The following is a 56335-nucleotide window of genomic DNA, read 5'->3' as shown; positions in this document are numbered from 1 at the left end:
CAAACGATGCTTGACCTACAGATGCACCAACGTAAGGAGCTGCGTTTGCAACAGAACATGTTGCTAGAAGGGCTGTCATTAGCCATGTTTTTTTAAACATTGTATTTCACTGCCTGTTAATTATTGAGGTTGTGTTTTGCCCATCCTTAAGCATGCCATGCTATCCATTTCACTTGGTTTCAAAACCAAGTGGATGTTAATGAATAAAAACTCAATAAAACATGAAATATTTAGACACAACTTTGCCACTTTCTTTCTTAATTTTGACAATTTAGTCATTTCACAAGCATTGCTGCTTCAACCAGTTAGTGAGTTTGATGATTTCCGCTTGCTTGGCTCGACTCTTTTTATGAATAAAATAAAAGCTGTCGCCGGTTTCCAATCCATGAGAAGGGATGTACACCAAATCATGCGCTTTATCTCTTTCATTGAGCATAAAATCATTCGCAAATGCGATGCCTTGGTCATAACGCGCCGCCTCTATTGCCAACAACATATGACTAAAATGTTGAACATCGACATCTTTCGGCAAGGTGTAACCGCCCGCTCTGCACCACTCTGCCCAATCTTTTCCTCTCTCTCGATAAATTGAGTCTGTCGACAAAATAGGGTATCGCCAAAGCGCTTCTGGAATAGGTTGATCTTGCAACTCTTTCCAAATTTTATGGCTGCAGACCGGATACAGCGTCTCCGCGTATAACTTTACCGACATGTAGTTTCGCTTTGGCTTTTCTACCGTGATAAAACAATCGCCAACGCTGTCTGTCTGTTCAGGATCACCAACGACCATATTGAGTGTCAGATCGATTTCTGGATGTAAGCGCTTAAAATCAGACAAACGCGGAATAAGCCACTTTACGGCAAGCGAGCTATAAATCGCCAACCGTATGCTGCCTTTGTCCCCTTCTCGCACCTTTTGGCTGGCCATCGCAATTGAGCTAATTGCTGGGCTAATATCCTCTAAATATCGGGTGCCCGTATCGGACAAAGAGAGCTTTCTGCCTTGACGGATAAATAATGATTCACCCAAATAATCTTCTAATAATCGTATCTGGTGGCTAACGGCACTTTGCGTCACATTGAGTTCTTCAGCAGCAAGCGAAAAGCTAGAGTTTCTGGCAACAGATTCAAAACAGTGAACCGCTCTGAGTGGTGGCAATTTCATTATCTAAAAATCTCATACTTAAACTAATAAATATCACTTCACTTCATCCTATGACATCACCTACTCTTTGGCAAAGAAAGAGGAGAGGAAAAAGTGAAAGTTACATCGGTCGGAGCAGCGATGCTGCTATTAATTGTTGGAAATCTCATTGCGGTGCTTTCGGACTCTTTAATTAAAAGTGTCGGAAATGAAGTGCCTATTTTTCAATTTGTCTTTTTCCGACAAATTTCAGCGGTGCTTTTTCTGCTGCCAGTCTACTTGCTAACAAAAAATGCGCCTTTTCTTGAAGGGTTTAAGTGGCATGCTGTTCGCGCTCACGTATGGTTACTTGGTGCAATATTCATGGTTTTGGCGATCTCATCTTTACCGCTCGCAACTGCGAACGCGATCTTTTACGCCGCGCCATTGATCATGTTGCCACTTGCAGCAATCTTTTTTGGAGAACAGTTGTCTAAGCAATCGGTCGCCGCAGCGATAATGGGCTTTGCCGGTGTATTGGTCATCATTCGTCCAGACCAAATCGATTGGGCAGCGATTTCAGCTTTAGTTGTTGCAATTACTCTAGCAATCAATAACTTGCTCATTCGAAAACTGCCAAAAAATCAGTCTGTGATGCAAACGTTATTGATGACAAACTTGGCAGGTATTCCAGTAGCCTTCTTGCTTGTTCTGATCGAAGCAGAACCTTGGGACTGGAGTGCTTTCCCTGTTGCTGCTGGCTCAAGTTTGTTCATCATGATTTATGCAGCAACATGTGTCATCGCTTACCGCTCGATCGATAGCAACAAAATTGCCAGCGCTGAATACAGTGGCTTAATTGGTGCCGTGTTTGTGGGATTGATTTGGTTTGGAGAAGTGCCAGACATATTTATGGCAATAGGAACCATTATGATTGTTGTGCCTCTGGTTTGGCTTTCTAAACGAGAGCGTCGCAAGAAAAAGTTGCAAGAGCAACAAGAAGCGCACGTTACTTAAAGTTGTGCTCTAACCCAAAGACTAAAAAAACCGAGCCGTAAGTGCTCGGTTTTTTTATGTGGCTCTAATCGGTTTTTACGTAAGCGACTACGTGAGATAAAAACTGCCTTGCAAAGCGATCATTAAACCGGATGCGATATTCATGATCGGCTTCCGACACTAGACGCCAGCCTTCAGCAAAGTATTCTTTGATATCATCAACCGCCTCTTCTTTATTTTTGATGTGTTTCGCGTTCCACTGATAAGTGCAAGAGACAACGATCAGCCCACCCACCTTGGTGGTTTTTTTTAGAGCATTGATCACGCTAAGTGGCGACTCACATTGATCAATCACATTTAAACATACGACTAAATCAAAGCGAGATTGGAGAGTATCGAGCTCAAAAGGCTGGTTAATTAGCGTCAAATCAACATGAGCACATTTCTGTACGATATCTCTATTCTCTACCTCTAAAGTGTTTAAGGTGTTCACATCGTGAAGGTAAGTAAGCTCGACGCGTTGTTCTTCTATTAATAGTTGCTTCAAGCCATCCATTAACCTATTTGAAGGCTCCACAAGCGTCGCTTCTTTAAGGTTAGGTAAGCGTTGCACTAACTCATAATAATTTCTTCCCAGCGCCGCCCCAACCTCAAGTAGGGAATACGGCTGAACGCTGCTTTCGATTACCGCCTGCGCAATAAAATCAGCAACTTGGGAGCAGTGAGGTGATGACAAAAAAGAAAGTGGGACTTGTTTTGAGCGACTGGTTATCATCTCAATCTGTTGATCCTCAATGAACTTGTCGAACCATTGCGCTTCGAAATAACCAGCCAGACCGTGCTCGGTCAGGTAAAAATCTTCCATGTTTTTTCCGTTCGTACTTTAAGAAAAGTGATTGTATCGAACGCGGAAATTAACGGGTATTTCTGGCCGCACATTCCAATGGGAAAACAGATGAAAACGCCGCTTATGTGAAAAAACCCTTTCATCTCAAAGATAAAAGGGCTTGTTAATCGCTTCGGTTAAGTCGCTAACTATTGTGGTAGAACAACGTTACCATCTTGAATTGGGAACGTTTTTGTCGCTGGCTTGCTCGCCAAACGAACCGTCGTTGGTGCACCTGAAACTTCGTAAGTGACGTCGTAACCCACTACTTTATCAGATGTCGTATATTCTGTATGACACTGTTTTTTCGTCGTTGTTACTACATCACCTTTTTGCACATTCTCTTGGATCTTACGACCTGTCAGTGCACCAGCAATCGTACCAGCTGCAGTTGCAATCACTTTACCTGAGCCACCACCGATTTGGTTGCCCAGCGCTGCTCCAGCTGCTGCGCCACCAACCGTACCAATAATTTTATTGTCATCCGCAGGGGCAACTTGCTCGGTTACTACCACGTCTTTACATACTTGGTGCGGCTTTTTCACCGTTTCAGTCACCGCTTCAACCAAAGTAATGTTTGCTTGAGTTGGAGCTGGTGGCGTTTTGTCTTTACAGCCTGCTAGTACAGCAACAACTGCCGTTGCAATTGCGATAGATTTCATATTCATGATTTACATCCCAGTATGGTTTGCTTTGATGAGCGTTATGGTAAATCGCAAAAGGGAAATCACATCAGACGAAAACAAACCCTCTGTTATTAACAAGTAAAGAAACACTGTTTTATAAGAGGTACGTCAAGAAACACTCAGCAGAATGTCAACAGAGCTAAAACTGTATCACTACTGATTATGATTGGGCTGGACTAGTCTATGAGATTTATTTTTAAGCCAAGCTCAAAAATAGTTCGTCATCCGTTAAATACTTATGACGGTGGCTTAGATTACGCACGTGCATAAACATAAAATCAGGGAAACCAGGCGCTATAATGTTATTTGGTTCCCAGCATACACCGCCAACAAACACATATCGCCCCTGCTTGTCATCTTCGTGAAGGGGGTTATTAAGAGGAGAAGAAAACTCTGCTCGGCAACCTTCAACCACACAAACAATTTGTCCTTTAAAAAGGCCAATCACGCGCTTTACAAGATTTGCCTTGATACCACACTTCCATGCTTGGCGAGTGGCCATCTCATAGCCATATTTTCGGATCGCTTTCTTTTGCAAATGTACTACTAGGTTCATTTTGACTCCTGATTCAAGCAACTACGTGAAGCCCAAAGTCATAAAAGCAGATAGACGTCTATACCCGAGTGAGCTCATGGTACGTGGGAATAAACTACGTGATTAGACTGAGTTTAGTGTCGGATGAGATACACCGTCCACGATGCTGTAACGTATCGATGTACACCAATCAAAGGCAGATAACACATCAACTTTTAAGTGCTTTCCTGCGCTGTATCTGGTTACTTCTGTATATTACTATAACGAAATCACCCTCCACGTTTACCTATATAAATTTGTCGTAACGATAGAGGGTGCTTATCATGGAGAGAGGATAACGCCTACGCGTCGATGAGATAATTTTGACCTTCAGTTTCTAAACGATCAATCATTTTACGACACTCATTTAAATCAAGAGGTTGTTCAAAGCGGCGCTTGAGATTCATCAAAAAGAAGATATCTTCACACATGGCTTTCTCAGGTTCGTCACTGATTTTGGCGACCGGTGAACCATTGCACGTGACCATTTTTATCACGATAGAAAGTGGCTGGTAGGCTTCACCATCTTTATTGACATAATCACCCATATCATTGGCAAGAAAAGTACCTATACCAAAACTCACCTGAATACGTCCTTGGAAATACTCGCAAATATCTAACGCTTGTTCGAAGTTAAGTCCGTCGGTAAACACCAGTGTTTTTGTTAATGGGTCTATATTCAGCGACTGGTAGTGTGCAATCATTTTTTCACCCCAGCTATAAGGGCAACCACTATCGTGACGTACACCGAAGTACGCGTTACTTAGTTCTTCATCAAAGTCTTTAAGGAAAGCATCGATACCAATCGTATCGGTTAACGCAATACCTAGTGCACCATTAAACATTTTTTGCCAACGTTGCAACGCCACTTTTTGCGAATCTCGCACATTCACCAGAGCTTGGTGTCCCATAAACCATTCATGAGCAACGGTGCCGATAGGCGTCAAGTTTAGCTCTTTTGCTAAGTGATAGTTGCTTGTTCCTGTCAAACATTCCGGCACTTCCTGGCACAAATATTCCAGCATAGTGCGCTGAGCTTGGAAGGAAAAACGTCGACGCGTCGACATGTCAGAAAATTTAAAGTTAGTGATGTTACGACGTTTTAGTTCCGACTTTAGGTGCCGAATTTTCTCTTCTAAAACAGTGGTAAATTGCGCAACAGGGATATCTGACCAACGCTGACGGCTACGAACTTCAGACACGATGCTCATGATGATCGTTTCGTACAAGATGGTATCTCGCCACAAGCCGTTAATGGTAATTCTTAACTGGCTTGAGCCATCAGCCATGGCTTTATTATGGAAAGAGACATCACTTTGTGGGTTGAAACGGAAATGGCGCAGTGCATCAACAAAGTCAGGATTCAGGTAAGGCGCGACACGCTTAATATATTCAATTTCTTCTTGCGTAAATTGAATATCTTGCAGTTTAAGGACTTCGGCTTTTACCTCGGGCAAAAGCTCAGAGAGGTCTTCCTCACTGCGCACGATAAACTTATATGACACCATCGCATCAGGGTAAAGCGCTGTTACAGCGCTCATCATATTGACTTTGTAGACATCGAAATCCAAAGCGCTTTGAATGATGCGGGAAGAAAATAGTTTGGTGGTCATTAGGTGCCCTTCTACATGCCCTTCCTGGGTATATAACTTTTTGTTACTAACTAATTTGCGTAAACAATAAACACCCATCTATAGTTTGTCAACTTTTGTTACTAACCACTCATTTTTATAAGGTTTTTTTGTCTAGAATTCGAGCAAGTATTGTGAATAAGTCAGAGTCATCCGTAAATTTATGCTCTAACCGTATTAAGAACACTACCGAAAACGTTTCTAACAACTCGTTACTTACCCATTGATTGACCACTTGTTATGCGCTAGATTACTTACAAATCAATATTAGGACCCAACCATGATCGTATCTGTCGACATTATTCCATTCAGGCTATCTGGCTGTGCCGATAAGGGATTGGAAGTGTTGTTGATTAAACGTTCAAATCCAAATCGGCCATACCATGGAGTCTGGGCACTACCGGGCGGATTTGTCTTTGATAAAGACTTAACCAGTGAAGGCGGACGCCCGGCCGATGAAAACTTTGAAGCGGCGCGTCGCCGAATTTGCCGTGAGAAAATCCATACCTACCCTCGCCATTTTAGCGAAGCGTTTATCGACGGTGATCCAAAGCGCGATCCAGAAGACTGGAGCTTAAACATTACGCACTACGCCTTAGTTGATCGTAACAATGTAGAGCAAATAAATAATGCAGGTGTACCGGAATGCCAACTTAAATGGTTTTCGCTACAGGCTATTCTCAATGGAGAAGAAACCCTCGCATTTGATCATCAAAAAACCATTGAAAAAGCGTGGCAAAAGCTTCGTGCATCCATTGAATACACATCGGTTCTTTTGTTTGCATTAGACAAAGAGTTTTTGGTTGCGGACATCATTTCTGCTTATCAAGAGTTTGGTATTGATATCAGCCGAATGACGATTAAGCGCCGCTTGATAGATTCGGGCGTACTAAAACCCACTAATAAAGTCGCTTCTACCAACAAAGGTAAAGGTGGAAAACCCGCAATGGTATATACGCTGACTAGCGACGAAGTAACCTTTTTTCAAAACTGTTTGCGTGGATAAACGCAGACAATCAGACAGACAAGGAGTCTGCCATGACTGTTCGAGTAAACTATCAAACTACAGCAGTGATCGACGTTGATCCAGAGAAAGGTTTTAGTGAGTTATGTCCAGATGAACTGCCCGTTGCAGGTGCGTTGGAAATCGTACCGGAGCTTTTGAACAATCATGCCAAAGGCCGATTAAAACTGGTCAGTCGTGACTTGCACCCACCGAAAGCAAAATGGGATGCAGAATCGCCAGCCAATATGCTTGAGCCCGTTGGTTTACCGAATGTGGATATAAAGTGGAACCGTCACTGTGTGCTTGGCACAACAGGTTCTGAGCTGCTAGATGGCTTACCACCCGTGTTGGACTACGATTTTCAAGTTAATAAAGGTATGGATCCTGACGCACACCCTTACGGTATTTTTTTCCATGATATTGCCGACACCAAAACGACAGGTGCGCATGAATTTCTAAAGTTCAACGGGATTGATACCTTAGTTATCGGTGGCCTTGCCTTAGACTTTTGCGTGAAAAAATCCGTCATGCAAGCGCTGGAACTTGGCTACAATGTGGTAGTTAATCTTGCTTCAACTCGTGCGGTGCTGCCTGATAATGTAGAGAATGTGCTGACAGAGCTCAGAGATAATGGCGCATTATTTGTCGAAAAAGCGGACGACATCATCGTAGAAAAGTTCGCCTAGAAACGATAGTAACCGAGAAGGATTTCACCATGCATCAACATGAAAAATTGAATTACGTTGAATTTGGTTCCACTAATGTCAGTGCGACTAAACAATTTTTTGAGCGTGCTTTTGACTGGAGCTTTACCGATTATGGTCCAGAATATTCTGCATTTTCAGGACAAGGGTTGGATGGCGGATTCTTCAAATCTGAGTTTATAAACCAAACCGCAAATGGTGGCGCACTTTTAGTATTTTATAGCTCAGACATTCAGGCCACTCAGACAAAAGTAGAGCAGCATGGTGGAAAAATTATCCGCCCTATTTTCGAATTCCCCGGCGGCTGTCGATTCCACTTCACTGAACCGAGTGGAAATGAATTCGCAGTATGGTCAGAGAGCCATTAAGTGATCACAAATCAACAACACACCATCAACGTGAGCCCAAGCTAGCCAGATCCGGAACTGGCATTACATTTCTGGTTGACCTCATCCTTGGTTTAATTCACTGTTAGCGCAACAATTAATCGATGAGGCGCTAGACCTCGACCAAGGATGTCAAATGACTGCCGTCAGTTTTTTTCGCTTACTCTGCCTTGCTGCTATTTGGGGTGGCTCGTTTCTGTTTATGCGAGTCGCCGCCAACACATTCGGGCCGGCTTACTTAATCGAATTTCGAGTTACATTTGCCGCCGTCGCTTTGTTATTGATCGCCGTATATTTGAAGAAGAAACTCACGTTAACTGCGCATACTAAACACTTCTTTATTATTGGCTTATTCAATAGCGCAGTTCCATTTTTACTCTTTGCGTACGCAGCCCAGACACTGAATGCATCAACTTTAGCAATATTGAACTCAACCGCCCCAATATGGGGAGCACTAGTTGGCTTTGTTTGGTACCGCAGCCCACTCACAGCGAAATCTGTTCTCGGTATGCTAATAGGCATTGGAGGCGTTGCAGTCTTGGTCGGCTTAGATACTTCAACCATAGGTGAAGAAGCCATGCTCCCTATTGCCGCCAGTTTGATGGCTTCTTTCAGCTATGGCATTGCTACCAACTACACTAAAAATGCGCCACAAGTACCAGCTTTTGACAATGCTCACGGCAGCATGTGGGCGGCGGTTATTTGGGTACTGCCGCTGCTACCATTCTTACCAATGCGTGCAGAACCAAGTCATTTCGAATGGAGCTCTGTTGTCACGCTCGGCGTTGTATGCACAGGGTTCGCTTATTTGCTCTATTTCCGCTTAGTTTCTGATATCGGCCCAGCGTCAGCACTGACTGTCACTTTTCTTGTTCCTGTTTTTGGTATCTTATGGGGCTACTTGGTGCTAGATGAGCCCGTCGGCTCTAACACCATCATAGGAACAATTCTAGTGCTTAGCGGCACTATGCTAGTCACCGGTTTCTCCCCAACAGCAATGCTCGCGAAGCGAAAACAAAGCGTTGCTTAATCAGCCTAATATAACTTCCACACCTCGCTTTTTGATTTGTTCAAGGTCGCTTTTCGGAGCGGCTTTGTCAGTCAGCAGCACTGATATTTCGTCAGTCTTACCAATTGATGAGGGATAAATTTGCCCAAATTTACTAGAATCCGTTAGAACAATATTGCGCCTTTTTTTCGCAATGATGGTTTCTGCGATCTCAGCACGCATCATGTCGCGGCTAGTAAAGCCAGTGTCTTGATGGAAGCCGTCAATACCCAAGAAGGCTGTGCTGAAATGAATGTTCTCAATACACAACTTAGTCAGCGGTCCGACCAAGCTCTCGCCTTGGTGCTGATACACGCCACCAAGCAAGATAATGTTGGCAGAAGTGTTACGGATGAGATGGGCGATATACGCCGATGGCGTAATGATGGTCACATCGCCGCGCTCAGCCAAAGTCCGAGCCAACAACGCATTGGCACTGCCCCCTTCAATCAGCACTGTCTCATTCGATGCGACCAAATCCGCAGCTTGGTTTGCGAGCGATTGTTTAATATCGAAACGAACTTCCAGGCGGGCATCAATGTCATCACTTTGCAACGCGGTAGCTGCGCCGTGAACGCGCTTTAGGTAGCCCTGTTGCTCCAGAAAGTTCAAATCCTGTCTGATGGTCACGCCCGACACGCCAATGATGTCAGAAAGCTCCGTGACTTGAACGCGTTTACGGTCGTTCACTAATTGCAGAATTTCATTTTGTCTTGGGTTCACAGATTCGCTCCTTATTGATGAGCTTACAGTATACTCACCTGATGTTTCATATGAAAAGAACTTGAAAGTAAAAAGGAAAAAGCACGTGGTCTGATTAGCCAAGCTGCACCTTGCGAATATCGCTCCCATCAACAGATAATAGGGCAACGAAAATGGGATGGAAGAAGAGGGGTTAGCTCCCTACATCCCAACAACGGTAAAGACTAGGATAAAAGTGATGGAAGAAATTTACTTCGCTGGCGGCTGCCTTTGGGGCGTGCAAGAATTTATGCGCCACCTTCCGGGCGTAATCAACACAGAAGCAGGGCGAGCAAATGGCACAACGGATAACACTCAATCCGAATACGATGGCTACGCAGAGTGCGTGAAAACCCAGTTCGACCCTGAGCAAGTTTCGGTTGAAACTTTAATGGGGTATTTGTTTGAGATAATCGACCCTTACAGCGTTAACAAGCAAGGTGAAGACGTAGGTAAGAAGTACCGTACTGGTGTTTATAGCCAAAACGAACAGCATCTCACCATCGCGAAAGCGTTTATCGCAGCGCGACCGGACGCCGACAAGATCGCCGTAGAAGTACTGCCACTTACAAATTATGTGCCAAGTGATGATGAGCACCAAGACAGACTCACAAACTTTCCGAATGATTACTGCCACATCCCATTAGATTTACTACATAAATACAGGGATAACTCGTAACCGTTCAGTCGGCATCGCTTTAAAAGGTAAGACGCACATCAGTTTAAATCGATGCCTTCCACTAATGACAATGTCATTTCTGCCGCCGATATTTCCTTACAACCCGACGAGTTTTGTCCGCACCACAACGGTGTGAATTCATCTCGGTTTTGCTTTTCCATAAGCGCTCTTAGTTGAGCCATTTCAATGGAGGCGTATGGGAATTTCGGCGCAAACTCACTGATGTAGCCTAGCTCCGACATCGCGCGATTCACAATGCCTCTCGCTGGTCGGCCCGAGAAAACATTGGTCACAGCGGTATGTTGCGCGCGTTCACTGGCAATGGCATATCGATGTAAAGACGATGTTTTCGCCTCATCACACAACAAATAGGCGCTGCCAACCTGCACGGCACTTGCTCCTAACTTTAGCGCGGCTTGTACACCGTTTCTATCGGCAATTCCTCCTGCTGCAATAACAGGCAAATTCACCCGTTTGGCGATTTGTGGTAATAACGCCATCAGACTTAATTGAGTAGTTAAATCATCCGATAAAAACATGCCTCGGTGTCCACCAGCCTCCAAGCCTTGAGCAATAATGCCGTCAACGCCTTTTGCTTCTAGCCAAAGTGCTTCGTCCACCGTAGTCGCTGACGAAAGGATCTTCCCTCCCCACCCTCTAATTCGAGCTAACAGATCATCGTCTGGCAAACCAAAGTGGAAACTGATCACTGGCGGTGCAAATGGTTCAATCGCGTCAGCAATATCATGATTGAAAGGCATCCTTGTCGGAGCGTTTGGCTGAGCCTGAACGGTTGCATCAACCTCGGAAAAATACGGTTGCAGCGTTTTTTGCCACTTTTCGTGCTTGTTGGCGTCATACTCCGGCATTTCATGGCAAAAGAAATTGAGGTTAAACGGTCGGTTAGTTGCCTGCTTGATAAGTTGAAGTTCTTTTACGATGGCGTCTTTGTTCAGCATTCCACAAGGTAACGAGCCAAGCCCGCCAACATTACTGACGGCTATGGTCATTTGGCTGTCTTGCACACCGGCCATTGGCGCTTGAATAATCGGTAACTCTGTTCCCAAAAGTGTATTAAATACCTTGTTTATCATGCTCTTTCCTTGAAAACTTAACCTTTACCTGTGATGGATCTGCGCCATCGTTATCCAGACTAGACTTTCACATGATTAACCGCTTATAAAGTTAAAGTGATGCATTTGTGCGCTATGCACTTTTGATAGAAATGACAAAGGGAGCCTATGGCTCCCTTAATATGCTGAATAACAAGAGTCAAAGTGACTATCGTACGACATCTGATTCAAGCTCTAGCTCTGCTACAGACAGCATGGCAAACTCTTCCTCGGCGGTTGCTGCCACCAGTTTGTTGCGGCTGTATAACCCATAATAAACACCACCGATAAGAAACAATCCCATTGTCATGAAAAAGGCTGAGGGATCAAAAGCATAAACACCTGTCATTGCGATCAAAGAAAGCACCAGAGAAATACTCGACGTAATTATCCCACCAGGCGTTTTATATGGACGAGTTAATTCCGGCTGTTTAATTCGCAATAAAATATGGCTCAAGGACATTAATGCGTACGATACAGTCGCACCGACAACAGCCATCGCCAAGATTAAGTCCCCCTCACCCGTAAGTGAAACCAAGAACCCAAAAAAGCCCGGAACCAAAAGCGCACGAGAAGGCACTTTTTTGTCACTGGTTAATGACAAAGTTTGCGGTAAATAACCCGCGCGGGAAAGCGCAAACACCAAGCGACTGTAACCATAAATGATTGAAAAGAAAGAAGCGATAAGGCCAGCCAATCCAAGTAAGTTCACGGCCATTGCTACCGTTGAATTGCCCGTAAGCTTTAGGGCGTCAACTAATGGCACCGCGCTATCGCCTATGACCTTTGAGCCAACCGCACCAGCCAAAAGGACGACTACGAGAGTTGCGGTTAGCAATAAAAACAGCATCGCACCAATGATGCCTTTGGGAACATCTTTTGCCGGATTTTTTGCCTCCTCTGCCGCTAAAGGCACACCTTCAACCGCAAGAAACAACCACATTGCAAATGGCAACGCAGCCCATACGCCATACCACCCAAACGGCAAGATTTCTGTTGCCTGAGCCGTCGCCGGAGCAATATCGAATAAGTTATTAACGTCAAAGTGACCAATAAGCACAGCAGCAGTAATGAGAATAGCTAGCACAGCCAAACCACTGATGACCATCATTACTTTGAGAGCTTCGCCAACCCCTGCCATATGAATAGCGATAAAGACGGCGTAGAAAAGTGCGTAAACAACAGGGCCATCGATACCAACCAATTCATTCACTGCTGAGCCAATAAAAATCACTATCGCAGCAGGCGCGAGCGCATATTCAATCAAAACTGATAAGCCAGTGAAAAAGCCACCTGTCGGCCCCATCGCCTGTCTTGCGAAGCTGTAACCACCACCCGCAGCAGGAATAGCCGCAGACATTTCAGCTAAAGACAATACTAGCGTGAAATACATTACTGCCATCGCGATAGCAGCAATAAGAAAGCCTCCCCATCCTGCTTGAGCGATGCCAAAGTTCCAACCGGCAAAGTCACCAGATATAACATACGAGACACCTAAGCCAGCAAGTAAAATCCAACCTGCGGTGCCTCTTTTTAGCTGCCTTTTGGCCAAGTACTCCTGATGTTTAGACATAGTAAATCCTTCTACTTTGATGAAATTAAAAAGTTGTCGCTGTGTTTATCTTCAACGCTTGCGCCACTTGGCTCATTGATATCTGAGCGATCTTTCAGATTCACTCCTGACAGTTGTAATTTTCGAGCTTCCTTGAGCAAGTAAAATGCGCGTTCACAGGCATCGTCATAGTTGAGCCCCTGAGGGCGCACATTGGAAATGCAGTTTCTTTGGGAATCTTTAGAGCCTCGTTTAGCCCCCCAAGTGAGATACATACCCATGCTATCCGGAGAAGTTAGACCGGGTCTCTCTCCAATTAAAACCAGCACGGCCTTGGCGTTAAAACATTCACCAACATCATCCCCTACCGCTACTCTTCCTTGCTTTACGATTGTGATAGGTGCGAATTTCCATTGATGTCCATCATCAGCGCTTAAAAGAGAAATCAATCGAGTAACAACAGGCACGGCATGGTTTTGAATTGCGACGGAAGAAAGTCCATCAGCAATAACAATCGCAAGATCAATGTCAGTGTTATGCTCATTTGCTATCAAGTTGAGCGTTTGCCAAGAAGATTCATCAAGCAGCCTTCCTAAATCGGGCCTTTGCAGGTACATAAGCCGGTCACTCACTTGACTGCTCACTACCACTGGAGGTTCTAAGGTATTTTCAAGAATCGAGTAAGAGTCCGACAAACCAGCAACGAGAGACTCAATATTCAAACTGCAATGCACTGCATCCATAGCTTGGGCGTGATCCAGCTGAAATGAGAGTAACTCGTTGGTTGGTACACTGTTCCCGCTGCGACCCAGAGCGATCCGAGCAGAGGTGAAGTCGCGTAACTTGCCCCAAGGGTTATGTGTGACAACTTCAGACTCATCTTGTGGGGACTGAGCAATGGTGATTACTTTACCCATGAGAATACCCCTTATTCAGTTGGTTAATTGCTCCCGAAAACGAGCGAGAGATTTGCTCACTTAACCGAACGTCTTGCACGCTCTCGAAAATCTGCATCTCCATTAACCATTGTTCAAACTCTGGTGCTGGCTTCAAACCGAGTACTTTTCTTGCGTAAAGGGCATCGTGAAATGAGGTAGTTTGATAGTTGAGCATGATGTCATCAGACCCTGGAATACCCATGATGAACGAGCACTCGGCCACACCTAATAGTGTCAGCAAGTTATCCATGTCATTCTGATCGGCATAGGCATGATTGGTGTAACAGATATCGCAACCCATAGGTAAACCAAGCAACTTCCCACAGAAATGATCTTCAAGCCCAGCACGAATGATCTGTTTGCCATCAAACAGATACTCAGGGCCAATAAACCCAACGACAGTATTAACCAACAAAGGATCGAACTGTTTCGCGACAGCATAAGCGCGGGCTTCACAAGTCTGCTGATCGACCCCATGAAACGCATTCGCAGACAGCGCTGTACCTTGTCCGGTCTCAAAATACATCACATTGTTTCCTACACTGCCTCGATTCAAAGACAACGCGGCTTCATGGGCCTCTTTCAAAATCGACAAGTCGATTCCGAAGGTATCATTCGTCCCTTGCGTGCCGCCTATCGACTGAAAAACGAGATCGACTGGTGCACCCATTTCAATGGCTTCGATCGTGTTCGTGACATGAGTTAACACACAAGACTGAGTCGGTATTTGATAGTGTTGAATCACCTCATCCATTAAGTTCATTAACTTAATAGCTTGAGGTACATTATCTGTTGCCGGATTGATACCGATAACCGCATCGCCATTTCCGTACATCAGACCATCAAAAATGGTCGCTGCGATACCGTTGAGAGAATCAGTGGGATGATTCGGCTGTAAGCGAGTAGACAGGCGACTCGGCAAACCAATCGTATTCCGAAAAGCCGTGACAACTTGGCATTTTTTAGCAACGAGAATCAAATCCTGGTTGCGCATAATCTTACTGACTGCGGCCACCATTTCTGGTGTTAAACCTTGACGAATTTTAGCCAACGTTTCACCATCGGCTTCTTCACTCAGCAGCCAATTTCGAAAATCTCCGACCGTCAAGTGCTCAATCGGCTTAAAGGCTTCAAGGTCGTGCGTATCGATAATTAGGCGAGTGATATCGTCGCTTTCGTATGGAATAACCGCCTCGTTAAGAAACGTTTTAAGTGGTAACTCAGACAGCGCCATTTGTGCGACTACACGTTCTGCCGCTGACTGAGCACAAACCCCGGCTAACGCATCGCCTGAGCGCTCCGGTGTCGCTTTCGCCATCAAGTCAGCTAATGACTTAAAGGTATAGACTTTACTTCCTTGTTGCCGACGATAAGTTGCCGTCATTGCTCTTCCTCTTCACTATTTGGTTCGCTTTTTGCTGAACTATCAATAAGCTTTAAGAAAGTATTGCCAAATGTGTTCCGTAGCGTTATCAAAAACTGGCAACATTTATAAACCAATAATAAACAATGAGTTATGTAAATACTGCTCCAACATGACTCACAAAAAAGGAATGAGCATCACAAGGATGAGTAACCAAATGCCCCAAACTGCACCAATGCTGTGCATCCATCACACTAAGGATGCAAACCAACAAGCTGCGAGTCTGATAAACTGGCAACAGGAATATGACCAACTCAGCGATGGTCGATTTTTAGGTCAAATTCGAGAACGACGATTTCCCAATTTCCATGTGTTTCGTGAAGACAGTAACCGCTCGCTAAGACAGCAATGCAGGGTTGAAGAGGGAGGTATTTGGTTGGGTTTGAGTGCGGAAAATAAGCCGCTACACCTAAATCACAGTCAGTTTAATTCAAGCCAACTTTTGCTTAGGCAAGGTGGCGCTGATTTTGAGTTAATGACACCGGAGCAGTTTTCTATCTATGGAATAGTGCTCGACAAAAACTTCGTTCACATCATAGAAAATCAACTTGAGCTTGGGAGTATCCAAAACAACACATTACACTTAACGGGTTTGACGGAAAAACACATTCAACAACTTAAATACTACTTAGGCACGTTACTTGGTTCCGCCGAGCCAAGATGGTCTGAAACCACACATCAAGCAATCTTAAAAGATATTGTGCTGGAGTTGTTCTCACTCAGTTCACTGCACACGAGCCATCCGATATCAATCTCTCATCGTCAACACGTGATGCACCGTATAAAACAACAGCTACAGGATCTAGACTACCGTACACCGATAACCGTCAGTGAACTGTGTGACGCAGTACACGTCAGTCGTCGCACACTACAGTACACCTTTGAACATTGCTGTAATACTTCCCCAAAGCAGTTCATACATCGAATGCGCCTGAATCAAGTACGTAGAGTGCTACAAAGCCCTGAAGATAATCGAACAATTGCAGAAATCGCTTTTGACTTTGGTTTTTTCCATCTCGGGCAGTTCAGTCAAAGCTACAAGCGGCTATTTGGTGAGACGCCAACTGAAACGAGAAAATGGGAGTCCAGCAAATAAAATGACAGGCAGTATATTCTTTCAGATCCTGCGTTGGGGCCATGTTATGCAGTCGCAATGATTTGCTGAAACTTAGCATGAAGCTCTTCAAGTGCCGCTTCAACATCCGGTTCTGCACGGCTCAAGTGCGAGATTAACGTCATAAAATAGCAGTCAAGAATCAGCGGTATTTTTCCCTCAAGGACGGAGCTTCCGTTTACAGATTGAAACAAAGCTTGGTTAAACGACTGATAATAATCCAAATCCCAAATCACCTCTTTCAACAAAGCTCGGCTCAGCTCAACGTTCGCAAAATAGTAGCGATAGTATTTCTCCGTCAGCGCCAAACCAATGTCGATATCGGTTTTACCTTCCACACTGACTAGCGTTTCTTGGCTGATCTGTTGCAGTTGCGCCAGCATCCCTTCGCGCAAAATCGACAGTTTAGTCGGGAAATGGCTAAACACTGTGCCATCGGCTACTCCTGCTTCTCTCGCTATCTGCCTTGTGGTCGTCATGTCATAGCCATTTTGAGCAAAAGATGCCCATGCGGCTTTTAGAATTTTATCTCTGGTTTGTTGTCGCTTCGTCATTGATGTGTCTGCTTAATGAGCCTGAAAGGATCATACCTTGCGTGGTTGAGATTGACAAATTGAGCGCGCTCATTTATAAAATTGAGCACGCTCATTTTATATAAAAACAAAAGGAATCACTCATGTACGTATTAAACAAACTAGGCCAAGGATTGATTTTCTTCCCGACCATCTTCTGCTTTTCGTATATTTTAAGACCGATATTAATGGTCATCCTTATTCCAGGAGGACTCGCACTTTTGGCGTTAATCGGTGGCGCAGAAGTCAGAGCAGAACTCAAAGCCATGCTGCTTGAGGAGTTTTTTGGCGTTAGCCCATCGCACACCACCTCGAAAAAGGCGTGAGTACGCTACAAACGTTGGCAAGGCTAAGTAAAAAAGAAAACGCGCAGATATCGAGATCTCAATACCTGCGCGTAGATGTGGTGAAAATAAGACTGGCGTTAGTCAGTATTCATGTTCTGACCAATTCGCCATAAAACGCCGCTAGGGTCAAACAAACAACATTCGCGCATGCCCCAAGGTTGCTCGACCAGCTCAGTCAAACGCGAACCAAATTCTTCATGACCCACTTTGGATAAGTGCTGATGCCAGCTTTCTGCGTCTTCTACGAGCAAGTGCATCATGAAGTTATTGCCGTGTTCTGGCTCATAAAAATTCTGTAAAAGAAACGCGCAGCTACCTTGAGAGAAGTATGCTACATCACCGAAGTCCGATGCCATTTCAAAGCCAATCGCCTCATAAAAGCGTTTTGATAGCGCGTAATCTTTCGCCGGAACAAATGATTTGATTTCAACAATATTGAGGTTTTCCATTTCCAATTTCCTAAGCCTTTTTCCATAAAACTGACTGACGTAATCTCGCTCTATGCCTTCTATTCGCCTTGCGTAATCTGCTGTGATGACAGTGGCACACACTCTGCCATTTGCGTTTGTAACCACGTGATAAATTTATGTTCGAGTTCTGTACGCTTTTTATCTTGACTCAATAAAACGTAATTGCAACTTGATGGAGAAAACCCAAATGGTGCGACCAAATTACCACGCTTAATATCGTCCATGACAAAAGGATACGATCCCATTGCGACGCCTAAGCCATCCACTGCGGCTTGTATGCAAAAATAAAAATGCGCGAATGATTGCTGAGTGTTGCCGTTGAAAGTTTCACAACGTGTTGATTGCTGCCAATCCGCCCAAGCATTCGGTCTGGTTTGGCTATTCAACAATCGAGCTGCTTTCAAATTGTCTTTAATGGATTGCCAATACTCAGGAGAAAATACCGGCCCCACCCACTCTTCCACAAGAATGGTTTTGTCGTAATCGTGATGCTGCGCAAAATCGTCTCGACGAATCGCCATCGAAAGCCCAGTTGCTCCTAATGTTACCGGGCCACCAGCCGTCGACAAACGAACATCAGCACGGTGTTCATCATTAAACGCGGCCAACCTTGGCATCAACCAGCGCATGGTTAATGTCGGTTCACAAGACACTTCAAGATGCTGATGCTTCTCTTGAATAAGCGTATTCACGCCTGTTTCTAGCGTTTGGAATGCCGTTTCTGTGTATGTCTTGAGTAATTCGCCTTCCGCCGTCAACACGACTTTCCTGCCCTCTTTGAAGAACAAAGGTTGAGACAGATATTGCTCAAGTTGCTTGATCTGCTTACTCACGGCTCCGTGGGTAATGTTTAGTTTGTCAGCCGCTTCAGTGTAGCTTGAAGAGCTCGCCGCAACGTGGAATACATAAAAAGATTTCAGGTGACGCATCTGTGAGTTTTTCTCACCAATATGGGAATATTTTTCGATTATAGTCAGTAATAAAGACGCCTACAATTCCGCTACATCCCAGACTTCATCATTCAAACAGGAAATCGATATGGAATTTGTAACTCTTGCGTTATTAGGTGTGCTTATTGTTATTAGCCCTGGCGCAGACTTTGTTTTGGTATTAAGAAATAGCTTAAATCAAGGACGAAAGGCAGGCGTGTACAGTGCGATTGGTATCAGCATGGCGATAAGCATCCACATCGCTTACTCCATGCTGGGGATCAGTTACTTAATTTCACAAAATGAATGGTTGTTTAATCTCGTGCGCTATCTTGGGGCCGCTTATCTTGTCTACCTTGGGATTAAAGGAATATTCTCCTCGCAACCTGCATCAAACTCAGAAACCGTTCAACAGAGCGAGTATTCAATGTGGCGATTTTTCATGCAGGGATTTCTGTGTAATTTACTCAATCCCAAGACGATGCTGTTTTTTCTGAGTATTTTTAGCCAAGTGATTTCTCCCGACTCTAGTCAGCAACACATCGCCTTGTTCTACGGGATTTATATGATTGCGCTGCATGGTATTTGGTTTTCTATCGTTGCTGTTTTATTCACGTCACCCCAGCTACAAGCTTTCTTGTTGAAGATTAAGCATCGACTCAATCAAGCATGTGGGGCGGGATTGATCATTTTCGGCGCAATGCTGGGCTTAAAGGTGTAGTACGCTTGCGGTCCGATTACCCCAGTTCAAATTGATCATTGAACAAGTGGCAGTAATCAAATAAAAATCAACATTATCAATACTTTAAATTAGAAAAAACAGCCAACGTGCGCTGGCTGTTTCGATACAGTTAATGGATGACCCGAGCGTCCCCTTTAAATAACTGAGACAGATCGATAGTGAATATCGTCACTGTCGGACGTTTAGGCAGAGCATTTTCGATTGAAAACTCTGGCCCAGCTGGAACGAGGGGGAAGTGAATAGCAGTCGGCCACGTTGACGAAGCTTCATTACCGCCCGGCTCAGATATTGAGAAAGAAAACGCAGGTAAACGGGTCATAACACTTACCTCAAATGACTGATTAGCGGGCTCAAGCGAGCCCGCTTAGGTTTTGCAATGTTATTGTTATTTTAACGCTTACTTAATCACTAACGATTGATGACGTTAGATATCAAGTTCTTTGTCTTCAACGTGGTTGGTGATCATCGCTTCAGTGGTGATCATCAAGCCAGCAACAGACGCTGCGAATTGAAGCGCTGAACGTGTTACTTTCGCAGGGTCCAAGATGCCCATTTCGATCATGTTGCCGTATTCACCTGTTGCAGCGTTGTAACCGTAATCGGCATCACCCGCTTTAACAGCGTTCGCCACAACAGAAGCTTCGTCACCTGCGTTAGTTGCGATTTGACGAAGAGGCTCTTCCATTGCACGTAGGGCAACTCGGATACCCACGTTTTGGTCATCGTTGTCGCCTTTTAGATCCGCCAATTCTTTCGCGATCTTAGTTAAAGCTACACCACCACCAGCAACAATACCTTCTTCAACCGCTGCGCGGGTAGCGTGTAGCGCATCGTCCACGCGGTCTTTCTTCTCTTTCATCTCAACTTCGGTTGCAGCGCCGATCTTGATCACCGCTACGCCGCCAGAAAGCTTCGCAACACGTTGTTGAAGCTTGTCTTTATCGTATTGAGAGGTGGTTGTTTCGATTTGTTTTTCAATCGAAGCCACACGATCAGCAATCGCACTTGCTTCTGCTGCACCACCCACAATGGTTGTTGTGTCTTTGGTGATGGTCACTTTCTTCGCACTACCTAGTTGCTCTAACGTTGCTTTTTCGAGCTCTAGGCCGATTTCTTCAGAGATGACCGTACCAGCAGTTAGTACCGCAATGTCTTCCATCATCGCTTTACGGTTGTCACCAAAGCCAGGCGCTTTCACCGCGGTCGCACGCACGATGCCGCGCATGTTGTTCACAACCAATGTCGCTAGCGCTTCACCTTCGATGTCTTCAGCAATGATCAATAGCGAGCGAGAAGATTTCGCCACTTCTTCTAGTACAGGCAATATCTCGCGGATGCTGCTGACTTTTTTGTCCACCAATAGGATGTAAGGGTTGTCTAGCTCTACGCTGCCATTTTCTTGGTTAGTGATGAAGTATGGCGACAAGTAACCGCGGTCAAATTGCATACCTTCAACCACAGACAATTCGTTGTTTAGACCTTGGCCTTCTTCAACCGTAATCACGCCATTGCGACCCACTTTCTCCATCGCTTCTGCAATGATTTCACCGATCGCGCGATCGCTGTTTGCAGAAATGCTACCCACTTGGGTGATGGATTCCTTGTCGCTGCATGGCTTAGACATTTCACGTAGTTTCTCAACCGCCGCTTCAGTGGCTTTGTCGATACCACGTTTTAGGTCCATTGGGTTCATGCCAGAGGCTACCGCTTTAAGACCTTCATTGATGAAAGATTGCGCCAGTACGGTAGCGGTCGTTGTACCGTCCCCCGCTTCATCATTCGCTTTGGACGCCACTTGTTTCACCATTTGTGCGCCCATGTTTTCGAACTTATCTTTCAGTTCGATTTCTTTCGCTACAGACACGCCATCTTTGGTGATGGTTGGCGCGCCGTAAGATTTATCAAGCACAACGTTGCGGCCTTTCGGGCCTAGTGTCACTTTTACTGCGTCCGCCAGTAAGTTCACACCTTTCAGCATTTTTTGACGTGCGTCATTAGCAAATAATACGTCTTTTGCAGCCATGGTTATCTCCTCAAAAAACTACTACAAAAATAATTACTCAACGATTGCTAACACATCAGATTCGGACAGAATTAAGTATTCTGCGCCGTCAATTTTCTCGGTTTTCACGCCGTAACCGTCATTGAAAATGATTTGGTCGCCCACTTTGACTTCCATCGCAGCGCGTTCGCCATTTTCAAGACGTTTACCTAAACCAACAGCAATGACTTTCCCGCGGTTTGATTTTTTCACCGACTGAGAAGTTAAAACGATTCCCCCTTCAGATTTATTTTCCACCTCTTGTCTTTCAACAATTAGCTTGTCATTTAAAGGACGAATTTTCATTTTTAAGTGCCTCCTACTTGGAACCAAAAATAAAAGACAAAATAAACATCAAGATGGATTTGCGAGTCGACAGCTCGCTTTCGATGAAAATAATAAGGTCGAAAAATTAGAGTTCAAGAGGTGAATTTGATAAAAATTTTTTATTAAATTAAATAAAATTTTCTATCGAATTATCGCATTCACAACCACTTAGCATCTCTTTATGATGGAAAATGTGCTCAATCAAATCTAGAGTGGTTACGTACTCTTAAAAAGGATAATCAAACAATGAAAAAGGCCGTATCTCTATTTCTTGCAACGTTATGCGTTGGCTTCCTCTCACCCAACGTGTCAGCTTCTGAACGCGCTGAACAAGGTTGGCAATTGATTGACGAGGGCGCGATGATTGTCGATGTGCGCACGCCGCAAGAGTTTTCTGAAGGGCATTTGGATAATGCCGTCAACTTCCCTTTATCTGAACTTGATAAACATTTTCAAGACGTCGATAAAGATCAAGCTATCGTGTTGTACTGTCGCAGTGGTAACCGCTCTGGCAAAGCGTATCAATACTTACAATCGCAAGGCTTTACGAATCTGCACAATGCAGGTGGCTTTGAAGAACTACAAGACGCCAAATAGTCGTCTCCGTTCTAATATACAAAGTAAAAGCACAGAGCGCGTCGCAAGCGTATTGTAACGCGCTCTGTTTCTAAATACTTATCTACAACAACTCTATTTTGGCCCTGCATCAAATTGAGTCAGGTTATCCGATATCTCGAGCCACGGCGCTTTCGACGCGACAAAAATATGGAAATCAGGCTTGTGAGAAGGTGTGTCATCCAAGATACCAAGGCGAATATTGACGATCCCATTGTTCTTTTTCGAATACAGGCTCGATCCGCAGTGGCGACAAAAGCATAGCATGGTATTTTCGCTTTTCTGATAAGTTTGAATATCTTCTTTCCCTTGGATAATAAGCAGTTTATCCAACGCAATACCACCGGCAGATGAATAGTCAGAACCTGTGAACTTGCGGCATTCAGAGCAATGGCAATTTCCCATGTATTTGAATTCATCTGCCACTTCCAACTTTACCTTGCCGCACAGACATGAGCCTTTTAGTACTTCCATTTGAATTCCTTTTTGTTATGAATCTAATTGAATTAGATGGCTATCTCGACACCATGCCATTGCAATACGAAAAATTAAAGACAGGCAATACAGGTTTTCAAAAATGAAACGAAAATGTAAAACATTCCATTCAGAGGGAAGTGCGCTCGACACGTGAAAAATCGAGCTATTTTAGATACAAAAACACCAAGCAATAACGCTTGGTGTTTCCCTCACAGAATGTCGCCTCAGAAAAGGCGCTTTCCGCTGTGCTTAAAAAATGCAGTGTTTAGTAAAGCTGGTCGCTTCGTTTGCAGTCCAGTCACCTTTCGGCTTATCTTTCAGGTTTTCACACCATTGCTCGCTGCCGACACCATCTTGCAGAACACAATGCTTTGCAAAGTCTACCGCGTTGTCTGCTGTCCATTCTGTTTTTGGCTTATCGCGCATGTCGTTACACCAGCCTTCAGTGCCCACTTCATCACTACAAGCGGTCAAAGCAGAAGCCGCCAACATCAGCATGACTAGTTTTTTCATAAATTTAAGGTTCCAGTTGCAAACAATAGTAAAATTAAACTCAATCTCTTCAACACATGCCCATTCAAGTGTCTGAATAAAGGCGTCACTAGCTGAAGTGACTTTTGTATCAACTATAACGAAATTATCAGTCTACGTGTTAAGACACCGAAAAATTATTGAGCGACACTGTGTAAAGCGCGCCATTCTAAAAGCTATAGGCAGCGCGCTTTTGTTAGCTCACCAACCTTAAAAGAGCCAGTACCAAAGCACGCTAAACGCAGCTCTAATGCCATTTGTTCAAAGTGATCGACGACAGATTGCGTGCTGATCGTCGCAGCTTTTAATACTGCACCTGCTTGCCCAATGAGATTAGCACCCAGATGAATGGCTTTCGCCGCTTCAAGCCCATTACGAACACCTCCCGAGGCGATCAAGGGTAATGTAGGATGCAGTGCGCGGATTTGAGCCAAACATGTTGCTGTAGGGACACCCCAATCGCGGAAAAGCTCGGCTGCACGCTGCATTTTCGGATTATCTTGGCAATACCCTTCAACCGCACTCCAGCTTGTGCCACCCGCGCCCGCAACGTCAATTGCATCCACACCAGCATCAATTAATCGCTGCGCAACGTGTCCGCTAATACCAAAACCGACTTCTTTGATAATGATAGGAACCTTCACGCGAGATTTAAGCATCTCAATTGCCTGGAAAACACCAACCCAATTGTGGTCGCCATTTTTCTGAAACGCTTCCTGCATTGGATTAACGTGCACAAACAAGGCATCGGCTTGAATCGCCTCAACCGCACGTTGCGCATTATCGAGTTTACCTTTATCGAGCAATTGAGCGGCTCCAAGATTGGAATACAACGGTACTTCTTTCGCCAACTCACGAATGGTTTTACCCAAGCCCGAATGCTGACTTTCTTCTAAGCTAATCCGTTGCGAGCCCACACCCATGGCAATACCTAATTCACTTGCTGCTTCAGCTAGACGACAATTGATCGTTTCTGCGTCTTTTGCTCCGCCAGTCATCGAGCTAATCAAAAACGGTAGCGCTAATTGATGACCAAGAAACTCTGTCGATAAATCGATCGCGTGAAAGTCACATTCTGGCAGCGCACAGTGTTCAAACTCGACAGACTCAAAACCCGCCGTTTTATGCTTCATGCTCATATCATGATGTAAAACAGCATCTAGGTGTAAATCTTTTCGGTTAGTTTGCGGAGCCATAATGTCACCCTAAAGTAAAACAGTCGCGCAGTATTGCGATCCTTATCAGTAACGTCAATGCGAATTTTGTGAATTTGCCGGATTACTTTTCCGAAACGAGTAATGAATCTCGACTGCCCCTGACATTATAAGAAAAGAAACTCGCTTTCCGTTTTAAACAAGCCGGCAAGTTTCTCTTCAAATTGAGATAATCAGCGTACGATACCCATGATGAAAATGGATCACATTGCTCTGTAGTTTACTTTACGCTGTCCGACAGAATTAGCGACACAACATTGCTTGTCGTCGTTGGTTCAAACTGTTCGGGATCATCACAGAATTGAATTTTTCCTTTTTCTTCTACATGGAACAGCGGTACAACTGAACTACCTTTGTGATGCGCTAAATAGTCTTGATACGTGAAGTTATCGCTCAATTTCGTGTGTTTAACCTCGGCACCACGACTTAACATACTGGCTAGCTGGGTATAGCTTACATTGCCGCCCATCAGCAATTTACCATGGTACTCCTGAGCCACGGAGTGCTTCTCGCTGCCATTGCCGTTGGTTTTCACTTTTTGTAAGCAGTGAACTTTATCTTCCCCAAACTCGTCGACGAATTGCATGCAAGCCATAATGTTGAAATGCTGATCGGGCGTTAATGCAACCACTTGTCCTATTCCTATCAAGTTCAAGTTGTCGTCCGCGTGACTAGAAATAGGGTTGCCGTAATAGTAATCCAGTCCCAACATACGAACCTGACTGATGTACTCCCAGTTTGAGTCAGTCATTAATACGCGACGGTCATAACGCGACAACGCCTGCCCTATTTCTCTTGCTACTCGGTTAGCACCAATCAACAAGAAGCCGCGTGGTGCTGGCTCTGCGACGCCCAACGTCAGCGCTACAGGACGTGCCGTCGCACTTTGTAACACGACCGTTCCTATAATCACCATGAAGGTCATAGGGACCAGTAAAATCGCTTCATCAATGCCGTATTCGGTCAATTTGATCGCGAAAAGAGACGAAATCGAAGCAGCAACAATACCGCGCGGTGCAACCCAAGACAAAAACAGCTTATCTTTGAGACGCAAGTTGCTGCGGAAGGTTGAAAGAAAAATCGATAACGGACGCGACACTAACTGCATAAATACAAACAACAATAACGCACCGCTACCTAGCGCAGCAAAATCATCCAGACTGATTCGAGCCGCAAGGAAGATGAACAATCCGGTGATCAGTAAAATGGTTAAATGCTCTTTAAAGTGCAGAATTTGCTGAATATTGATGTCTTTAGCGTTTGCGAGCCACATACCCATTACGGTGACGGTTAGTAACCCAGCTTCAGACTCAATGTGGTTAGAGACCGAAAATACACCTAGAACCACCATCAAAACCGCAAATGGCTGCAAATATTCCGGTAGCCAAGAGCGACGCATGATCGTCGCAACTGCATAGCCTGAGGCCGCACCTAGCATGACGCCGACAGCAATGATCGTCCCAAACACTTCGACGCTATTTATCGCGCTGTGAGATACGATAAACTCGTAAACCATCACAACAAAAAGCGCACCGAGCGGGTCAATCAAAATCCCTTCCCATCGCAAAATGTTAGCAAGCGTACTGTTAGGTCTTACGGTTCGTAGAAGTGGCACGATGACCGTCGGCCCTGTTACTACGGTTAAGCTGCCGAACAACATGGCAAGCTCCCAAGTAAAGCCGAGGAAATAGTGTGTTGCGATACTGGTCGCTGCCCACGAAATGATCGCCCCGATGGAAACAATGCTCCATACCGAACCACTCACACCACGAATTTCTTTAAAGTTTAAGGTCAAACTGCCTTCAAATAAAATCACTGCCACCGCTAAAGAAACCAACGGAAAGAGCAAATTACCTAATATCTCATCAGGATTTAACCACTGCATAAATGGCCCGACGATCAGCCCTGCCAACAACAAAAATAAAATCGCTGGCAAACGCAATCGCCAAGCTAACCATTGGCAACCTAAACCAATAACCCCAACCGCTGACAGCACCAGCGCTTCATTACCCACTTGCATCAATAATTACCTGTTTTTGTCTTTTTTCGCGTGAATGCGCTATACCCGAATACATTCAGCCTTACGGTCAAATAGAAACAACCGAACGTGCAAATCAAACGACTGACCTTCGATGACATCGCTATGAAACGCACATGTTTGAAGTCATTTGGCGATCGCATCAGAATTATGAATATAGTTGACCCCCAATGACTTAACGACTCATTTTTGTTCATCAGGTCTTAAAGTGGCACACAAGTGTGCGACTTTGTCGAATTCATCATTACGCATTGAGTTTCATTATGTAGAATGATTTCTAAAGAAAGCGCGGAACCTAGCACTATATGAGGCTAAGGCATAGAGCATGAACTAAGCTTTAGCGTAAGTGCTCAAAGTTAAGAATCGTGGGTCACGCGACGTACGCAAGGAGAAATGGATTGTACGTAATACTAGCACTGTTCATGGCGTGTCTCGCCATCCTCATCGGAGTGAAAGCCGCCAACCGAGCTGCACTTTTAGAAAAAGAACTAGCCAAACTTCGTGAGGAAGTCACATCACTACGAGCCAGTGTCCATGGGGGCTCAAACCCACAAGCGCACCAACAATCCAGCATCGAAAAAGACACACCATCTGTAGCGACGTCACCTCACATAGAATCACCACAGAAAAATGTCTCATCCTCTGGGGAACATGATCCAGCTGCCAACCTAGACTTGGACCAGAGCGCTGCGAATCAAGGGTACGCCCAGACAAGAGAAGTGCAACTGGATGTTTTTAGTCAAGAAAATGAGTCATTCCTTCAGAGTAAAGTTCAGAGCCTGCTTAGCAACATTCAAGAAAATTGGTTGGTTTGGGTAGGCGCATTGGCCATGCTGATCGGTGGAGGTTATCTCGTACAGGTGATTGGTAGTCACATCCAGTTTTCGCCATTTATGCGAGTGTCCTTTGCCTTTGTGATCTCATTACTTATGGTGCTTGTTGGCGAGTGGTTTCACCGTAAAGAACAACAGAATCCGCAACGGGCAGCACGAGCCCAAGGCTTTACGTATGTTCCTGCTGCTGTTACCGGTACGGGATTAACGGGCATTTACTGCACCGTCATTTTTGCCTTTGTGGTTTATCAAATGCTAACGCCGAGTATCTCGTTGTTCATCTTGGCTTCAGCGGCATTTTTCAGTTTAGCATTATCATTGCGACAAGGGCCGTTAATGGCCGTGCTTGGCTTAATTGGTGGCTACACAGCACCACTGTGGATTGGGGGTAATGAACCCAACTACTTTTTGTTAGCCGGATACATCTGCGCAATTTCGTTCGCGGCGACCTTATTGATGCAAAAAGTGCGTAGGTCATGGATTACGCCAAGTATCGCGATTCCACATGTCATTTGGATGTTGCTGTTGATTGAGAGTACACCAACAGAACTGTTGTTCTCGTGGCTCGCGATTTATCTCTCCATCACTTTGTATCTCATTTTCGCGGTTCCGAGAATGGGTTGGATGCTCAATCCTCGCTTTCGTCACTATCAAAGCAAGTGGACAAACTCGCCGACCGCTACCGCTCTCGCAACTGCTTTATTGACCTTTTCTGCCGTCACCAGAATGCCGGATCTGAACACTCTACAAATGGCGTACTGTTATACGCTGCTTGTTGCGATCATCTGGCTACCAGCACTTCGTACAGGCTGGTCATTACGTGTATTTTTGCCATCCATTCTCGTCTCAGCAACCGCGCTGATTGTTCTTACCATCGCTTTTAATGCGCTGTATATGTTAGAGCGAGAAGCTAGCATCCTATTCGCATTGGCGGTGAGTATTGCGCTGATCTGCTATCGAACATATTGCCAATCACTTAGTGACCGTTCGCAACTCAGTGGGCTGCTTCTGCTGGTACTGGCTCCCGTGATGAGCTTAATTACGTTGTTTTATATTGACGAATTTATGCAAGGCTACCTGTGGTATTGGACTGCATTCTGCGCATTGATGGCCACTTACTACGTTGTGCTTGGTCAGCGTGCACGTTCGTTGGCATTAGAATGCTCTGCCGTTATGCATGCTTTAATCGTAGGTATCGCTTTTGTTTGGTTGAGCGATACTTGGTTAACAACAGCAATCTCAATACAAGTTGCGATAATGGCCTTACAGGCTCAAGTCGGGTTATTTCGACCTGCGAGTTGGGCGATTAAAGTGGCAATGGGAATACTGGTTATCCGACTCACGCTGCTACCTTTCATACCCGAATGGCAACCGGTAGAAGCTGGGCATTGGGCTTGGGTTCTGGTGAGTTATCTGCCTTCTCTCTTCATCTTGTCTTATGCTCGTTCAACACTAAAACAAGTGGACCGAGAACTGACCAACTGGTTTGAAGGGGCGTTTTTACATGTATTCTTAATGGCATTGTTCACCCAAACTAACTACTGGTTAACGGGGCAATATGGTTACTTGGGGAACATCGACTTCACAAGTGCGGCAGTCTTTGCCAATCAAGCATTAGTTATGGGTTTGGTATACAGCTACCGCAGCCAATTTGCGCAACGCTTAAGCCGTATCTACGAAATCTATAGTTACTTGCTTTGGTGCGCGTTCGCTATATTGATTATTTTGCTTAATACGGCAGAATCGCCGTTGGTGACTGATAACGTCTCGGCACAAGCACTTCCCATCTTTAACATGCTGAGTATCGGCTGGCTGTTACCAGCTTGCATCCTGCTTATCGCAACCTTTAAACGCTGGAATACGTTGCAAGTTCATCGATTTGCGATTGCTAGTCTAGGCTTTTTACTTGCAGCCATTTGGTTGGGGATGTCTATCCGTCAATTCTGGCAAACCACATCGATGATGCTGTATCAGCCAACCAGCATGGCAGAGTTGTTCAGTTATTCAGTGGCTGGCTTGCTCGTAGGTGGATTGCTGACTTGGCGCGGCGTGACCCAACAGGGGCTGATGATGCAGCGTGTCGGTCTAGTGGTCCTTGCCGGTGTCGCACTGAAAGTATTCTTATGGGATGTGAGCTCTCTGGATGGGTTCTGGCGAGCAATAAGCTTCTTAGGCTTAGGTGCATCTTTGATAGCACTTGGATGGCTATTCCAGAAATTGAATCGTTCGGTGGCAAAAGCACTCGAGCCCTAGACGAGTCAAAGAGAGATTCCCGACAGTGCGCTGTTTTCGTTATTGGGGGACGATAACAGTGTAAAGCCGGGAATCATTGGAGTGTTCGTTACTTCAGTAAAGCGACCACGGTATGACGACGCACGTTTGCTTGCGCATTCAATGCCTGAAAAGTCGAAGTAAACTCGCCAGACTTTTGCATGAATCCATCCAGTTTTGCATTCACCTCATTGACTGAAAGCTGTGCGGTTTTGGTTTGGATAGAACGCATTTGAGTATTCAGTTCACCATGAAAAGCTTTCGCCTCCTGCAAGCTCGTTTGAACTTGTTTCAGATGCTGATTTACTTTGGCAATCGTCTGCTTGATGCCGTCGCGTGAGCCTAAATCAAACCCGAGCTCCGCAATACCATCTGGCTCAGACTTTAAGTTCAAAACGTTAGGCTGCCCCGCAGGGAATCGGTGCCCTTCCCCCGTTACCATCACCTTTTGCTGCATTTGTTGATAAGCGTTGTCTCTGGCTTCAAATAAAATGCTGCCATCATCGGCTAATGAGGCTCGCATTCCTAACGCAATCAAGCTGCGATCCAGCATTTTGACCGTTCGCTCACCGTCTGATTGTCCATCAAACTGAATCATCACCGCTTGACCTTGAGGAAAATCCAAACGGATTTGCTCGGCCTTGTCGCTTAAGCGATGAACATTCAAACCTGGAATAGAAAAGCGACGAATGTCCGCTTTATCCAGTTTTAAGTGCAGTTCGTTATTTAGGACTTTCTGGCCATCGAAACGTGCTTGCTCAACGACTTTTTGGATGGTGGCTTTAGAGCGAACCAATGTATCCTGCAAACTAGGAACATTTTGTACGCCTTGATTCACAGCTTGCGTCAAACCACGTTTAATTTGCGTGAGCTCTTTGCCAATCACCTGCAGCGATTTGGACGCGATCTGAACCGCCGTGGCTTGCTGCTGACCCTGCGTAAGCTGAATACCAGATATAGAGTAGGCTGACGCAGTGTCAGCCTGAATTTGCGCCGGGCGCGGTTTAATTGCCGTACTTGAGTCTGCAGAACGGGTCGGCATGATAGAGGCTTGTTCTTGTCCACCTAAGCGTATGCTATGGGGTCTAACCTCTACTGTACTCATTACCATAAAAAGAACTTCCTAACCTTATAAACGGTCAAACAGCGACAAACCATCGATCTTCACATAGCTTGCTTGCGTTGCTTGCAAAGCGGCCATGTAATTACTCAATCGTACCGACGCTTCACCATAGTCCAGAGCAGAGAGGTCTCCAGATACTTTGTCAACGAACAGCTTGTTTTCACTGTGCGCGCCACCAACAAGATCTAAGTTGTTGTGTCGACCACCAATCTCAGTCATGGTCCCTAGTACGTTTGAAAAAGTATCGTCGATAGCGCTGATACTCGCCTCAACTTCAGCTCTGAAGTTGGCGGTAGGGCTCTCAAACTCTTTGATCAGCGCATCAATTTGGTTAAGCACGTTATGGCCTCCCCCAAGGTCCAATATTTCTTTTGCAGTCATATTGGAATCCATCGTGACGCCTTTAGCAATTGTTACTACGCGCTTGTCACTATTACCTTCAATTACGTAGCTGCCGCTCGCTTTACTTACAGCCGCAGTATCCGTTTTAGTACCAGAGAAAAGGTAGTGCCCTTCTTCATCCTGCGCGTTAAAAGACGACTCAATAGAGTCACGGTAACTCTTAAGCTCTGTAATCATACCGCCACGACTTTCGTCAGTAAGAGAGCCGTTCGCACCCCAAAGCGCGATGTCTCGCATGCTTTTTAAGCTTTCTTTGATCGAATCTAAATGGGTTTCTTGACTCGATAGCGTCGTTTTTACGTTTTCAATGTTGTTTTTGTACTGAGCAATCGCACTGGTTTCTCGGTCTAAGTTAAGCAACTTGATCGAAGCCATTGGATCGTCAGACAGCTTGGTCAAGCGCTTGCCAGTAGACATCTGTTGCAGAGCTTCGCCTAATCCCGCGCTATTGCTCTGCAAGCTGTGCAACATCATTTGACTAAATTGATTGTCACTAATTCGCATCTAAACTTTCCTCTTAGAATAACTGCAGAATAGAATCGAGCAGTTGATTTGCTGTGCTGATCACTTTCATGTTGGCATTGTGCGCATTAGCAAACATCATTAGGTTAGCCGCTTCTTCATCGCTGTTTACGGAACTAACATTATCGCGAGCTGCGTGCGCTTGCTTGTTCATGGCTAACTTCGCTTGATAATCAGCATTAGCTTGGCGTGCTTTAATTGCGGTTTGACCCACCATTGAACTAAAGGCATCGTTCAAGCTTACTGAGCCGTAACCTGATACCGCCACTGGCTTGTTGCTTAACTCGATCAATGATTGCAACGCATCTGCGTTACCAGGTGTTCCATCACTTGAGAACGCAAGCTCATCTGGAGTTAGCTTGGTAATATCCAAACTGGCTGCAGGGTTTGCTGGGTCATAGCTGAACAAAGGTTTACCTGGGTTGCCATTTAAGTCTTTGCCAGTCGCAAGCACGGCGTTGTATTCATCCGCGAGAGCTTTCGCCATGTCATTCAGAGCCAGTTGGTTTGGTTTCAACACTTCGGTTTGATAGTCATTAATCGCACCTAATTTGCCACCAAGCGAGTCACCAATCGCAAAGCTTTGATTCGAGAACGTGACGTGTAAGTCCGCCAAGTAAGGATCACTCGGGTCAGGAATGGCTTCCAGTTTGCCATGGTCCGTACCCATCACAAGCGGTTGACCAGAGGTTAGTGTGACCTGAACACTGCCGTCATGCTGCTGTGTTGTTTTGATTTCAATGGTTTGAGATAACTCACCGATTAACCTATCTCGTTCATCCATTAACTGTGATGGGTTACCACCTGTACCTTGCATCTCTACCAGTTGCTTGTTCACCTTCGCGATATTTTCCATAAGGCTATTCGCGTGGTTAAGCGCTGCATTACGTTGGTCGCTCATGTCTTTATGTTGATTGTATAAAGACTCGGTAAGCGTATTAAAACGGCGGGCCAAAGCTTCAGATTCGTTAATGATCTGCTGGCGGTAGGGTATGGATTCTGGCTTAACGGTCGCATCGTTAAGCGCGGCGTTTAGTGAGTCCAAGCCAGCCGATATACTGAAACCATCGGCACCAAGCGTATTCTCCAGCTGACTCATGTTACTGGTGTATCCAGATGCGTATGCCGCCATACTGTTAGTCGACCACGTTTGCTTAATCAGAAATTGATCAGTAACGCGGCGAATGCTAGTGACTTCTACCCCTAAACCTGGACTTAAGCGATTGGCTTTACCATCATCGACAGACGCCATCAACGCTTGTTGACGACTGTAACCCACGGTATTCACGTTTGCCACGTTTTGCGCGGTTACGTCTAGGGCCACACGGTTCGCGCCTAAACCTGAAAGGGCAATATTAACTAGGTTCATTTACAGCTCCATTTTTCTGATCAACGGCTGAGAAAACGCGGTAGTCATACCGGCCTCACCGAATACCTGTTTAACAGAGGCGACGGCTTGAGAAGCGGTATTAAATAGGCTTGAATTCTTCTCCACCTCTTTAGAATCTACTTGTGAGATAGATTCAGAATTCGAAGCTTTACCATCGTTAGCGGATGAGATGTTGCGCGCAGCATCGAAAGCAACCTCACGCATAGACGGGCTCAGCTGCTGGATGAGCATATTGGCAATGCCTGAGCTCTGTTTCTTTGCTAGTTCCATCGCCAGCTGACCGTCATACATATCACGGAATACCCCTTGTTGCTGACTGGCGAACGGGCTGTCTTTATCAGCAAGAGCATCACTACTGCTGCGCATTTGGCGTAACACCATTTGTAGGAACATTGCCTCAAATTGACCTGCGACGACTTCAAGTGCGCCTTCTTGATCACGACTATGCTTGATGTTAGCCAATGCACTATTGTCGTGATAAAGCATCGAATTTAACTGAGTTTGTTCATTGGTACTGTCTAGCTTCATCCTTAACTCCTTATATCACGACCAATTCAGCGTTCAATGCACCTGCTTCACTCAAAGCTTGCAGGATAGACATCAAGTCTGTAGGCGTGGCACCTAAACTATTTACCGCATTAACTATGGTGTTAAGTTCCGTGCCTGGAGGCCAAATCACCATCTGAGCGAGATCTTCATTCACATCAAGGTCCGTTTGGTTAACGACTTTCGTATCGCCATTTGCAAACGCATTAGGCTGACTAACTTGTTGTGATTCAGAAATTCGCACGGTCAAGTTACCGTGACTTACTGCTGCTTCACTCACTTTGACACTCTTACCGATCACTACGGTGCCAGTGCGAGAGTTAAAGACAATACGAGCAGGTTTACGGCCTTCAACGACGCTCATTTCTTCAAGCATCGACATCATGACGACACGCTGCTGTGTATCTTTTGGTGCACGCATATCAATGCGCGCTTTATTGATCGCAACTGCAACGTTAGGCCCAAAAGTGTTGTTAATTTCACGCGCAATATTTTTTGCTGTAGTGAAGCTAGGCTTGCGCAGGTTTAGGGTGATTTCATCACGTTGGTTGAAATCGGTTTTGATTTCTCTCTCTAAAGTCGCACCATTCGGAACGCGACCCGCCGTTGGTGTGTTTACTTCTACTTTGGAGCCACTTCGCCCCTCTGCAGATAAGCCGCCCACAACCACGTTACCTTGCGCAATCGCGTACACTTCGCCATCAATACCACGTAAAGGCGTTAGCAATAACGTACCACCGCGAAGGCTCTTTGCATCACCGATTGAAGACACAACCACATCCAACGTTTGTCCTGGGCCTGCCATTGGGTCAACGGACGCTGTCACACTCACAGAAGCCACATTTCGTAGCTTAGGGTTCATACTGTCATCAATTTGAACCCCAAACTGACGTAGCATGTTGGTAATAGATTGAGAGGTAAATTTCACTTGGTTTCGGTCACCTTGGCCGGCTAAGCCAACTACCAAACCATAACCAACCAGTTGGTTTTCTCGAATGCCGCGAACATCGACCAAGTCCATGATCGGAATTTCCGCTTCAGCACGTGAAGTGCCTGGTAGTCCCAAGGTCAACACCAATAGGAGAGACATAAAGAAAGATTGCATTGTCTTCATTAGAAAGGTACCCATGGGCTGTTGAAGAACTGAGTTAGCCACCCGGCTGCGTTGCTGTCAGCTAGCGCTCCGCGACCTGCGTAGGTAATTCTTGCATCAGCAATTCGTTGAGAAGAAACTTGGTTACTGCGGTTAATATCATCCACACGGACGATACCGGTTAGACGAATAAACTCGTCGCCTTGATTCAGACGAAGCCATTTTTCACCGCTGATACGCAATACGCCATTAGGTAATACTTCGTGTACCGTTACCGTAATGGCACCTTGAAGCTTGTTGCCTTGTGAACTTGATGCACTGCCATCGAAGTTACGTTTGCCATCCACGCTAACCCCTAACTCATCGATAGTTTTCGTGCCTATGGTCGGAGCCACAAAGTTAATTGCTGAACTTTTACCGAACTTAGTACCCGCATTTTTACTCGATGAGGTTTCTTCTGATAATTGAACCGTTAATACATCGCCAACTCGGTAAGCACGACGATCCTGAAACAGGGTCATCGTGTATTGGTGACGATAAAGGCTACCAGATTGGGTTTCCGGCAGCGTGTAATCGAGCGTTGGTGGTGCATATTCCTCAGCATTCGGCTCAGGCGGAATAAATTCCTGACGGCCAGCACATCCCACCAGCAACACGGCGGCTACTGCCCAACTCTTAGAAAGCCATTTCATTGCTTTTTCCTTCATCATCACCAATTTCATACTTACATTGATTGCGAAACAAACTTCAGCATGTCATCTGCAGCAGAGACCACTTTCGCATTCATCTCATACGCACGTTGAGTGGTGATCATGTCGACCATCTCTTCTACTACTTGTACGTTTGACCCTTCCAGTGCACCTTGCTTGATAATGCCGGCACCATCAGCTCCTGCAATCAGCTCATCAGCTGGACCGCTGGCTTCCGTTTCACGGAATAAGTTGCCACCCATGGCCTCTAAGCCTGCTGGATTGATGAATTTTGCAAGTGTAATTTGACCAAGCTGCTGAGGTGTTGGATCGTCTGCTGTTGTTGTTGTCACGGTGCCATCAACACCCACAGAGAAAGAGACCGCATTGTCAGGGATCTGGATTTGAGGCTCTAAAGGCAGGCCCTGACTGTTCACCATTAAGCCTTCTGAGTTTCGATGGAACTGACCATTACGTGTATACATGATCTGTCCGTCCGAGTTTTCTATTTGGAAGAAACCCTGACCCATTACAGCAAGATCCAACTCTTGCGTTGTGTTTTGGGTATTACCTTGCGTGAACACTTTTTGTGTGCCAACAACGCGAACACCGCTACCTAGCTGAATACCACTTGGTAGTTCGTTAACTTGGTCTACTTGAGCGCCAGGTTGACGCTGAATGCTGTAGAAAAGGTCTTCAAATACGACTCGGTCACGCTTAAAGCCAACCGTGTTTACGTTTGCTAGGTTGTTAGAAATGGCAGTCATCTTCGTGTCTTGCGCTGCCATGCCTGTTTTACTTACCCATAATGCTGAATGCATTTTTTACTCCTTGCGGGGCGAGACTTAGCTCGCCGCCATTAATTTGTTACCAGCTTTTGCTAGAGTTTCCGCCGTTTTCATCATGCGAACTTGCATTTCAAAGTTGCGCGTCAGCGACATCACACTAACCAATTCATCAATAGCAGATACGTTACTGCCCTCAATGTGCTCAGGAGAGAGTTGCACGGTTTCATCTGCCGCGAATGGCACGCCATCTACGCTGTGCAGCAAGCTATCGCTCTCTTTTTGCAGTTGATTAATTTCCGGTTTAACCAACTTCAAAGTGCCTGCCACAATTTCTGCGCCGCCACCTGGTGGGATCACTGAGACTTGACCACGCTCGCTGATTTCAATCTTTTGATAATCCGGCACAACCAAAGGACCATTGTCACCGAGGACAGGGAACCCATTGATTGTTAGAGCGCCAAAAGTATCGACCTGAATATTGCCTGCACGGGTGTAAGCTTCGTTACCCGCTGGGGTTTCTACAGAGAGATACCCCTCACCCATAACCGCAACGTCCAACGGACGTCCTGTTTTCACAATATCGCCAGCGTCGAAACGTGTTGAGGCAGAGTTGGTCACAACCATAGTGCGACCATCAAAACCTGGGCCTTGCATCTCTACACTACGCACACGCTCCATATCCGCTCGAAAACCCGCAGTATCAGCATTTGATAAGTTGTTTGAACGAACGTGCTGCGCTTTAAGAACTCGGCTGGCACCCGACGTTGCCGTAAATAACAAACTATCCATGCAAAACTCCCATTACACCGCGTTAAACAAAGCTTGAGTAAGCTTGTCGCTGGTAGAAATTGTCTTTGCGTTTGCTTGGTAGTTGCGTTGTGCAGTCATTAGAGCAACAAGCTCGCTGGTTAAGTCAACGTTAGAACCTTCTAATGCACCCGGAGTTAGGTCACCCATCGTACCTGAACCCGGAACACCCATAATTGGAGCACCTGAGCTAAAGCTTTGAGTCCATGATGTTCCACTCACTTTCGCTAAGCCTTGTGTGTTTGCAAAATCAGCAAGAACAACCTGACCTTGAAGCTGTGATTGGCCGTTAGTGTAAGTCGCGTAAACCATGCCGTTACCTTCAACGCGTACACCTGCAAGTTCACCTGATGTGTAACCGTTAGGACTATTAGTACTTACGCCAAAAGCTGCACCAAATTGCGTGCTGCCTTTCAGGTTAATGTCTACACTCATCGCGTTCGCGCCTGCTGCAGGGAATGAAACATTAAACGGCGCAGTCGGTGTTGAAAGCGAGCCGTCTTTACCAAACGTTACAGGCACAGTTGCTACTGGCGTCGTACCGCCATCTACTTGAACGTTCACTTCCCACGAGTTAGAAGCAGTCTTAGTAAAGTACTGAGTTACCGTGTGCGAGTTACCCAATGAGTCGTAGACTTTTGTTGTGTAAGACGAGTTAAATGAGCTTGGATCTTTTGGATTGAATGGCGTTACGGCTTTATCAATAACAGACGCGCTTGCGTCGAAGTTCGCAACAAAATCTAAGCTGTCTGTTGCTTTAGCATTCAGTGAGGAAGTCGATACCTGAATATTACCCACAGAACCTGTCATTAGGTTGTTGTTGCTATCGACACTGTAACCTTGAAGCTTTGCACCGCTGTTAGCCGTAACAAAGTTGTTCTTATCCGTTGAGAACACACCTGAACGTGTGTACAACATTTGACCCATATTATCTTTAGTAACAAAAAAGCCACCGCCATTAATAGCTAGGTCCATCGCACGGCCAGTTCCTGTGATACTGCCGTCTTTGTCGAAGTTCTGTGAAATTGACGCGACTTCCACACCACCAAGTTGCATGCCGTTATATACAGCGGAGAATTCTGTGCGGCCACCTTTAAAACCATACGTTGATGCGTTGGCAATGTTGTGACTGATTGTGTTTAGCTCTGTGTTGGTCGCGTCCAGACCACTTAGTGCGATGTTAAAACTCATAAATAGACCTCTGATTTCCGTATTTGGTTAAGCACCAAACTGAGTGATTTGATAGAAAGGAACGTTGCCAACGCCATGGACATTGACTAATGCTGCGCCACCGGTATTAGGAATGCGCACTTGCTCAACAGTGCCTGCCATCAGCACATTTGGACTTGCTTGCCCTTCTTGCACTTCTACGGCCACTGAGTATTTGCCTGGTTTAAGACCAAGTTCTTCAGGATTAATTGAAAAGTCGACGTCACCTTTGCCGTGAGCACCTAGTGGCACTTTAGTTGATTGACCAAATTCATCTTTAACAACTAACGTGACTTGGTTTGAGCTATGAGCGAGTTCGATTTTTCCGTTTTGTACGTCTTCACCAAGCTGAAATTCATCCGCATTGACGTAAACCGTTTGCCCAACAAGGCCCGCTGTTGACAGCACTTGCATGTTGTCCAGTAACACCATGCTCTGTTGCATTGTCTTAGACATATTCTCGGTACTTTGTACCTGCGAGAACTGAGCCAATTGACCAACGTATTCCGTACCATCAAGGGGATTAAGTGGGTCTTGGTTTTGAATTTGAGCCACCATCAAAGAAATAAACTCATTCTCCAATGAAGAAGCACTGTTCATGTCTTTAGGGTTTGGTGAGATACCGTTGCTGTCTTTTGCTTTTGTATTTACTGGAGCGTCAGACGATAAAGGGGTGTATTGTGCAATACTCATTAGCTACCCTGCCCTAATCTAAGCAGACCTTGCTGCATACTTTTTACATTGGCTAATACTTCAACATTCGTTTCGAAGCTGCGTGTTGCGGACATCATGTCTGCCATTTCAGCAACTACATCAATATCTGGGTAAAACACATAGCCTTCATCATTAGCCAGTGGGTTGTTCGGCTCAAAACGCTTCTCTGCATCTCCAGCATTTTTAACAACGTCAACAATGCGAACTTCTGCATTGGGATAAGCTCCATTTTCTGTTGTCATTTGCGTTTTTTGGTACACAGTCGCAAATACTGGCTTAAGCGCTTTATAAGCATCTTCTGGATTTGCAGATACTGCATCTGCGTTTGCTAAGTTACTGGCTACCGTATTCAGACGCACAGTTTGTGCTGTCATCGCGGAACCAGTGATCGAGTAAATATCAGTGAATGACATAATTAACGTCCCTCAATCGCTTTCGCTAAGCCATTAAATTTCATGTTGAGAAACGTCAGGCTAGTTTGAAAGTCCATGTTGTTTTGCGTGAATTTTGCTTGTTCAACACCAAGCTCTACGGTGTTGCCATTTTTGCTATTCTGGTAAGGCACCGAGTATTGGGCCTGAACCTGGAACTTTGGCACCGGTTTGTTCACACCACCTGCCGTTACTTGGTTCATTACGGTGGTGAAACTTAGGTCTTTCGCCAAATACCCAGGGGTGTCAACATTTGCTAGGTTACTGGCGAGGACTTTGGTACGCTGAACGCGAAAATTAAGTGCCTCTGGATGTACTCCTAAAGCATTTTCAAATGTGATCGCCATGCATCTTCCTTACAGTTGGCTCGAATACGCCAACATACAAACAAGATACGTGCCATAAAAAATAGCTATATATATCAATGACTTACAAACAAGGATGGAAGCCAAACTTCCGGTTCTCGGAAAGCATTAAAAACAAGAGGAAAGTGTCCACTTCCTCAACAATAATGCTGACGTTACTCGCTTTGACATCAGAACAAGCATTCGCCAACACCAATGACAAAACCCTAAGCGTTGAAGAGATAAGGTCCGTTGTAGCAACGGATTTCGAACAAGAGGTGGATCGCGTAGCGCTCTCCAATCAGTGGGGGAAGTACAAACTGGACTTCGACATGTGGGTGCCCGGTTCAGCCAATCACTTGCCAGAATGTGAATCGCCTTTAGTTATCACAGGTCGTGACAACAACACGTTGCCAGTCGGTAACCTCAAGCGCTCAGTCAGCTGCGACAATATCGCATCACCATGGCGAATTAACGTTACGATAAAGTCTTCGCTGACTCTGCCTGTTTTGGTCGCGACAACCACGGTTGGCCGAAATGAAGTCGTAACGGCTAAACACATAAAGCTTGAAACCCGAACCATCTCTCGCCAAGACGATTTTTATACTCGCCCCGAGCAAGCAGTAGGCTTAGAAACCTCTCGTCGTTTGCGGGCTGGGCAAGTGGTTAATCCATCCAATTTGTCGGCCCCACCTCTAATCGAGAAAGGCAATGAAGTCATAGTCATTGCGAGCAAAAATGGATTTAGTGCCAGCACAAAAGGAGTCGCCTTAGAAGATGGAGCGAAAGGGCAACAAATTGACGTGGAAAACCCAAGTTCGGGCAAGGTCATAAGAGCAGTCGTAACTGGATTAAACCAGGTTCATACTCAATTTTGATTTTTGGACTCGGGGTAACATTTTTTAATTTTGGCTCTCGTCAGTAACACTGAACTTCGAGTACAAAAAAATATTTAATGTTTATCACATTCTAACCGCCTACTTAATTTAGAACATGATGATGAGGACCACAGCATGAAAATCGACAAAGTCGCGGGCGGTCATGTCCCACAAACAAAATTACAGCAAGCAAGCAAACAGCCTGTCGACGTCGTCGAACAGAGCAAAGTACACGAGCCTGCATTTCAAGCGAATACCGTAGCGATAGATCGCGCTCAAGCTGAAATGGCATCACTACCTGATGTTGATATGGAAAAAGTAGAACAAGTACGCAACGCATTAGCGCGTGGTGAACTTAGCCTAGATACAAAAGTGCTATCCAAGGCAATCATGCAGTTCCATACAGGTCACGAGTAATAAAACGCTAGGAAGACATCATGGCAAGCGCAGTATCGCAGCGAATTCAACAATTTGTTCGCTCTATATCTGAGGATATTAAGCTTTATCAACAACTGCTTCCTTTGCTGCAGCAGCAAAAGGTATTGTACTTAAAGTTTGATGGAGAGGCACTGAACGACAATGTTCAGAAACAAATGCCGATACTCAATAAACTCAGCCGCTCCGCCAATGACAGAAGCCAGTGTATGCGAGCGCTGGGGTTAGCGTGTAATGACGCCAGCGTAAAACGAATTTTCAATGCTTTGCCTGCCCAAATAGGTATGCAAGCTAGAAAACAATGGGCGCTATTGGAAACGTTGGTAAGTCAGTGCCAACAATACAATCAGAGCAATGGCCACAGCTCTGCGGCGTTCCATGAGTTGGTCAGTCAACTCAAACAACCTGTGCAACACACTTATGAAGATAAATCGTTCTAAACGATGTTCGTCTTGCCTACAGATTCAGTCGCCATCTCGGCTGAGTACTGTAGGCCTTTTTATTTTTATTGCCTTTCTGTCCTACCTTCCATTCACATGCCAGGCAAAACCAAATGCTGTCGATATTCAAACGCAGTATCAAGTATTAGCCCCATACAAGCCACAAATTGCCAAGCGTCTCGATTCATCCAAACCGGTAATTAACCACATTTTCAAACAGCTTCAAAACCACTCATTACCAAATAGCCTAGCCTTAGTGCCAATGTTAGAGTCTTCTTACAATCCCAAAGCCGTTTCTCACGCTAACGCCGCCGGACTTTGGCAGCTGATACCAGCCACAGCGAAACGATTCGGATTAACGATAAATACAAAACAAGACGATCGCTTTGACACAGAAGCCAGCACAACGGCCGCGCTCAAGTACCTGGCGTTTTTATACAACAAATTCGATCAAAATATGGCTCTCACTTTAGCTGCATACAATGCCGGAGAAGGACGTGTTGCACGTGCTATTCAGCAAGCAGGAAGTCGAGATTTCCAACAACTCACGCTGCCTAACGAGACTCGTCAATACGTCAGCCGCTTCTATGCATTGGAAAAGTTGATAGATATCGGTCAGTTACAATCCTCATCATTTCAACCTTTACTCTTGTTTGCTCCAGACACTCCTATGATTTCACAACCGCTGGTCGACTTTAGCCGACTGCCTCCGCTAGTTAATTTGTGATAAAAGCTACGACAGAGCCCAATGTCAGAGAAACGTAAAATTACAAGATCCTGTTCGGCGAATTTGAAAACTCGTGATCTCTATGCAAACGTGTGCAAAAAAGTTGAGGTAAGGTATCTCAAAGATAAGAAAGAGTAGTGGTTTACTCAAAAGCGCCCCAATTGCGCTTGGCAATTGGGTGGATATGCGTCACATTGCGTTTGCAAAAAACATGAAAACCAATGGTCAGACCTAATAATTATTTACACACTAAATGTAAAACAGCTATTGTTTTCATAGTTCGAAACAAATCTAACATATCAAGATGACGCTTCGCTTGCGCGTCTGGAATAAGTCCGGGTTCCGGGGGGGAGTCCGGACTTTTTTATTGCTCTAAAATCTTTGCCCACAATAGAGCCAACAGGAGCTAAGTCGTAATAATGCAAGCTAGCTGCTTATAGTAATTCTTTAGAAATCAACTGAAGTAAAAACGTTTCGCGCTCAATGCTCATGCCTTTTTTCGGGCTTTCTGCCATCGTTTTTTCATTGTGTGCAATTGCTTCGTGTATGTTCATCCATACCGGGCGCATTCCATTTTTAACTTCGTAATCTTCATACGCCGTTTCGCCTAGCTCACGTTCGATTTTACATGTATAACAATACGACACCATGTGCATCACGTCAGCGTCATCCTTGTACCACGGACGAAACTCCTCAAAGATTCCGAAAGGCTTAATACCATGTATATTTTGGGCGCCCGTTTCTTCCTCTAATTCACGGACTAATCCAGCAATGACATCTTCACCATCATCAATACCACCGCCTGGTAACGTGTAGTCATGGTAACGTTCTGTATAGAGCAACAGCACATCTTCACCATCAAGTACAATGGCTCGCGCTGCATTGCGCTGAAAAACAATTTTGTCATCCAAATGCTCTATGTCTGGATGAACGGTCGATTTTAAATGTCTCATCGAAAATACCACGGTCAATGTTTTGTGCGCATATTACCGAATTTCACACTTTAAATCATTGTTGTAGGCAAAGTACGTTCGAGCGCTTGTCAGGGAGTGATTGATATGACCTTCACAACAATACGCCTAGAACAAAAGTGTGACGTGCTAATCAGCAATAAATGAGAATATCTAAATTCTTATACGTCCCTCTTACTTTTAACATCGATAAGACAATAATCTCTTAAAGTTGCCTATAATCAATACAATACTCGCCCACCCCATGCGGAGATAAAGAATGAAAAAGACAAATTTAATGATGGCTATGGCTGCAACATTGGTACTGGCTGGTTGTTCAACTTACGAGGGAGCGACCCGATCAACTGAGTATACCTCCGTTGCAAATCCCGCAGCCGTATACTGTGTTCAGCAAGGTGGTGAGCTGGATACCGTGTCGGAAAACGGCGAACGTGTCACTTACTGTGTGCTGTCGGACAATGAACGCGTCGAGCAATGGGAATACTATCGCGAGAATCACAAAGAAAATGAGGGTGACAACTACTAATTATTTTTATCGATACGTCACCTTCCCTCTATCACTTAGGAGCCTTTGGGCTCCTTTTTATTTGATTTATCAAAGTGTTCTTACGTTGTTTTTACATATCTCTGACTTTACCGCACATCGACCCTATATCGAACAGTGTTCTATTCTTGACATTCCCCTGACATAACTTTCCACTTGGACAATAAAATTCCAAACACAGATCACACTAATTCACATTTCTTCCACATTTTCTGGGACAGGTGAGCAAGATGAAAACACAAATAGTAAAAGAAGCCGAGTCAGCCCCAAGCAACGTTGTTACTGAAAAATCAAAGCGCATTATTTATAAATCGAGTTTAAACGCCTTGATGATTGTCGCTATAAGTATTCTCGTTAACCTTAGTCTTCGTCTTGATTATGTCGTGTTGGGATCAAGCCTTGGCGAGCTTTCCGTTACAGAAACGCTCCAGCTTGTGATGCTTGCTATTGCATCATGGTCGTTTTTCAGCTTATCGAAACAACAGCCTCAGCTAAAGCATGCGGCTATTTTGATTGCAGGATTTTTTGCAGTACTGATTATTCGCGAAACGGACTATTGGACAGACATGATTCATCATGGCTCTTGGGTTTTCCCAGCACTTGCTGTCACCGCACTGGCTTGCGCCAAAGCTTACCAAGGTGGTAAAGGTACCATGAACGAAATGGCGACCATTTTAACGGTGCCACATATGAAGCTATTAGTTGGTGCTGTAATGCTATTATTAGTCTTCTCTCGTTTGTATGGTATGGGTAGTTTTTGGCAACAAGTGATGGACGAAAATTACATCCGTGATGTTAAAAATATCTCAGAAGAAGGTATAGAACTGCTTTGCTACTGTTTGATCGCATTAAGCGCCGTCCGCACAAAACGCGAGCTTAATGAATAGACTCTGGGTCAAAGCGACGGTTCAATGCCGTCAGTATCGGATGGAAGATACTTAATGCCTTTTCCGCAGCACCTACAGATTCATCCAAGGCCGTCATTTCGACGGCCTTTTTCATTTCTTCAATATGTTGCAAAGCCTCTTTATCGAGCGGTAAAGAGAGCAATTTATGAATAGTATCTCTTGCGATCATAAGTGGCTTTTTTCGGACAATTGATAAATCTCGGAAAAATACGCCATGCTTGACCCCTTCTAAATAAACTCGGTAGGTTGTGAGTTCATCGAGTAGCAAGAATGTCTCCGCCATAAGCCCTTTATGTGGGTATGGCACGCTAATATGTTTGCTGATATCCAGTGGAATATTGAGGGTCACCCCCATGGATTCGCAATCGGATTTAAGTACTCGTAATAAGCCTTGCTCATCCATCAAATTCTGGATATCAATGATTCGTTCGAGGTGGTAGTCATTAGACAGCAAGATAACCTCAACCGGATGCCCCAACCATAACTCGAACAACCCACTTTTGCACAAAACTTGGGAAACATAACGCATGTTTTGAAACGTGTTCAACGACTCCGTTTCTAAGAGTATATGACGTTCAGGGAACGGATTCACAGAGTCTGCGTTTAGGGTTCTAAAATACGCGTACATCGCCTCTGCTTCAGAAACACTTTGTCCTTGCGTTACTCCGCCACAAAAAACAATCACCGTTCGCTCTATCGGTAGTGATGCAGTCCTACAAGACAAAGCTTCGACTCTGGTTATGCCCTCAGAGGTCAACCTGTTATTGACGAGGCGTTTACCTAAAACGATGACGATGTTGTCTAACTTCATTTTAAAATCTCGCGCTTAGTTGGCAGTGTTACAAAAATCTTCTTTCACTCCCGACCCACAAGCTTTAACATCTAGTTAACAACACTGTTCTAGAGACCTTTATAAAGGTTCACTGCTAAAGGAAGTCAATTATGCTGTCGATTTTCGATATATTTAAAATTGGTGTCGGGCCATCCAGCTCCCACACTAATGGTCCTATGCTTGCCGGATTCCATTTCACTCAGCTAGTTAGCGACTCTATGGCGAAAGTGCATCGGGTGCAAGTGGACCTTTATGGCTCATTGTCACTGACAGGTCGAGGGCACCATACAGACCGAGCCACGGTCCTTGGTTTGATGGGAAATAAACCTGATACCATCAAAATGAGCAGTGCCAAAAGTGCGCTACAAAATACCATAGACAATAATACGCTCATGCTCGCCGGTACACACCAGATTGAGTTTAGCTACGACCATGACATCGTCTTTCATAGCGACAACCTTCCCCTGCATGAAAATGGCATGACGATTACGGCATTAGACGCTGCTGGAGATCAAGTAGCGTTTGAAATTTATTACTCCATTGGGGGCGGATTCATAGCCACTGCCGACGAACTAGAGAACGGCACGCAACAAGATGAGGTCGCAGTACCATTTCCGTTTACATCCGCAGATGAGATGCTGGAAAAAGCCGAGACGAACGGTTTCAGCTTGGGAGGCATGATCCTCCAAAACGAACTCGCATTTCGCTCAGACGAAGAAATCAACCAAAGAGCAGAGCAAATTTGGAAAGTGATGTCGCTCTGCATGCAACGTGGCTTCGACACGGAAGGGATTTTGGAAGGTGGTCTAAATGTCACTCGTCGAGCACCAAACCTTTTGAAAAAGCTCGAAGCCAACGCTGCAGTTGAAAACGATCCTATGGAGATCATGGACTGGATCAATCTCTTCGCCTTTGCGGTTAGTGAAGAAAATGCAGCAGGAGGGCAAGTCGTCACTTCTCCAACGAATGGTGCAGCAGGGGTGATTCCGGCGGTATTGATGTACTACCATCGCTTCATCAAAGAGCTCGATGTTAAACAGCTAAAAGACTTTCTCGCAGTCGCCGGCGCTATCGGCATCTTATATAAAACTAACGCGTCAATTTCTGGTGCAGAAGTGGGGTGTCAGGGAGAAGTTGGGGTTTCTTCATCCATGGCTGCCGCTGGCTTAACAGCGCTAAGAGGGGGCAGTAACGAGCAGATTTGTATTGCTGCGGAAATTGCGATGGAGCATTCATTGGGTATGACTTGTGACCCGATTGGCGGCTTGGTTCAAGTACCTTGTATTGAAAGAAATGCCATGGGAGCAATGAAAGCGATTAATGCATCGCGTATGGCATTAAAGCGCACAAGTAAATGCTTAATTTCGTTAGATAAAGTAATCGAAACCATGTATCAGACTGGTAAAGATATGAATAAAAAATACCGTGAAACCTCTTTGGGGGGCTTAGCTGTCATTCATATGGCACCGCCATGCGAATAATGGCAAGTGGTCATTGCGCTTAGCTTCTCACCATACGCTTATCTGGTAATTATGATCTGATGATATTACATATAGAAATGCCGCGTTCTTCGCGGCATTTTCTTAACAAGAAACTATTCGATTAATCACGTCGACCACGAAGTTCAATTTTTTGAGTTGCAGCATCCGAATGGATTGTTACACCGCCATAGGCCATTTCATTGCGACCCTTCAGCGTCAATTGAGAATCTGCACGCTCTACGTCAACCTGATTTTTCGTTGCCATCGTCATATCAATCGTGCCCGTGTATGACCCATCGCCAGCAAATGCTACGTTTGTTGAGCAAACCATCAAAACAAGTGCGATTAGTTTTTTCATACATCACCTCTATTATCGTTCTTACTTTCTTTCGGTGGAAAAACTGTAACAACAGAAACGCGCTCATACGAGGAAAGCCATTATTTACCAAATGGAAATCCATGCTAATAAACTGATGTAACCAAGAATAACTTATCGTTACCTTCAATAAATCAGGGATAAGGCAGCAACTTAAATTGACCGAGCGTTGTCTTTTCTTAAGAAATTCAGCGATATGATTTGTCGACAAAAGCCAAGCGAGACAATGTATGAGCGTTAATCTGGATATTCAAAATATTTTGGTATTAAAACGGATGTATGAGTTACGTAACGTCCGGTTAGTCGCAGAATCACTCGGTAAAACGTCAGGAGCAATCAGCAAAAATCTGACAAAGATGAAAACTCAGCTCAATGATCCGCTATTCGTTCAGACCAAAAATGGCTTTGAACCAACAGCTTTTGTGGAAGCGAACATTGCGCATTTTGAGCAAATAATCAACAGTATTGATTCCATCAAACCACAGCATTTTTCACCAGCTCATTTTGACGGTTCAATCACTATTTATGCCAACACATTGTTTTGGGAGTACTTTGGTGACAAGTTTTACTTGGAGTTACTAAAGCACGCCCCAAACGCAAAATTCTCATGTTTGCGCTGGGGTAGCGAAGCAAAAAAACGATTAATTGACGGTGAAAACGCCATTGCGATTCATTACTTTGATGAAGATCTGCCACAGTCAATTGTTCAGACCGAACTAGGGCGAGGAAAAGCGGTATTTTTTGTTCGACAAGATCATCCCGCTCAAAACTCCCAAGAACTAGAAGAATACCCTTTTATACTTTTTAAAACGCCGGGATGGAACGACTACCGATACCCAGTGTTGGAAAGGCTCAAACATATGGGTTTTAGAACCACACCTAAAGTGGAAATTGAGCATCCAGCGATGATTCAAAAAGTGCTTCTGCAAACGAATCATTTTGGCATAACGATGAGTGGACATGTTCCTAAGGGTTGCCGGAGTATCGCGCTTCCTGCTGGGCTAGAGCTTGATGTTCGCTACGTGATGAGCTGTCGTCGCTCTCAACAGCAAGCTCCGGTAAATCAGTGGTTATTAGATGTCATTAAGCATGTCGCTCAGTCCTAGACTGATGACTTGCTACTGCTAATAATAGCCAAACCACACATGCGCTCTACTTACTCGCTGAACGAACATTAAAGACTCTGTATTAACCATTGAGCAAAGGTGTTTACGTGTGATTTTTCGGATACTCGAACCACCATATAATGTGCACCAGAACTTGGCATATGCCAATTTCCAGCCTGGACTAATACGCCCTGTTGCAGCTCATCCTCAACAAGAAAGTCTCTTACCAGCAACACGCCAAGTTGATTAATCGCAGCATGAATAGCAAGCAATGAGTGTTCAAACTCGGCGACGACTTTGCTCACCTTCCCTTGGTAACCTTGGTGTGAAAGCCACTCTTGCCAAGATTCATGATAACCGCTAGTACAGATTTTAGGAGCTTTAGCTAACTGCGAGAGGTCATTTATCGGGTTTAAATGCATAAAGCCGGGGCTTGCGACAACAATCCAGTTTTCTTGGGTTAATCGTATGGCTTCTTGCTCTTGCCAATCTCCATCTCCGTTAATAATTTCGATATCCGCAATCGCACTGGCGTTTGGAACCGTATTAGCAGTGGTCGAGATTTTAAAGGAAATGTCTGGGAATTGTCGCTGAAAATCAGCCAACCTTGGCATTAACCACTGAGAGCAAAAGCTGTGAGCGACATGTAAGTTAACTTGCGTATTCTTGGGACGAGTAAATAAATGCTGCGTCGTGGTCGATAATGTTTGAAGCACATGATTAACCACAGGCCAGTATTCTTGTGCTGAGCAGGTCAGCGTAAGGTGCGTGCCCTTGCGCTCGAATAACGTCGCATTGAGCTGTGACTCTAGCGATTTCACCTGTTGGCTTACGGCCGCACGAGTCACATTTAGCTCCTCTGCGGCTTTTGTAAAACTCTGTAGTCGCGCCGTGGCTTCAAAAGCTCGGAGCAAATTGAGCGGCGGTAAACTTTGCATATCATTCTCCCAGACATTTAGCTGTCATGCTATGAACTGGTGATGACAAATTGATGAAGGTGCTGAGTTTACGTATGTTGAGCATATGTCAAAGCGTCCCGATATAACTATGTTTCTACACAACTACTTAGTTTGTTAAGCGGGATCAAAAAAGCCAGCGTGATACACGCTGGCTTTTGGAACTTTATCTTAAGCAGGAATTATTCTGCTTTTTCAGTTGTTTGGTATTCAAACGCAGGAACAACCACTTCAACACGACGGTTCATTTGACGACCTTGACGTGTCTCGTTGCTTGCCACTGGGTTAGCTTCACCCATGCCTTTCACTGTCATACGCTCAGCCGCAATACCTTTTGCTTGGAACTCGTCAGCAACGGCTTTCGCACGTTTTTCTGTGAGTTGCTTGTTGTAAGCAGCAGAACCTGTCGTATCGCTGTAACCCGTGATCTCAACTTGAGCTTGTGGGTAAGTATTCATCAAATCAACGGTACCAGAAAGGTTCGACGCGTCTTTCACTTCTGCACTTTCTAAGTCGAATTGTACTGTCGCTGTTGTTTGAGCAGGGTAAACGTGATCTACAATGCGTGTTGCAGGACGTGCTTCTACCGCCTCTTCAACGGCTTTTTCTTGAACGACTGGCTCAGAACCAAACTTGTAGTTGAAACCGATACCGAAGAAATCTGAATCCATGTCTTCAATTACATCATCAGACATATCTTGGTAGCGTTGGTATTCAGCACGTAGGCTCCAGTTGTAGTTGATTTGGTATTCAGCACCCAGAGAGCCAGTTGGTACGAAATCTTTCTCGTCACCAGCCATCATGTATGCAGCACCAACTTTCGCGAATAGATTCCAAGAATCCGTTAGTGGTAGGTTAAATTTAGGAGCAAGCGTCAATGCCCAAAGATCACCATCAACGGTGTTTAGGCCAGGCTTTTTGAAGTTTGCAGTGAAGTCACCAAGGTAATCAACACCATACTCTGCCGCAACGTACTTGTTGAAGCTGTAGCCTAAGTGCATAGATGCTGCAAAACTGTCGTCGTCACAAGGTTCGTTTAGGTAACACGCATCGTTTAGAGAGTTGTAACCTACTTTACCGCCCATGTAAGTGTCAGCAAGTGCAACGTTTGAGATCACACCACCAGCAAGTACAGTAGCCACTGCTATAGCGATTTTTTTCATTATTCTTTTCCTTTTTCTTGTACACAAAGCAACACATCGCGGCAGCATACTGCCGTAAAATATGAAGCCGTAACTTTCTCTTTTCTTCGAATAGAAATAGCTAAATAGCGTAGGAAAGAATCAAAAATGATATTCAAACGCCAATGACGTAAAACGGAAAAAGGTAACCTCAAGACCATCTATTCATGAGCTTCATCCGCATACCCAACCGAAAAATAAAGTTCGTTGCGTTGGTTTAGCCATAGTCAATTCGTTGCGGAGAATATCACAAAGAAGCCAACTTTCTGTGACGCAAATCACCATAAAAAGCCACTTTCTCAAATTTAAGAATCATCATTTAAGCTTGTGAATGGCAACAAATTTTTACAGGGGAGCATGGATGTGGAGAGCACAAAAAAACAGCTCATTTAAATGAGCTGTTTTCGAAATAATGAAAAAGCGTTAACTCGTCGCGCTAAATTTTATCCGCTACGGTTAACGTTGCAGCTAATACATCTTGCCCAAACAAGACACTACGCTCAGGAGACCAACCGTAAAGTGGATCTGGGTGATTGTTGTTATCTTTAAATGGCATTTCGATTGTGTAAGACAAGCATTTGAACTGCTCTGCAACCCAATTTGAACCCACAGTCAAATTCGCTTTACCAGGCTCATCTTTATCGTAACCAATCTCATCTTGGAACTCTGGCGTAATAGTCAGTAACGCTTGCTTAAATGATGTCTCTAAAGCGGCAAGATTTTCATCGTAAGAAGGAATACCTTCTGAGCCAGCGACGAAGTTATACGGAATCGCTTCATCGCCATGAATATCTAAAAACATGTCAACACCCGTTTCCAGCATGCGCTGACGCACAAGGTAGACTTCTGGGCTCTTTTCCATTGATGGCGTTTGCCATTCACGATTTAGGTTTACACCTACTGCGTTGGTACGCAAGTGACCGCGAATACCACCGTCTGGGTTCATGTTTGGTACGACGTAAAGCACCGCTTTTTCAAGCAATGCACGCGCAACCGTGTCGTTTTCATCTAACAGACGTTGGATCATACCTTCCATGAACCATTCTGCCATCGTCTCACCTGGGTGCTGACGTGCAATCATCCAGATTTTCTTTTTACCTTCTTCTGGCTCACCGAAAGTAAGCAAGCTCATGTCGTTGCCGTCTAATGTGTGGCCTAGTGTTTCAAGTTGGCAGTGGTGCGCGCTTTGTGCCATGTGTAACAAGTCTAAATGACGATCGTACGTGTATGGCGCAAAGTACGCGAAGTAAATTGAGCTGCGCTCAGGGATTACAGTGAAAGTCAGCGTGTCGCCATCGAACTCTGCCGGTACTCGGAACCATTCTTCACGATCGTAAGACGCAACCACATCGTAACCTTGCCATCCTTCTGGATAAGCCGATTTAGCCAAATCAAGCAATTTGATGGTGTGTGATTGCTCGGCTTCTGTCTCAAGACGGAAGTGGAACCACTGGTAGAATTCCGACATATTGTCGTTAGGAATTTTGAGTTGGATGTCGTTTTTGTCGTCCGCTTTCACTACGTGAATGCTGCCGCTATCGAAGTTGCTGAATACTTTCATTTTATGACTCACCTTTTAAATCTGAGCTTGAAAGACAGAGGCTAACACAAGGCTTCATCGCGCCCCAATGACTTTCACTGCAAACTGTCTCGTTTGTGGCTAAAGTCTTCAGTTTAGTCAAGCTTATCCGCTTTGCCTGCTGGTCCTGCGAGTTTTGCTAGCCACTTATCCCAGATGAATGGCGTCTGCTCGTTATCTTCTGCTTCCTCTTTGCGACGTACCGCGTTGCGTACCATCATTGCTCCCGTCCAACGGAATGGCTCTGGCGGGAAATGCCCCAACGGCCCTTTGGCTAAACCGCTTTTCGTCCATTCATTATCGATTCCCAATGCCAACGAAGATAAGATTTTTCCGCCCATTCGAGTCTGCGCTACACCATTGCCTGAATAACCAAATCCGTAAAAGATATTGCTCTGTTTATCTAGCTCGCCGAAAAAAGGGAAACCAGTAGCAGAACGATCAGAGCCCCCCGTCCATGAATAAGCAAACTCCTCCCCTCTCAAATGAGGAAACAACTTATCGAACGACTTGCGCAGTAGACCTTGGTAGCGTGTTGGCTTGTTAAACATTGCGTCAACTTGGTTATTGAAAGAAAACTGATTGCCGCCTTTCCCCAACATCAAACGGCCATCTGGCGTATCTCGGTAATAGTGGACGAAGATACGTGAATCCAACACGCTAGAACCTGCCTGCCAACCAGATAGAGGTAGTGCGTCACCAAGCGGCTTGGTGATCACCATGTCGGAAGAGACCACCACGATACTGTTTTTGAACTGTTTAAACTGCTCCACCATCCATGCATTTAATGCCAATACCACCTGCTGCGCTTGAACATTTCCTTTAGGTGTACAGACAGTGGCAGGTTTTCCATAATCTAGACGCGTCATCGGCGTATTCTCATAGATTTCAACACCCAACTCCATTGCGACGCGTCTTAATCCTCTCGCCAATAAAGCAGGTTGAACGTTGGCTGCAACTGGAGAGTGAAAGCCTTCTATATTGCGCGGCGATCCCGCATTGGCACGCAGTTCCTCCACCGAGCAACGACGCCAACTGTTCACTTCTAATCGCTTTAACTCGTCCACAACTGGCTGCATTCCCCCAGTTTGAGCCGGATTGGTTGCAGTGTAATAAACCCCATTTAACGATAATTGCGCATCGATGTTGTGCTGCTGACAAAAGTCGTCAATCTCTAGCACTGCTTGTTCCGACTCTTTTACTAACCAAGCAGCATGTTCTTCACCGAATAACCGTTTCAATGTCGGGAACTTGGTAGACCAAGTCAGCATACAACCGCCGTTTGCGCCCGATGCACCACTGCCACATAAGCCCTTTTCGATAACAACCACCTGTTTTGCCGGAGATTGCTGCTTAATCATAATCGCGGTCCAAAGTCCGGTGTATCCGCCACCAACAATCGCAACGTCAGTATTAATGTTCTGCTGTAACGGTTGTGGCGTTTCTGGTTGCTCAGCTTCAATTGCCTGCTTGAACCAATATGAATGATGTGTCATCGGGTATCCTCGTTAGTGCGTTACATCCATTTCCGCAAACACTTTACAAACGATGATGACAATCAACGAGCAAGAAAATCTAACGCTGAGCGATAGAAAATGTTGCACTGAGAGTGTGAAAATTTTCGCTTTCGACAAAAACAAAATGGGGAGCTCGTGGCTCCCCAAAACAAACAGCAAAAAATATTAGTGGTAAACAATTCAAGTCCGTCTTACTGGTTAGTATTTACCGGTATCACGCATGCGGTACTCGTATTGAACATTGAGAATAGGCTGGTAAACAACTTGCCCGTCACTTTGCAAGAACTCATTTACCATGACTTTTGAGTCAGTGATAGAAAACGATTGGCGATCAACATACGTTGTAAGGCTCGTAAACTCATCACGGAGTTGTCCAGATGATTTATTTTGGTAGCTTTGGATCATGTCTCGGCCCATTTCATAAGCCGCTTGTTTGCTATCCATTACGTCGCCATGGATAGTTTCGGTATCGTTTGTCCACTGATAACCACCAGCAAGAGCCATAGAAGGTGCAGCAATCAGAGCAATCGTACTTGCTAAAGTTGTTAAGCGTTTCATAAACCTCTCCTTACTTACCTTTACATCGGGCCAAAATTGGCTCGATACTTATAAGGTACGTATAAAGACCTAAAACACGTCAAAACAATTTCAAATAATGTTCAATTTTCGTTCAACTTATTTCACATTAACTTAGCAACTCAACGTCATATTCAGCCGACATTCGCATTTTCTTCCTTTTGAACAATGGGTTTCAACCTGACACTTCCTTACCAAACCATACAATACCTAAGGTCAATTTTCTCTTAGAATTCCAGCAAAAGAACACTGTTCAAAACCTTACACAAACGTCGGACACAGCAAAAACCACCTCTTTTCAGTCGTGCTTTGCATTCCTCCTTTTCGGGTTCTTCGCTGCTCGTCCGTCGGTTCTTAATTGTCGCTATTGAGCACAAGTTAATCTGGAGTGAAAATGACCGCGAACAAATCCATTTTTTACCATAGCAAATCGATTTACTCAGATGATTATGCTGATGTCTACAAGCCAATTTGGACCTACAGAGCTAAGTTCATCTTACGTGCGCTTTATTACAAACGTGCGTTTAAGCACCTTTCAGACAATATTGAATCGTCATTGTTAGAGTTGCTTTGTACACGTACGCATCGATTTTTAGAGAAGCCGTTTCGTCCGTATATCATCAAAAGCAACTCAGCGTTCGATCGTTCTAACTTGGTGGTTGATCACTACAAAACGATTTCAGAACTGTTTTCTAAACAAACAATCGAAGAAATCTACACAGACTCGAAAGGCCTAACATTAGCCTCTTTTGAAATTGACGAAATACTGTACTCGGTGAGATTAGTATACGAAGCACGTTATCAAAAAGAAGGCGACATGAGCCTAGTGCTGCACAGCGCTGAAGATGGCAACTTCTACACGCTCTCTTTTACGCTAGGTCACATCGAATCTGGACGCAGCATTATGATTGGCGGCTTACAAGGACCGCGAAGCAGTGAAGAAAACAACGCGAAAATTAAAAAGCTAACTCGTAAGCTTTACGGACAGAGACCAAAAAGCTTGATGGTGAGCTTGCTCACTTTGCTCGCACAAATTTGGGAAGTAAATACGATTCTAGCAGTGAAAACGCAGTCCCATACTTACGCAGCTAAGCGCTACAGCAAAGGGCGAATCAAAACGGATTACGATGCACTCTGGCAAGAATTGGGCGGCACCGAATACAATCGTCATTTTTACTCAATTGATGTAAATGCACCCCGTCGAGATATCGAAGGCATGTCGCGCTCTAAGCGTTCGATGTATCGTCGCCGTTATGAATGGCTAGACAACACCAAGATCACTTTCGAACAAATATTAAAAGGCGAGCAAGCTAAAAGCTAAGGAGAAGCGTTCATGCGTTATTCATTCATTACTGCTTTAGTGTTGTCGGCTTTTTCTTTGTCAGCCAACGCAGAAACCAGTGAGCACATCATAGGTACAAACATTGGCTATGGCGATGTGAACTACGATGCTCCGACAAGCAAAGAATCAGGCGACATGTTCTTAGGTGAAATATATTACCGCTACATGCCAACACATAACTTTGGTATCGAAGCAGGTTATAAAGGCGCGTTTGACGGTATCGGCTCGATACTCGTGAGTCCGATTTCAGAAGTCACCGATACGAGCTTCTCCGGACCTCGCTTGAGTGGCTATGCTAGCTATCCTCTGGGTTCAGGTTTCGAACTGTACGGCAAGGCAGGTGTCACTCTCTACACTCTCGAATACACTTATAAAGTGAACGGTCAGAGCAAGAACATCGAACACTCAAGTGTCGGAGGTGA

The 56335-nt window shown here is 45.0% G+C and carries 62 protein-coding genes (2 of these 62 cut by a window edge); 21 read left to right on the top strand and 41 right to left on the bottom strand.

The genetic code is table 11. The annotated features are described in order from the left end of the window. Together R7Z47_RS04815 and R7Z47_RS04810 are read right to left on the bottom strand one after the other, a co-directional pair. On the bottom strand, positions 1-100 hold the start of the coding sequence (locus tag R7Z47_RS04815) for an outer membrane beta-barrel protein (RefSeq protein ID WP_005373936.1). It extends 515 nt beyond the left edge of the window; 100 of the gene's 615 nt are visible here — the first part of the coding sequence; it begins with the start codon at positions 98-100; its stop codon lies beyond the left edge, outside the window. A gap of 180 nt (positions 101-280) precedes the next feature. Next, the gene (locus R7Z47_RS04810; protein WP_005387224.1) at positions 281-1165 is read right to left on the bottom strand and encodes a LysR family transcriptional regulator; all 885 of its coding nucleotides are present in this window, start codon (positions 1163-1165) and stop codon (positions 281-283) included. Between the two features lie 93 nt (positions 1166-1258). Here R7Z47_RS04810 and R7Z47_RS04805 point away from each other — a divergent pair, with 93 nt between their 5' ends. Beyond that, positions 1259-2140: a DMT family transporter gene (locus R7Z47_RS04805; RefSeq protein WP_005373940.1), complete on the top strand. Its 882-nt coding sequence runs from the start codon at positions 1259-1261 to the stop codon at positions 2138-2140. Between the two features lie 64 nt (positions 2141-2204). Here R7Z47_RS04805 and R7Z47_RS04800 read toward each other — a convergent pair whose 3' ends face one another. From R7Z47_RS04800 to pncB, 4 genes are all read right to left on the bottom strand, one after another. Then, positions 2205-2984, bottom strand: coding sequence for a methyltransferase domain-containing protein (locus R7Z47_RS04800; RefSeq protein WP_213874357.1), 780 nt, complete (start codon positions 2982-2984; stop codon positions 2205-2207). 170 nt (positions 2985-3154) lie between these two features. Then, a complete protein-coding gene (locus tag R7Z47_RS04795) occupies positions 3155-3673 on the bottom strand; it encodes a glycine zipper 2TM domain-containing protein (protein WP_005373945.1) in 519 nt (172 codons plus the stop codon). Between the two features lie 214 nt (positions 3674-3887). Further along, positions 3888-4247 carry a hypothetical protein gene (locus tag R7Z47_RS04790; RefSeq protein ID WP_005373947.1) on the bottom strand — a complete coding sequence of 120 codons (360 nt, stop codon included), beginning with the start codon at positions 4245-4247 and terminating at the stop codon, positions 3888-3890. A gap of 320 nt (positions 4248-4567) precedes the next feature. After that, complete coding sequence (gene pncB / locus R7Z47_RS04785) at positions 4568-5878, bottom strand: nicotinate phosphoribosyltransferase (RefSeq protein ID WP_047102848.1); 1311 nt, start codon at positions 5876-5878, stop codon at positions 4568-4570. A 298-nt stretch (positions 5879-6176) separates the two neighbouring features. Here pncB and R7Z47_RS04780 point away from each other — a divergent pair, with 298 nt between their 5' ends. The 4 genes from R7Z47_RS04780 (at position 6177) to R7Z47_RS04765 (ending at position 9022) form a co-directional block, all read left to right on the top strand. Then, a complete protein-coding gene (locus tag R7Z47_RS04780) occupies positions 6177-6902 on the top strand; it encodes an NUDIX domain-containing protein (RefSeq protein ID WP_005373953.1) in 726 nt (241 codons plus the stop codon). Positions 6903-6934: 32 nt separating this feature from the next. Further along, on the top strand, positions 6935-7588 hold the full coding sequence (locus R7Z47_RS04775; RefSeq protein ID WP_005389657.1) for an isochorismatase family protein: 654 nt from the start codon (positions 6935-6937) through the stop codon (positions 7586-7588). A 29-nt stretch (positions 7589-7617) separates the two neighbouring features. After that, entirely contained in the window at positions 7618-7974 is a 357-nt protein-coding gene (locus R7Z47_RS04770) for a VOC family protein (protein WP_042523322.1), read from the top strand. Positions 7975-8128: 154 nt separating this feature from the next. Continuing rightward, positions 8129-9022 (top strand): DMT family transporter, encoded by an 894-nt coding sequence (locus tag R7Z47_RS04765; RefSeq protein ID WP_064354514.1) that lies wholly within the window; start codon positions 8129-8131, stop codon positions 9020-9022. Here R7Z47_RS04765 and R7Z47_RS04760 read toward each other — a convergent pair whose 3' ends face one another. Then, complete coding sequence (locus tag R7Z47_RS04760; protein ID WP_054865466.1) at positions 9023-9763, bottom strand: DNA-binding transcriptional regulator YciT; 741 nt, start codon at positions 9761-9763, stop codon at positions 9023-9025. It abuts the gene before it with no gap. A 217-nt stretch (positions 9764-9980) separates the two neighbouring features. Between R7Z47_RS04760 and R7Z47_RS04755 the strand changes: the two genes are divergently transcribed. Further along, the gene (locus tag R7Z47_RS04755) at positions 9981-10460 is read left to right on the top strand and encodes a peptide-methionine (S)-S-oxide reductase (RefSeq protein WP_017635126.1); all 480 of its coding nucleotides are present in this window, start codon (positions 9981-9983) and stop codon (positions 10458-10460) included. Between the two features lie 38 nt (positions 10461-10498). Here R7Z47_RS04755 and R7Z47_RS04750 read toward each other — a convergent pair whose 3' ends face one another. From R7Z47_RS04750 to R7Z47_RS04735, 4 genes are all read right to left on the bottom strand, one after another. Next, a complete protein-coding gene (locus R7Z47_RS04750) occupies positions 10499-11554 on the bottom strand; it encodes an NAD(P)H-dependent flavin oxidoreductase (protein ID WP_137282828.1) in 1056 nt (351 codons plus the stop codon). 187 nt (positions 11555-11741) lie between these two features. Next, a complete protein-coding gene (eat, locus tag R7Z47_RS04745) occupies positions 11742-13145 on the bottom strand; it encodes an ethanolamine permease (protein ID WP_167415743.1) in 1404 nt (467 codons plus the stop codon). An 11-nt stretch (positions 13146-13156) separates the two neighbouring features. Then, positions 13157-14041: an ethanolamine ammonia-lyase subunit EutC gene (gene eutC, locus R7Z47_RS04740; protein ID WP_167415744.1), complete on the bottom strand. Its 885-nt coding sequence runs from the start codon at positions 14039-14041 to the stop codon at positions 13157-13159. Further along, entirely contained in the window at positions 14034-15446 is a 1413-nt protein-coding gene (locus R7Z47_RS04735) for an ethanolamine ammonia-lyase subunit EutB (RefSeq protein ID WP_005388715.1), read from the bottom strand. Before R7Z47_RS04735 ends, eutC begins: the two co-directional genes overlap by 8 nt. Before the next feature lie 184 nt (positions 15447-15630). Here R7Z47_RS04735 and R7Z47_RS04730 point away from each other — a divergent pair, with 184 nt between their 5' ends. Then, positions 15631-16581 carry a helix-turn-helix domain-containing protein gene (locus tag R7Z47_RS04730; RefSeq protein WP_044129538.1) on the top strand — a complete coding sequence of 317 codons (951 nt, stop codon included), beginning with the start codon at positions 15631-15633 and terminating at the stop codon, positions 16579-16581. A gap of 44 nt (positions 16582-16625) precedes the next feature. Here the strand turns inward: R7Z47_RS04730 and R7Z47_RS04725 are convergent, their stop codons facing one another. Beyond that, complete coding sequence (locus R7Z47_RS04725) at positions 16626-17153, bottom strand: TetR/AcrR family transcriptional regulator (RefSeq protein WP_167415745.1); 528 nt, start codon at positions 17151-17153, stop codon at positions 16626-16628. A 122-nt stretch (positions 17154-17275) separates the two neighbouring features. Between R7Z47_RS04725 and R7Z47_RS04720 the strand changes: the two genes are divergently transcribed. Then, the gene (locus tag R7Z47_RS04720) at positions 17276-17497 is read left to right on the top strand and encodes a hypothetical protein (RefSeq protein ID WP_017635120.1); all 222 of its coding nucleotides are present in this window, start codon (positions 17276-17278) and stop codon (positions 17495-17497) included. Between the two features lie 98 nt (positions 17498-17595). Here R7Z47_RS04720 and R7Z47_RS04715 read toward each other — a convergent pair whose 3' ends face one another. Both R7Z47_RS04715 and R7Z47_RS04710 read right to left on the bottom strand, forming a co-directional pair. Next, complete coding sequence (locus R7Z47_RS04715) at positions 17596-17967, bottom strand: VOC family protein (protein WP_005373979.1); 372 nt, start codon at positions 17965-17967, stop codon at positions 17596-17598. A 59-nt stretch (positions 17968-18026) separates the two neighbouring features. Beyond that, positions 18027-18917 (bottom strand): LysR family transcriptional regulator, encoded by an 891-nt coding sequence (locus R7Z47_RS04710; RefSeq protein WP_167415746.1) that lies wholly within the window; start codon positions 18915-18917, stop codon positions 18027-18029. Positions 18918-19026: 109 nt separating this feature from the next. Here R7Z47_RS04710 and R7Z47_RS04705 point away from each other — a divergent pair, with 109 nt between their 5' ends. After that, positions 19027-19638 carry a LysE family translocator gene (locus R7Z47_RS04705; protein ID WP_005388704.1) on the top strand — a complete coding sequence of 204 codons (612 nt, stop codon included), beginning with the start codon at positions 19027-19029 and terminating at the stop codon, positions 19636-19638. A 130-nt stretch (positions 19639-19768) separates the two neighbouring features. On the opposite strand, the gene R7Z47_RS04700 is transcribed toward R7Z47_RS04705, so the two are convergent. The 3 genes from R7Z47_RS04700 to R7Z47_RS04690 all read right to left on the bottom strand — a co-directional run bounded on the left by R7Z47_RS04700 (position 19769) and on the right by R7Z47_RS04690 (position 22006). Then, entirely contained in the window at positions 19769-19978 is a 210-nt protein-coding gene (locus R7Z47_RS04700) for a hypothetical protein (protein WP_005373984.1), read from the bottom strand. Between the two features lie 105 nt (positions 19979-20083). Beyond that, on the bottom strand, positions 20084-21682 hold the full coding sequence (groL, locus tag R7Z47_RS04695; RefSeq protein WP_213893573.1) for a chaperonin GroEL: 1599 nt from the start codon (positions 21680-21682) through the stop codon (positions 20084-20086). Between the two features lie 33 nt (positions 21683-21715). Further along, positions 21716-22006, bottom strand: a complete 291-nt coding sequence (locus tag R7Z47_RS04690) for a co-chaperone GroES (RefSeq protein ID WP_005373989.1) — start codon at positions 22004-22006, stop codon at positions 21716-21718. Between the two features lie 267 nt (positions 22007-22273). Between R7Z47_RS04690 and R7Z47_RS04685 the strand changes: the two genes are divergently transcribed. Beyond that, entirely contained in the window at positions 22274-22624 is a 351-nt protein-coding gene (locus tag R7Z47_RS04685; RefSeq protein ID WP_025768015.1) for a rhodanese-like domain-containing protein, read from the top strand. Between the two features lie 93 nt (positions 22625-22717). On the opposite strand, the gene R7Z47_RS04680 is transcribed toward R7Z47_RS04685, so the two are convergent. The 4 genes from R7Z47_RS04680 to R7Z47_RS04665 all read right to left on the bottom strand — a co-directional run bounded on the left by R7Z47_RS04680 (position 22718) and on the right by R7Z47_RS04665 (position 26884). Then, a complete protein-coding gene (locus R7Z47_RS04680; RefSeq protein WP_005388696.1) occupies positions 22718-23116 on the bottom strand; it encodes a GFA family protein in 399 nt (132 codons plus the stop codon). A gap of 252 nt (positions 23117-23368) precedes the next feature. After that, positions 23369-23632 carry a DUF3012 domain-containing protein gene (locus R7Z47_RS04675; protein WP_005373992.1) on the bottom strand — a complete coding sequence of 88 codons (264 nt, stop codon included), beginning with the start codon at positions 23630-23632 and terminating at the stop codon, positions 23369-23371. A gap of 194 nt (positions 23633-23826) precedes the next feature. Further along, positions 23827-24846: a type 2 isopentenyl-diphosphate Delta-isomerase gene (gene fni / locus R7Z47_RS04670; protein WP_225496508.1), complete on the bottom strand. Its 1020-nt coding sequence runs from the start codon at positions 24844-24846 to the stop codon at positions 23827-23829. A gap of 238 nt (positions 24847-25084) precedes the next feature. Further along, positions 25085-26884, bottom strand: coding sequence for a sodium:proton antiporter (locus R7Z47_RS04665; protein ID WP_318129856.1), 1800 nt, complete (start codon positions 26882-26884; stop codon positions 25085-25087). A gap of 440 nt (positions 26885-27324) precedes the next feature. Here R7Z47_RS04665 and R7Z47_RS04660 point away from each other — a divergent pair, with 440 nt between their 5' ends. Further along, on the top strand, positions 27325-29988 hold the full coding sequence (locus tag R7Z47_RS04660; RefSeq protein ID WP_411913052.1) for a DUF2339 domain-containing protein: 2664 nt from the start codon (positions 27325-27327) through the stop codon (positions 29986-29988). Positions 29989-30076: 88 nt separating this feature from the next. Here the strand turns inward: R7Z47_RS04660 and R7Z47_RS04655 are convergent, their stop codons facing one another. The 12 genes from R7Z47_RS04655 to flgB are packed head-to-tail and all read right to left on the bottom strand — an operon-like array spanning position 30077 to position 40067. Next, positions 30077-31117, bottom strand: coding sequence for a flagellin (locus R7Z47_RS04655; protein WP_318129852.1), 1041 nt, complete (start codon positions 31115-31117; stop codon positions 30077-30079). 18 nt (positions 31118-31135) lie between these two features. Beyond that, entirely contained in the window at positions 31136-32035 is a 900-nt protein-coding gene (gene flgL / locus R7Z47_RS04650) for a flagellar hook-associated protein FlgL (RefSeq protein ID WP_005373998.1), read from the bottom strand. Positions 32036-32048: 13 nt separating this feature from the next. After that, on the bottom strand, positions 32049-33422 hold the full coding sequence (gene flgK, locus R7Z47_RS04645; protein WP_005374000.1) for a flagellar hook-associated protein FlgK: 1374 nt from the start codon (positions 33420-33422) through the stop codon (positions 32049-32051). Then, a complete protein-coding gene (locus R7Z47_RS04640) occupies positions 33423-33971 on the bottom strand; it encodes a rod-binding protein (RefSeq protein WP_005374002.1) in 549 nt (182 codons plus the stop codon). It lies immediately after the preceding gene. Between the two features lie 10 nt (positions 33972-33981). Further along, positions 33982-35118: a flagellar basal body P-ring protein FlgI gene (locus R7Z47_RS04635; protein WP_086026720.1), complete on the bottom strand. Its 1137-nt coding sequence runs from the start codon at positions 35116-35118 to the stop codon at positions 33982-33984. Then, positions 35103-35774: a flagellar basal body L-ring protein FlgH gene (gene flgH, locus R7Z47_RS04630; protein ID WP_017635111.1), complete on the bottom strand. Its 672-nt coding sequence runs from the start codon at positions 35772-35774 to the stop codon at positions 35103-35105. Before flgH ends, R7Z47_RS04635 begins: the two co-directional genes overlap by 16 nt. 32 nt (positions 35775-35806) lie before the next feature. Next, the gene (gene flgG / locus R7Z47_RS04625) at positions 35807-36592 is read right to left on the bottom strand and encodes a flagellar basal-body rod protein FlgG (protein ID WP_005374008.1); all 786 of its coding nucleotides are present in this window, start codon (positions 36590-36592) and stop codon (positions 35807-35809) included. 24 nt (positions 36593-36616) lie between these two features. Further along, positions 36617-37348, bottom strand: coding sequence for a flagellar basal-body rod protein FlgF (gene flgF, locus R7Z47_RS04620; RefSeq protein WP_005374009.1), 732 nt, complete (start codon positions 37346-37348; stop codon positions 36617-36619). Between the two features lie 12 nt (positions 37349-37360). Further along, positions 37361-38557 carry a flagellar hook protein FlgE gene (flgE, locus tag R7Z47_RS04615; RefSeq protein WP_137282833.1) on the bottom strand — a complete coding sequence of 399 codons (1197 nt, stop codon included), beginning with the start codon at positions 38555-38557 and terminating at the stop codon, positions 37361-37363. A 27-nt stretch (positions 38558-38584) separates the two neighbouring features. Next, complete coding sequence (gene flgD, locus R7Z47_RS04610; RefSeq protein WP_005384410.1) at positions 38585-39268, bottom strand: flagellar hook assembly protein FlgD; 684 nt, start codon at positions 39266-39268, stop codon at positions 38585-38587. Continuing rightward, positions 39268-39702 (bottom strand): flagellar basal body rod protein FlgC, encoded by a 435-nt coding sequence (gene flgC / locus R7Z47_RS04605; RefSeq protein ID WP_005374012.1) that lies wholly within the window; start codon positions 39700-39702, stop codon positions 39268-39270. Before flgC ends, flgD begins: the two co-directional genes overlap by 1 nt. Before the next feature lie 2 nt (positions 39703-39704). Then, a complete protein-coding gene (gene flgB, locus R7Z47_RS04600; protein WP_005374013.1) occupies positions 39705-40067 on the bottom strand; it encodes a flagellar basal body rod protein FlgB in 363 nt (120 codons plus the stop codon). Positions 40068-40144: 77 nt separating this feature from the next. Here flgB and flgA point away from each other — a divergent pair, with 77 nt between their 5' ends. The 4 genes from flgA (at position 40145) to R7Z47_RS04580 (ending at position 42544) form a co-directional block, all read left to right on the top strand. Continuing rightward, complete coding sequence (flgA, locus tag R7Z47_RS04595; protein WP_053304631.1) at positions 40145-40942, top strand: flagellar basal body P-ring formation chaperone FlgA; 798 nt, start codon at positions 40145-40147, stop codon at positions 40940-40942. Positions 40943-41077: 135 nt separating this feature from the next. After that, entirely contained in the window at positions 41078-41359 is a 282-nt protein-coding gene (flgM, locus tag R7Z47_RS04590) for a flagellar biosynthesis anti-sigma factor FlgM (protein ID WP_005374016.1), read from the top strand. Positions 41360-41379: 20 nt separating this feature from the next. Then, a complete protein-coding gene (flgN, locus tag R7Z47_RS04585) occupies positions 41380-41817 on the top strand; it encodes a flagellar export chaperone FlgN (protein ID WP_005374018.1) in 438 nt (145 codons plus the stop codon). Continuing rightward, the gene (locus R7Z47_RS04580; protein WP_182039440.1) at positions 41798-42544 is read left to right on the top strand and encodes a lytic transglycosylase domain-containing protein; all 747 of its coding nucleotides are present in this window, start codon (positions 41798-41800) and stop codon (positions 42542-42544) included. Before flgN ends, R7Z47_RS04580 begins: the two co-directional genes overlap by 20 nt. Before the next feature lie 434 nt (positions 42545-42978). Here R7Z47_RS04580 and R7Z47_RS04575 read toward each other — a convergent pair whose 3' ends face one another. Continuing rightward, complete coding sequence (locus R7Z47_RS04575) at positions 42979-43497, bottom strand: NUDIX hydrolase (protein ID WP_005374021.1); 519 nt, start codon at positions 43495-43497, stop codon at positions 42979-42981. Between the two features lie 277 nt (positions 43498-43774). Between R7Z47_RS04575 and R7Z47_RS04570 the strand changes: the two genes are divergently transcribed. Next, positions 43775-44041, top strand: a complete 267-nt coding sequence (locus R7Z47_RS04570) for a DUF333 domain-containing protein (RefSeq protein ID WP_005374023.1) — start codon at positions 43775-43777, stop codon at positions 44039-44041. Between the two features lie 248 nt (positions 44042-44289). After that, positions 44290-44946, top strand: a complete 657-nt coding sequence (locus tag R7Z47_RS04565) for a hypothetical protein (RefSeq protein WP_005374025.1) — start codon at positions 44290-44292, stop codon at positions 44944-44946. On the opposite strand, the gene R7Z47_RS04560 is transcribed toward R7Z47_RS04565, so the two are convergent. Continuing rightward, a complete protein-coding gene (locus R7Z47_RS04560) occupies positions 44936-45778 on the bottom strand; it encodes a YdcF family protein (protein WP_161440985.1) in 843 nt (280 codons plus the stop codon). The two genes, R7Z47_RS04565 and R7Z47_RS04560, sit on opposite strands and share 11 nt — an antisense overlap. Positions 45779-45909: 131 nt before the next feature. Here R7Z47_RS04560 and R7Z47_RS04555 point away from each other — a divergent pair, with 131 nt between their 5' ends. Then, a complete protein-coding gene (locus R7Z47_RS04555) occupies positions 45910-47280 on the top strand; it encodes an L-serine ammonia-lyase (protein WP_017819764.1) in 1371 nt (456 codons plus the stop codon). A gap of 121 nt (positions 47281-47401) precedes the next feature. Here the strand turns inward: R7Z47_RS04555 and R7Z47_RS04550 are convergent, their stop codons facing one another. Continuing rightward, positions 47402-47638 (bottom strand): hypothetical protein, encoded by a 237-nt coding sequence (locus R7Z47_RS04550; RefSeq protein WP_005374030.1) that lies wholly within the window; start codon positions 47636-47638, stop codon positions 47402-47404. Positions 47639-47886: 248 nt separating this feature from the next. Here R7Z47_RS04550 and R7Z47_RS04545 point away from each other — a divergent pair, with 248 nt between their 5' ends. Further along, a complete protein-coding gene (locus R7Z47_RS04545; RefSeq protein ID WP_005384388.1) occupies positions 47887-48762 on the top strand; it encodes a LysR family transcriptional regulator in 876 nt (291 codons plus the stop codon). A 68-nt stretch (positions 48763-48830) separates the two neighbouring features. On the opposite strand, the gene R7Z47_RS04540 is transcribed toward R7Z47_RS04545, so the two are convergent. The 5 genes from R7Z47_RS04540 to R7Z47_RS04520 all read right to left on the bottom strand — a co-directional run bounded on the left by R7Z47_RS04540 (position 48831) and on the right by R7Z47_RS04520 (position 54553). Continuing rightward, the gene (locus tag R7Z47_RS04540; RefSeq protein ID WP_213893576.1) at positions 48831-49700 is read right to left on the bottom strand and encodes a LysR substrate-binding domain-containing protein; all 870 of its coding nucleotides are present in this window, start codon (positions 49698-49700) and stop codon (positions 48831-48833) included. A gap of 200 nt (positions 49701-49900) precedes the next feature. Then, positions 49901-50881, bottom strand: a complete 981-nt coding sequence (locus tag R7Z47_RS04535; protein WP_104980396.1) for an OmpA family protein — start codon at positions 50879-50881, stop codon at positions 49901-49903. Between the two features lie 454 nt (positions 50882-51335). Further along, the gene (locus tag R7Z47_RS04530; RefSeq protein WP_017819760.1) at positions 51336-52460 is read right to left on the bottom strand and encodes a M14-type cytosolic carboxypeptidase; all 1125 of its coding nucleotides are present in this window, start codon (positions 52458-52460) and stop codon (positions 51336-51338) included. Between the two features lie 113 nt (positions 52461-52573). After that, positions 52574-53974, bottom strand: coding sequence for an FAD-dependent oxidoreductase (locus R7Z47_RS04525; RefSeq protein ID WP_318129848.1), 1401 nt, complete (start codon positions 53972-53974; stop codon positions 52574-52576). A gap of 219 nt (positions 53975-54193) precedes the next feature. Then, the gene (locus R7Z47_RS04520) at positions 54194-54553 is read right to left on the bottom strand and encodes a DUF3316 domain-containing protein (protein WP_017819758.1); all 360 of its coding nucleotides are present in this window, start codon (positions 54551-54553) and stop codon (positions 54194-54196) included. Between the two features lie 412 nt (positions 54554-54965). Here R7Z47_RS04520 and R7Z47_RS04515 point away from each other — a divergent pair, with 412 nt between their 5' ends. Both R7Z47_RS04515 and R7Z47_RS04510 read left to right on the top strand, forming a co-directional pair. After that, the gene (locus tag R7Z47_RS04515; protein WP_262606716.1) at positions 54966-55892 is read left to right on the top strand and encodes a VirK/YbjX family protein; all 927 of its coding nucleotides are present in this window, start codon (positions 54966-54968) and stop codon (positions 55890-55892) included. Positions 55893-55904: 12 nt separating this feature from the next. After that, positions 55905-56335: the 5' portion of an outer membrane beta-barrel protein gene (locus R7Z47_RS04510; RefSeq protein WP_053307156.1), read on the top strand. 121 nt of this gene lie beyond the right edge of the window; 431 of the gene's 552 nt are visible here — the first part of the coding sequence; the start codon lies at positions 55905-55907; the stop codon falls past the right edge of the window.

Origin of the sequence: Vibrio sp. 1641, assembly GCF_033339995.1 — a bacterium.
Classification (GTDB): domain Bacteria; phylum Pseudomonadota; class Gammaproteobacteria; order Enterobacterales; family Vibrionaceae; genus Vibrio; species Vibrio alginolyticus.
Note: the sequence above shows the minus strand (reverse complement) of the source record. Positions and strands in the feature narration are given on the sequence as shown.

Coding starts and splice junctions, on each gene's coding strand:
- R7Z47_RS04810 (WP_005387224.1), bottom strand. CDS start 1,165: ATGAAATTGCCACCACTCAGAGCGGTTCACTGTTTTGAATCTGTTGCC.
- R7Z47_RS04800 (WP_213874357.1), bottom strand. CDS start 2,984: ATGGAAGATTTTTACCTGACCGAGCACGGTCTGGCTGGTTATTTCGAA.
- R7Z47_RS04795 (WP_005373945.1), bottom strand. CDS start 3,673: ATGAATATGAAATCTATCGCAATTGCAACGGCAGTTGTTGCTGTACTA.
- R7Z47_RS04790 (WP_005373947.1), bottom strand. CDS start 4,247: ATGAACCTAGTAGTACATTTGCAAAAGAAAGCGATCCGAAAATATGGC.
- pncB (WP_047102848.1), bottom strand. CDS start 5,878: ATGACCACCAAACTATTTTCTTCCCGCATCATTCAAAGCGCTTTGGAT.
- R7Z47_RS04780 (WP_005373953.1), top strand. CDS start 6,177: ATGATCGTATCTGTCGACATTATTCCATTCAGGCTATCTGGCTGTGCC.
- R7Z47_RS04775 (WP_005389657.1), top strand. CDS start 6,935: ATGACTGTTCGAGTAAACTATCAAACTACAGCAGTGATCGACGTTGAT.
- R7Z47_RS04770 (WP_042523322.1), top strand. CDS start 7,618: ATGCATCAACATGAAAAATTGAATTACGTTGAATTTGGTTCCACTAAT.
- R7Z47_RS04765 (WP_064354514.1), top strand. CDS start 8,129: ATGACTGCCGTCAGTTTTTTTCGCTTACTCTGCCTTGCTGCTATTTGG.
- R7Z47_RS04755 (WP_017635126.1), top strand. CDS start 9,981: ATGGAAGAAATTTACTTCGCTGGCGGCTGCCTTTGGGGCGTGCAAGAA.
- R7Z47_RS04750 (WP_137282828.1), bottom strand. CDS start 11,554: ATGATAAACAAGGTATTTAATACACTTTTGGGAACAGAGTTACCGATT.
- eat (WP_167415743.1), bottom strand. CDS start 13,145: ATGTCTAAACATCAGGAGTACTTGGCCAAAAGGCAGCTAAAAAGAGGC.
- eutC (WP_167415744.1), bottom strand. CDS start 14,041: ATGGGTAAAGTAATCACCATTGCTCAGTCCCCACAAGATGAGTCTGAA.
- R7Z47_RS04735 (WP_005388715.1), bottom strand. CDS start 15,446: ATGACGGCAACTTATCGTCGGCAACAAGGAAGTAAAGTCTATACCTTT.
- R7Z47_RS04730 (WP_044129538.1), top strand. CDS start 15,631: ATGAGTAACCAAATGCCCCAAACTGCACCAATGCTGTGCATCCATCAC.
- R7Z47_RS04725 (WP_167415745.1), bottom strand. CDS start 17,153: ATGACGAAGCGACAACAAACCAGAGATAAAATTCTAAAAGCCGCATGG.
- R7Z47_RS04720 (WP_017635120.1), top strand. CDS start 17,276: ATGTACGTATTAAACAAACTAGGCCAAGGATTGATTTTCTTCCCGACC.
- R7Z47_RS04715 (WP_005373979.1), bottom strand. CDS start 17,967: ATGGAAAACCTCAATATTGTTGAAATCAAATCATTTGTTCCGGCGAAA.
- R7Z47_RS04710 (WP_167415746.1), bottom strand. CDS start 18,917: ATGCGTCACCTGAAATCTTTTTATGTATTCCACGTTGCGGCGAGCTCT.
- R7Z47_RS04705 (WP_005388704.1), top strand. CDS start 19,027: ATGGAATTTGTAACTCTTGCGTTATTAGGTGTGCTTATTGTTATTAGC.
- R7Z47_RS04700 (WP_005373984.1), bottom strand. CDS start 19,978: ATGACCCGTTTACCTGCGTTTTCTTTCTCAATATCTGAGCCGGGCGGT.
- groL (WP_213893573.1), bottom strand. CDS start 21,682: ATGGCTGCAAAAGACGTATTATTTGCTAATGACGCACGTCAAAAAATG.
- R7Z47_RS04690 (WP_005373989.1), bottom strand. CDS start 22,006: ATGAAAATTCGTCCTTTAAATGACAAGCTAATTGTTGAAAGACAAGAG.
- R7Z47_RS04685 (WP_025768015.1), top strand. CDS start 22,274: ATGAAAAAGGCCGTATCTCTATTTCTTGCAACGTTATGCGTTGGCTTC.
- R7Z47_RS04680 (WP_005388696.1), bottom strand. CDS start 23,116: ATGGAAGTACTAAAAGGCTCATGTCTGTGCGGCAAGGTAAAGTTGGAA.
- R7Z47_RS04675 (WP_005373992.1), bottom strand. CDS start 23,632: ATGAAAAAACTAGTCATGCTGATGTTGGCGGCTTCTGCTTTGACCGCT.
- fni (WP_225496508.1), bottom strand. CDS start 24,846: ATGGCTCCGCAAACTAACCGAAAAGATTTACACCTAGATGCTGTTTTA.
- R7Z47_RS04665 (WP_318129856.1), bottom strand. CDS start 26,884: ATGCAAGTGGGTAATGAAGCGCTGGTGCTGTCAGCGGTTGGGGTTATT.
- R7Z47_RS04660 (WP_411913052.1), top strand. CDS start 27,325: ATGGCGTGTCTCGCCATCCTCATCGGAGTGAAAGCCGCCAACCGAGCT.
- R7Z47_RS04655 (WP_318129852.1), bottom strand. CDS start 31,117: ATGGTAATGAGTACAGTAGAGGTTAGACCCCATAGCATACGCTTAGGT.
- flgL (WP_005373998.1), bottom strand. CDS start 32,035: ATGCGAATTAGTGACAATCAATTTAGTCAAATGATGTTGCACAGCTTG.
- flgK (WP_005374000.1), bottom strand. CDS start 33,422: ATGAACCTAGTTAATATTGCCCTTTCAGGTTTAGGCGCGAACCGTGTG.
- R7Z47_RS04640 (WP_005374002.1), bottom strand. CDS start 33,971: ATGAAGCTAGACAGTACCAATGAACAAACTCAGTTAAATTCGATGCTT.
- R7Z47_RS04635 (WP_086026720.1), bottom strand. CDS start 35,118: ATGGGTACCTTTCTAATGAAGACAATGCAATCTTTCTTTATGTCTCTC.
- flgH (WP_017635111.1), bottom strand. CDS start 35,774: ATGAAATGGCTTTCTAAGAGTTGGGCAGTAGCCGCCGTGTTGCTGGTG.
- flgG (WP_005374008.1), bottom strand. CDS start 36,592: ATGCATTCAGCATTATGGGTAAGTAAAACAGGCATGGCAGCGCAAGAC.
- flgF (WP_005374009.1), bottom strand. CDS start 37,348: ATGGATAGTTTGTTATTTACGGCAACGTCGGGTGCCAGCCGAGTTCTT.
- flgE (WP_137282833.1), bottom strand. CDS start 38,557: ATGAGTTTTAACATCGCACTAAGTGGTCTGGACGCGACCAACACAGAG.
- flgD (WP_005384410.1), bottom strand. CDS start 39,268: ATGAGTATTGCACAATACACCCCTTTATCGTCTGACGCTCCAGTAAAT.
- flgC (WP_005374012.1), bottom strand. CDS start 39,702: ATGTCATTCACTGATATTTACTCGATCACTGGTTCCGCGATGACAGCA.
- flgB (WP_005374013.1), bottom strand. CDS start 40,067: ATGGCGATCACATTTGAAAATGCTTTAGGAGTACATCCAGAGGCACTT.
- flgA (WP_053304631.1), top strand. CDS start 40,145: ATGACTTACAAACAAGGATGGAAGCCAAACTTCCGGTTCTCGGAAAGC.
- flgM (WP_005374016.1), top strand. CDS start 41,078: ATGAAAATCGACAAAGTCGCGGGCGGTCATGTCCCACAAACAAAATTA.
- flgN (WP_005374018.1), top strand. CDS start 41,380: ATGGCAAGCGCAGTATCGCAGCGAATTCAACAATTTGTTCGCTCTATA.
- R7Z47_RS04580 (WP_182039440.1), top strand. CDS start 41,798: ATGAAGATAAATCGTTCTAAACGATGTTCGTCTTGCCTACAGATTCAG.
- R7Z47_RS04575 (WP_005374021.1), bottom strand. CDS start 43,497: ATGAGACATTTAAAATCGACCGTTCATCCAGACATAGAGCATTTGGAT.
- R7Z47_RS04570 (WP_005374023.1), top strand. CDS start 43,775: ATGAAAAAGACAAATTTAATGATGGCTATGGCTGCAACATTGGTACTG.
- R7Z47_RS04565 (WP_005374025.1), top strand. CDS start 44,290: ATGAAAACACAAATAGTAAAAGAAGCCGAGTCAGCCCCAAGCAACGTT.
- R7Z47_RS04560 (WP_161440985.1), bottom strand. CDS start 45,778: ATGAAGTTAGACAACATCGTCATCGTTTTAGGTAAACGCCTCGTCAAT.
- R7Z47_RS04555 (WP_017819764.1), top strand. CDS start 45,910: ATGCTGTCGATTTTCGATATATTTAAAATTGGTGTCGGGCCATCCAGC.
- R7Z47_RS04550 (WP_005374030.1), bottom strand. CDS start 47,638: ATGAAAAAACTAATCGCACTTGTTTTGATGGTTTGCTCAACAAACGTA.
- R7Z47_RS04545 (WP_005384388.1), top strand. CDS start 47,887: ATGAGCGTTAATCTGGATATTCAAAATATTTTGGTATTAAAACGGATG.
- R7Z47_RS04540 (WP_213893576.1), bottom strand. CDS start 49,700: ATGCAAAGTTTACCGCCGCTCAATTTGCTCCGAGCTTTTGAAGCCACG.
- R7Z47_RS04535 (WP_104980396.1), bottom strand. CDS start 50,881: ATGAAAAAAATCGCTATAGCAGTGGCTACTGTACTTGCTGGTGGTGTG.
- R7Z47_RS04530 (WP_017819760.1), bottom strand. CDS start 52,460: ATGAAAGTATTCAGCAACTTCGATAGCGGCAGCATTCACGTAGTGAAA.
- R7Z47_RS04525 (WP_318129848.1), bottom strand. CDS start 53,974: ATGACACATCATTCATATTGGTTCAAGCAGGCAATTGAAGCTGAGCAA.
- R7Z47_RS04520 (WP_017819758.1), bottom strand. CDS start 54,553: ATGAAACGCTTAACAACTTTAGCAAGTACGATTGCTCTGATTGCTGCA.
- R7Z47_RS04515 (WP_262606716.1), top strand. CDS start 54,966: ATGACCGCGAACAAATCCATTTTTTACCATAGCAAATCGATTTACTCA.